The sequence below is a fragment of the Sinomicrobium soli genome, from assembly GCF_003285545.1.
Taxonomy (GTDB): domain Bacteria; phylum Bacteroidota; class Bacteroidia; order Flavobacteriales; family Flavobacteriaceae; genus Sinomicrobium.
In genome coordinates, this window is sequence record NZ_QLNV01000003.1 from 403,701 (window position 1) to 451,234 (window position 47,534).

Here is a 47,534-nt window from a genome sequence, read left to right on the forward strand (position 1 = left end):
TTGGGGGGCATCATTATACCTGCCGATCAGCACATGATCGTATTCGTGTTCGGTAAGCCCGTTCTCAAAAGGGGCTTTATATATGAACGAAAATATCTCTTCCAGATCAGTGGTAAATCCCATCTCCTCCGTCAGCCTGCGCTTTCCGGCTTCCACAGCGCTTTCTCCTTCCCTCTGGTGACTGCAACAGGTGTTGGTCCACAATCCCGGGGAATGATACTTCCCTGCCGCCCGTTGCTGTATCATGGTCTGCCCCTCGTCGTTCATGACAAATACAGAAAAGGCACGGTGCAATACCCCTTTTTCATGAGCCTCCATTTTAGGCATAAGCCCCAGGGGTTCATCCTTTTCATTCACCAGAATCACTTGTTCTTCCCGCATGTCTGTACTTTTATCTGTTGTTCCGTATCCCGGGAGGAGGCGTTTTACCACCACTCCTGCTGTGCCGGGAAGAGTCCAAAAATACAAAACCCCTCCCAGCTGTCATAATGAATTAAGAGCACTTTTAGATTTACGGCAGGAATACACAACCACAGCTTCTTTTTCCTAACTTTGCACCCATGCAAAAAGATAACCAGATATTCGGTATCAGGGCAGTGATCGAAGCTGTACATGCCGGCAGATCCATAGATAAGGTGTTCCTTCAGCGAGGGCTTAAAGGCCCGTTGTTCAGCGAACTGGAAACACTGCTGCGGCGGGAACAGATCAATATGTCATTTGTACCCCTGGAAAAACTCAACCGTTTCGGCAACAAAAACCACCAGGGGGTGGTTGCCCATATATCTCCCGTCGGATTTCACGACCTGGAAAACCTTGTCATGCAGACGATCGAATCGGGAGATACGCCCTTCTTTCTGCTCCTCGACCAGGTGTCTGACGTAAGGAATTTCGGGGCCATCATACGTACTGCCGAATGTACGGGAGTACACGGTATTATCGTTCCGAACAAGGGTGGTGCCCCGGTCACGGCCGATACCGTAAAAACCTCGGCCGGTGCCGTTTTCAATGTACCCCTGTGCAAGGTACCGCATATCAAGGATGCCGTATTTTACCTGCAAGCATCGGGTATACAGGTGGTGGCCGCTACGGAAAAAACGGACGCCTCCGTTTACGACCTCCCCCTCTCACAGCCCACAGCCATTGTCATGGGGGCCGAAGACAAGGGAATATCCCCTTCCATTCTCAAGGCAGCCGATCACAAGGCAAAACTCCCCATGTCCGGCAATATAGGCTCCCTGAATGTGTCGGTGGCCTGCGGGGTATTTTTATACGAAACCGTCAGGCAACGGCAAAATAAATCTTAAATTTAAGCTGATATTACGACAATACTTTTAACATCGTACCTATGAACATCAATGCCATTCCGCAGATAAATCACACTACCTCAGGCAATTTCTTCCTGCTTGCCGGCCCCTGTGCCGTTGAAGGCGAAGATATGGCCATGCGTATTGCAGAAAAAGTGGTAAGTATTACCGATAAACTGCAAATACCCTATGTATTTAAGGGAAGCTTTAAGAAAGCCAACCGCAGCCGGATAGACAGCTTTACCGGCATAGGGGACGAAAAGGCCCTCAAAATACTCCGAAAGGTCTCGGAAACCTTTCACGTGCCTACCGTTACGGATATTCACGAGATAGACGATGCCCGGAAAGCCGCCGAATATGTGGATATACTGCAGATACCCGCTTTTCTGGTACGCCAGACCGACCTGCTCGTAGCTGCGGCTGAGACCGGAAAAACGGTAAACCTGAAAAAGGGGCAGTTCATGAGCCCGGAAAGCATGAAACACGCCGTACAAAAGGTGCTGGACTGCGGTAATGAACAGGCCGTGATTACCGACCGGGGTACCATGTTCGGATACCAGGACCTGATCGTCGATTTCCGGGGCATTCCCACCATGCGGGAATACGCACCGGTAGTCCTGGACGTCACCCACTCCCTGCAGCAGCCCAACCAGACCAGCGGGGTTACCGGCGGAAGGCCCGATATGATCGAGACCATAGCGCGGGCAGGAGTAGTGAACAATGTGGACGGTCTTTTCCTGGAAACGCATTTCGACCCTGCCAGTGCCAAAAGCGACGGGGCCAATATGCTGCACCTGGACCACCTGGAAAAACTGCTGACCCACCTGGTGGCCATCAGGAAAACGGCGAACGGGCTGTAGTTTGGTTCTTCACAGGTAGTTCTTGGTGTTCAGTTCGTCAACCGGGATCGCAGAAGCGCCGGAAATCCCTCCCCCGACCAAGAGCCGGGGCGGGGACTATGCAGGATGACAACTTCGAGCTTCCGACCTCCGGCTTCCTCCCTCATTCAAAATGAATAATTTAAAATTCAGCATTCGGCACAGGCTGCCCTGCAATTTTATATCTCAAAGTTGCCGGGTTGCGGATAATGCATTATCTTAGTAGGGATAACCTTCAAAATACAGCGTATATGAGTGTCCTTAGAATAATCTGTGCCATTCTTCTCCCCCCGCTGGGAGTATTCCTTACCGTGGGATTCAAAGGTGCTTTCTGGCTCAATATCCTGCTCACCCTCCTGGGGTTTCTCCCGGGGATCATACATGCCGTATGGATCATTGCCAAACATGACCAATAAATGGGAGCCCTGCAGGTAACGGCCATTACCCTTTCCTCCTTTTTTGCTCTCGCTACACTGGCCGCCCGGATACGGATGGACGACTGGTGGATACGCATGTTCGATTTTCCCAGGGTACAGTTATGGGGTATCGGGCTGGCTGCACTGGTTCTGGCCCTATGCGCTTTCGACACCGCTTCCCCGTGGTTCTATATCTTATCCGGTATCGTACTACTGCTGTTGGTATACCAGGGAATAAAGATATGGCCCTATACCTTTTTACATCCGAAAGAGGTGTACCGTTTTAAGGGAAAAGAAGATAAGAGCAACCGGATCTCTGTACTGGTCAGCAATGTGCTCACCTCCAACCGCAATACAGGCAAGCTTCTGGAGCTTATCCGGAAAAAGAATCCCAGCATGGTGCTTACCCTCGAATCGGATTCGTGGTGGGAAAAGCAGCTGGATGTACTGGAAAAGGACTATCCGTATACCGTAAAGATCCCGCTGGACAATCTCTACGGCATGCACCTGTATTCCAGTCTCGAACTGGAGGATGCCAAAACCATGTACCTGGTAAAAGACGATATCCCTTCCATCGAAGCCTATGTAAAACTGCCCTCGGGCAAAAGGGTAAAGATATACTGCCTGCACCCCATGCCGCCCAGCCCTACCGAAAGCGATACCTCTACCGACCGGGATGCCGAACTGCTCCTGGTAGGGAAAAAGGTGAGCAAAAAGGAGGAAACGACCATAGTTTTCGGCGACCTCAACGATGTGGCATGGTCTTATACCACCGTATTGTTCCGCAAAATAAGCGGACTACTCGACCCGAGGATCGGCCGCGGGATGTTCAGTACCTTTCACGCCGGTTACTTTTTTCTGCGATGGCCGCTGGATCACCTGTTCCACTCCAATGATTTTATGCTTAACGGTATACAGCGCCTGCCCGGCATGGGATCTGACCATTTCCCCATTTATGCCGACCTGCAATACAGACCCATGGCCGAAAAGGTACAGGAAGAACCCGAAGTCGACAGGGAGGACAAGGAACTGGCTGCCGAAAAGATCGATAAGGCAGACCCGATACTCAAAAAGGAAAACACACAATACAAGCGGCCGGCGATATCCTGACCCTATTCCTTTCCGTCTGCATAATCCTGAAGATAGGCATACGCGGGGGTCAGTTTTCCCTGAAACGTCATTCTCGCCCGTTCGAGTATTCCTTCTTTATCACCGTCAAAAAAAGCCGGGATAACATGCCTGGAAAACATCTCCCCGAAGCCTTCGCTGGCATCACGTGGCAATTCACAGGGCAGGTTGTCCACAGCCATGACGGTAATGGCATTTTTTTCCCGGTATCCCACCTCTTCCCCGCTATGCGGATCGTATCCGTATAAGGGTTCGGCTATGGTAGAGGCCCTTATGGTAGCGGCAACAGGCCCGTCTATATCACAACTGATATCGGCGATCACCCGGATACGGAAATCGGGCGACCGCATATCTTCCCGGGTAATGATGGGAGGGGCTCCCTCCCCGTAAAAATGCCCGGCGATATACAGATCGGTTTCCCTGGCAAAACGGAAAAAATCAGAAACATAATCTCCCGGGTTCTGATAAAAATCTTCGGGAGAAAACACTTTTCCATCCTTCCTCTTATTGTATTCCGTCACATCGATCTGGCAATATACCGGCCCTTTGGGGTCTGAAGCGAGGTATTCCTTATATCCCACCTCTCTCAGGCCGATCCCCTCCAGGATTTCCCGGGCGCCGGCACCTACCCGGCCCTTCCCGGTGAGCAGTATCTTCATACCGGGAAACCGGACACCCCTCAACACGGTCAGCAACGCCTCCATATCAGGAAGCGTCCATGCCCCGGGCAGGTCGTAAAGACCTGACCTCAGCCCGTATGCCCTGAGCCCGTTGTAGGTGCCCACAATACCGGCATACCGCCCGAAAGCCACCAGGCGCTGCCCCGAGGGCGCTGTAATCACTTCGTGATCGTAAAGCTCTATGTTTTTGTCGAGAACGGCCCGTAACAATTCCCGGTTATAGGGTTGTTTTTTAATCGTATGCGAGAAGAAAAAATACTTCTTTCCCGGGATCAGGGCATCCACAGGAACCTCCTTGACCCCGAGAAGTATATCACAAGCCTGCATATTTGCGGTCACCGGGATATGCTCCGCCTCATATTCTTCATCCCGGAATACCCGCATTTCCGAAGGTTCTACACATAATTCCACTTCCGGAAACTGCTGCCGGATCTTTTTACAGGCTGCAGGAGAAAGCACGACCCTTCTGTCGGGCGGATTTTTTCTTTCCCTGATGATCCCTATCCTCATATTAACACTTATTTATAACTTTCTGGCACACTATTTGTTCCAAATGTAACCGTTGTAATTATTTTCCGCAAGGTTTCCGGCGAATAATTTTTTGTTGTAACTTTGTACCCTTATACGTCACAGCAACGTTCTTTACATACTGGGGTCGACTGGTTTTGACAGCGGGTCGAATTGAATTGTAAGCATGCAGAGCGCCGGGACACAGCTCTTAAATCTCATGTTTCACACCTTTTAAATGGCGAGAATAACTACGCTCTTGCTGCGTAATCTGAATTACAGTAGGATTTAGCCACGTTTCCGCAAGGCGGAAAAGCGAGATGTCTCCGGATAGCCCTTGTTGACGGCGGTCCGCAAGGAGGCACCATAAAAGTCAACATAGAAACACTGTAGCTTCGCCAGTGTTTTAAACTTTAAGAAGCTAAGCACAGGGTAGGCGGTTTCCGGTCAGCCCCGTGTCGAAAAACAAACGGAAACTAAGCATGTAGAAAGCATTTTGATTGCCTGTTTGGACGAGAGTTCGATTCTCTCCGACTCCACTAACAACCCTCTTGTAAACCAAGTGTTTACAAGAGGGTTGTTTGTTTTTATGAAAAACTGGAATCACCCTCATGGCATAGGTGTTATAAACCCGGTAAACTTTTCACTTTATCCTGAAAATTCATTGACAGGCTTTATAATTTACATGCCTGTGCAACAGCACCGATGCTATGTACTGGCTTTGCCGTATTCGAATATTTCCAAAAAGTGTTTTATAAATTCTTTTGTATACTTCCCGTCCCTGTCCAGATTCGGGTCCAGAATTGTCACTTCCATCCCGATGGCTTTGTCACTTGATAACAGCGGTTTCAACAATTCGGAAAATTCCTCGTAGGTCAGCCCGTCTTTTTCCCTGCTGTCGACTGCCGGCATTATCTCATCGTTGAGGGCGTCCACATCAATATGTATAAAAAAACCATCCAGGTTTCGCTGATGGATCAATTCCAGGAATTTCTTTGCCGTACTTTCAAATCCGTTGGCACGAACTGCTTTTAAATCGAAATATCGTATACCGGAATTGATTATGGGTTTTACATAATCTTCGTCATATTCCCTGTTCCCTACACAGAAAACATGCGCTTCTTCGAAATATGGCTTTTCAGATAGAATATCGGTCAGTTTATCGTGGCCGTGCCCGGTAACAATAGCCAAATCCATTCCCGCCGCACCACCGGTATGCGAAAGCTCCGGCCCTATAAAATCTGTATGTCCGTCAATGTAGAAAAGTCCGAATTCTCCTTTTTGTTTTAAAGCGACGGAGTTCCCTATCAGTATACTGCAATCTCCACCGAGAATGAGTTGAAAAGTGTCCTCATTTAATCGTTCTTTCAACAGTTTGCTTTGTTGTATCGCATACTCAGCAATTTTATCCGCATTTCTGACCCCGGATTCTTCGTCCATTTCCATTGAATAGACGGGAGGCTCTATGCGGTAAACCTTTTTCGGGTTAATTTGTTCGTGAAATCCGAAGGTTTGCAGCCAGTCAGGTAGTTTTTTTACACCGGGCTCAACTTCCGTTGCGTTCTTTTTCAGTCCTAAGTTCGAAGGAAATTCGATGATATTTATTTCTCTGCTGTTCATCCGGCTTGCACATATACTATTTGTGTATAATACGGTTTGTGTATCCCGGCTACTAAAATAGTTAAAAAAACTACACTCCGAATGGCATCGAGGTATACCCCTGAAAAATACCCTCAACAGGGTATTTCTCCCCTGAAAGGCATGCCGTATTTTTATATCCCATACTCAACACCGACCAGCCATGAAACAAAAACTACTCCGGTTATTTCTCGTCCTGTGTTCCTTTTCCCTCTTTGCCCAGGAAGCCACCCTGAACGTAAAAGGCCTGGAAAACAGCTATCGCATAACCCTCAGTGACGATTCGAAAGGTACCGTAACGGCATTGATTACTGATGCTGCCAATAAGGGAAACCCTTACCAGCTCTTCTTTCCCAAAGACACTTCGGTTTACCATTCCATGCAAATGATCCTCGCCAACCTGGAAAATAGTTCCGGAGAACTTCTGCTTGAAATTCCGGGAACCGACCTGGTATTAAAAATGGAGTCTAAAGATGTTCCCTATGAAACCCTGTTCACACTTCTCGACCAGGAAACGTTTGTGAAGATCATCCGCCGGAGATCGGTCTATATCAAAGAGCAGACATCCTTTGAGGATTTTATAAAAAGTATTAAAAAAGACAGTGTAAAGCCCCTGATCCCGGATGCTGAAATACTCCGGTTTGAAAGGAGGGAAAATGACAGTGTGGTGCTGAACTTTAATGACACCGATATCATCCGGGGTGACGATGAAAACGGGTATTACGGGAATCTGTATCAAACCATCAAGGATAACGGTTCCGACAGTACGATAATACGCCTGCTTATTCCCGAAGACCATTTTAAGGCAGCCTTGTCCTTTATCCCGGAAACTTCCGGTGTAGACAGGCTTTCCCTGCTCCTCAACCAGTTCAACGGGAGTGACGATTTTACTTTCCTGCAAACCGTGTCCCTTACCGACGGCTCTTCTTTGCCTTTCCCGTATGAAGTGGGAATAAGGCCGGATACGAAAGAACGCTCCTATACCCTGCGCTGGTGTGATACCCGGAACGACTGTACCATCACACAGAAAATGGGTTTTACCGCAAGCCAGCCGGTGTTTGAGTCGGTAGTGAAAGACTTTATAACACACCGGTTAGATCCGGACGGCCTGTCTGTTTCCGAAACCGACCTGGCCTTACTGTACGAAAAAATAAGGGGGCATAATGAAAATACCATGATCTCGGCTTCCGTAAAACCCTTCAGGGATACCATCGCCGACCTGGTACAACGCCTGGAAAATGCCGAAACCCGGTATTCGGGGCAATTAAAACTGAATGAAAGGGTTCCGATATATAATTCCATAAAATACGATATATCGGTAAGAAAATTCCCCTGGTTATCAAAAAATAAAAGGAAAACAGTATCCCGGAAAAAATTAGTTAAAAACAGAAAAGATATTTTCTCTCCACAATATGCTACCGTACGCTTCTACAACAACAAGGCCAAGGAAATCGTAGTGGTAGGTTCGCTTTCGGACCGTCCCGGGGAATTCGTTACCATAAATTTCAATTTCAGTGTTTTTATGCGCTCCATGAACGACTCGTGGAACTATGTACCCCTCGCAGCTACGGGAAATAATGCCAGGGGAGTCTACCTGGATTATAACGATCTTTTTCAGTACTACCCTTACGACAGTTCGTTTAACTACGCCATAAGAAACAAGGAGTACACGGTTAAGGCCGGTGATACGGTAAAAATAGAGCAGCGAAAACTGATGGACTATTTTACCGCGGTGATCTTTTCCGATTTTCTGGGACTGAACAACACCAATGCCAACGCCCTTTTACAGGCCGAAGGAAGGGTAAAGGTCCCTTTGTGGCTTTACAACAAGGGCGTGACATCCTTTGTACATTCAATCGGTGCCGATATAAATGCCACCGTCTACAATGGCTTTGACGATACCAGCAGACATATTGAAATAGACGACACCCGGGGTACCTCGGCATCGGGTGCGATACTCAACGACACCATCAGCCGGTTCGACCAGATCAGGTACAGCAACCTCAATGCGGGAATAAACCTCGGGTTATTTAATGTGGAACTGAAAGGGCTGTCTACCGACCTCAGCCTGCTTTACGGGCTGCGTTACTACCGTACGGGGCTTAAGCACAATTTCCTGGCAGAGGGAAAAGACCAGTCTGACGTCTACCAGCTCAATGTTTTATCTCACGAGGTAGCAACCAATTTCGAGATCCGCCCGGAAATGAATTTCGGGGCCGATCTCAACATTGCCCTCAACTGGCTCAACGAAGCCGGGCACGACAAAGAGATCAATATCCATTATCTGAAAGATGACGGTAAAGACAACAAACTGGTACTCCGGCTGTACCTGAACCTGTACAGCAAGCTCAACCCCGATCAGTCAAACACCGGGATCTATGCGCGCCTCGGCGGTTTTTACCATCCCGGTTCCAAGAGCTATCACCCCCAGATCCTGGTAGGCTATGCCACCAACCTGTCCAGTTTTGTCAACCGGTTCAGGAAGGAATAGGGCCAGCGTACTCTTAAAACAGGAAACAACAGCTAAGGCATTCCCGGTTGCAGCGGGAGCAGGCCACCGTATTTTACCGGGTTACCTTCCAGTTTTCCGGTGCTTTAAACCCCTTTCTGCCCTGACCATAGGGAGGTACGGATTTCCCGGGTTTGATGGCATCGTATTCTTTAACAATACGGAGCAGGTTTTCATAGACCTGTGGTTGTTTTTCCTTTACGCTGTGCTGTTCATAAGGGTCCTGCATAATACGGAAAAGGGCATCTTCCTTATGTTTCATTCTCGCATTTCCCGCATTGGCACGTACCAGTTTCCAGCTGTTATTGACCAGGCTGCCGTATCCCAGGTAAAAATCCCTTTCTACAGTGCTTTTCTGTCCTTTCAGTACCGGCAGGATATTTATACCGTCCAGCCCGGTGCCCCCTTCTTCATGACGGCATACCTCCAGCAGGGTGGGCAGTACATCTATATATCCAGTCACCTGGTCTACCGTCCTGCCTCCTTCAAAACCGGCGGGCCATTTTACAATGGCCGGGGAACGTACGCCCCCGTCCCATTCCTGGAATTTGGTTCCCCGCAACTTACCGCTGGACCCTCCTTCGCCCGGAGCGGCCCCGTTATCACTAAAGAAAAGCACCAGGGTATTCTCCTCGATCCCCTGTTCTTTCAGGGCCTTCATAATACGGCCTATACCGCGGTCCATACAGGTTACCATCGCCGCATAGGTCTGCCTGGCCGTATTCCCTTTTCCCTGGCTGCCTTCTCCCTTATTCCTGCCTATTTTCGGCTGGTTTTCATCATAACCGTATAGCAGCATATCTTCCTTTTTGGCCTGTAACGGACCATGCGGGGCATTATAGGCCACATACATCAGAAAGGGACTACCGGTATAATCCCGGATACATTTTACCGCCTCGTCACTTATGAGGTCTGTGCTGTATCCTTTATCAAAAGAAGTGTCCCAATCGTTATGCCAGTCGAGTTCTCCTTCCCGCTTATGCGTAAAATAATCGATGGCCCCGTTATAATGCCCGTAAAAACGGGTAAAACCCCGAGACAGGGGCAGGTATTCCTTTTTGGCGTGCCCGAGGTGCCATTTTCCGAGTACGGCCCGGTTTACATATCCCGATTGTTCCAGGTATTGCGGTAAAAACTTTTCATCGGGGTCTACGCCAAACTCACTCCAGGGCGGGATCACGGTCTGCCTTAACCCGAACCTGTTCGGGTATTTGCCGGTCATCAGTCCGGCCCGTGTGGGGGAACAAACCGGGGCGGTATAAAAATGACTTAAAACAACCCCCTCTTCTGCAAGCTGATCGAGATTAGGGGTCATGATCTCACTGCCGTGAAAACCTACATCGCCCCAGCCCAGATCGTCGGCCAGGATAATGATGATATTGGGTTTCCCGGACCGGTCCTGTGCGCGGATATGGGAAAAACATATCCCTGCACTTACCACAATAAGACAAGTCAGAAGATCTATTGATAGTGTTCTCATAATTGTACGGTATTAATCATTACGGACAGATTTTGCGGTTTTTTCCTTTTTCCCGCCCAAAGATGTTGCAAATACTCCGGGAATAGACCGGGAGAGTTCCGAAATAAGGTCTTTATACGAGGGGTCGGATGCGAGGTTTTTATGCTCATAAGGATCGTGCTTATGATCGTAAAGTTCTTCAGAACCGTCGGGATATCTTATATACCGGTACCTTTTATCCCGCACCGAAGAGTAGTTCTCGCCATAACTGGTAAACCCGGGACGGTTCCAGTCGGCCTCCGGATCGTTAAAAACCGGAACCATGCTTTTACCGCTGAATTCATGTGCCGGCGGCTCCAAACCGCAATAATCGACAAGTGTAGGGTATACATCGAGCAGGCTAACGGTCTGCAGGCATTCTGCCGGTGTCCTGCCGGGAAGCCTTACCAGAAAGGGCACCCCGTCTGCCTGTTCCCACAAGGTACTTTTTACCCAGTGGTTTTTCGTTCCGTTGTGAAAACCGTTGTCGGAATAAAAGACCACAATGGTATTATCCGCATACGGGCTTTTGTCCAGGGCCTCCATAACCCTGCCTATATTCCAGTCGGCAAACGAATAATTGGCACAGTATCCGCGTATCATTTCCAATAACACCTCTTCTTTGGAGCGCCCTTCCTTATGGTATTGCAGCAGGGAATCGACCAGCTGCCTGCCCTGCAGGGGAACGTCGTCCAGGTCGCCGGGCAGGTACCCGGGGGCCATGGTGATCTCTGCATTCTCATACAGGTCGTAAAAGCGTTTGGGAGCCGTATACGGGGTATGTGGCCTGTAAAGACCGTAATACATAAAAAAGGGACGGTCGTGGTCCTGTTGTAAAAAGGATATGGCGGCATTGGCATTGCGGACATCGGGAAAATCAGAGTCGGGGCCGGTCCAGGGCTTTATGGAGAACCATCTGCTCTTTGCATAGTGGTACTCTTTTTTTGCAAACGGGCCGAAACCACCGTGCTCCACCTTATTGTCAAACATCTTATCCTGCCTTTTCGCATTGATGGGAGCGTGGAAGATCTTGCCCATTCCCCATGTGATATACCCGTTCTCCTTAAAGGTTTCGGGGATCACTTCCGTAGTGGAGAGGGAATTGTTATCCCAGGTGCCCCTGTAGTTCACATAAGCTCCGGTCTCATAAGGGGCCCTTCCGCTAAAAAAGGAGGCCCTTGAAGGAATGCAAACGGGAGCCGCACAACTGGCGTGGGGAAAATACAGGGCCTGCGACTTTAACCTGTCGAGCGCAGGGGTCTGCAACGGGGCATAATTTTTCAACATGCTCCACATATTCATATCATCGACAACAATGACGATAACATTGGGGCGCCGGTCCTGTCCCGTTTTTTGCGCAGGGCAAAACTGTATGCCCAGAATTGCGATAACAACGGTCAGCTTCTTTAAATATTCACACATTGTATTCTCATTAATAATATTGCCAAATTAATACCGTTAAACAAAAAACATTATCACTTTTGTAGTTGTTTATAGAATAAATGTTCAATCTGTCATTCAGCACTCCTGGGGATTACCGTTTTTTTCCAGGAAATCCGTAGGGGTGATCCTGAACTGCTTAAAAAAGCATTTGGAAAAATAGGAGTGTGAATTGAACCCGCTCATATATCCGATCTCAGAGATCGTGTATTCATTCTGAAGCAGGAGTTTGGCCGCGTGCTTGAGCCGTACCAGCCTGATAAACTCATTGGGGACTTTTCCGGATACGGATTTTAGCTTCTTATGCAGGCTGGAACGGCTCATCCCCAGTTCCCTGCTCAGTTCTTCCACCGAAAGCTTGGGGTCCATGATCCGTTCCTCAATGATGGCTGTTATTTTTTCCAGCAATTTTTTCTCCCCGGTATTTTCTACAAGTGCCCCTGCGTCAATAAAGGGATAGTTGGCAAATTTTTCCCTGAGGCCGGCACGTGATCTCAAAAGGTTCTGGACTACAGCGATGACATATTTCCATTTAAAAGGCTTGGCAATATAGGCATCGGCACCGTTCTGTATTCCGGAGATCTCGGCTTCGGAATTGGTTTTGGCCGTTAGCAGTACCACCGGAATATGACTGTAATCTGACGTACTTTTTATTTTCCGGCAAAGTTCAAGACCGTCCATTTCGGGCATCATGACATCAGACAGCACGAAATCTATCTCCCGGTTCCCGATAACCTCCCAGGCCTCCCGGCCATTACGGGCTTTTTGTACCCTGAACCCCTCCTGTACCAGGTTGTGACAAAAGAAATCCAGAAGCAGCTCATCATCTTCCACCACGAGAATGTTTTCACTCATTGCACTTTCCTCCTCTCCTTCGCTTTCCTCCGAACGGTCTTCCCGGGCTTCTGCCGGGTCGGGATACACCCCGGTATGTACTTCTTCACAGGGCAGATAGATCTTAAAAATGGTATTCACATCGGGGACACTCTCCACTTCCAGGTATCCTTCGTGTTTTTCAATAAGTGATTTGGCCAGTGACAACCCTATTCCTGTTCCGATAAAATTGGCCACCGGCGAATCGCCGGATACCTTAAAATATTTTTTAAAGATGTTCTGCAACTCGGTTTCGGGGATCCCTATCCCGTCGTCTTTAATGGTCGCCAGGGCATACGACTGCCCCGACTCGTCTGTAACAGGCTCCTGTATGCTGATACGTATCTCAGAACGTGTAAACTTAAAGGCATTGATAAGCAGGTTGGTGAATATTTTGGTCAATGCTTCGGGATCTCCCCTCATGGGCAGATGGCTTACCTTGGTACTCAGGGTAAAGCGGATCTTTTTCTGATATTTCATGGCTGAAAAACGGGAATATATGGATTGTACCAGGACCACCAGGTCCAGCTTTTCTTTCCGTATTTCATAAATGTCACTCTCAATCCTCCTGAAATCCAACAGCTGGTTCACAAGATTGATCAGTCTTTTGGAATTTTCATCCATGATTTCCAGCTGCCGGTTTATATGCCCGGGAAGCGAACCGGATTCCATGATCTTTTCAAGCGGGGCCGTGATCAGGGAAATGGGCGTACGTATTTCGTGGGCCATGGTGGTGAAAAATTCGATCTTTTGATTGTAGAATTGTTTCTCCTGTTCCACGCTTAAACGCTCCAGCCGTATCCTGTTTCTCTTCTCTGCCCTGTCCATAAGCATCCTGCGGCCCGTAAAAAAGACGACAAGTGCCAGTATGCCGTACGCCAGGTATGCCAGCGGATGCAGGTAAAAGGGAGGCGCTATCTCTATTCCTATCCGGGCCGTGGATGTACTCCATTCCTTACCGTCATAACCGGCCTTTACCATAAAGGTATACTCGCCCGGCGGCAAATTGGTATAGGTCGCCTTGCGCTGGACACCTACATAATTCCAGTGCTCATCGAAACCCTGCATTTTATAGGCATATTTTACTTTTTGAGGCGATTTGAAGTTCAGGGCCGCATATTCGAAGCTCATGACCGATTGGCCGTGGGCCAGGGTAATATGGTCGGTATAGTCTATGGTATGTGTCAGTATCCCTTCGTCATGCCCGATACGGATATCCTTATTGAACAGCTGAAAATTGGTAAAAACAATATTGCCGGACAGCGGTTCGCTTTTGATCTTTTCCGGGTAAAAAGCATTAAAGCCCTTGATGCCACCGAAAAACATTTTTCCGTCAGAAGCTTTATAACTGCTGTTGTAATTGAACTGCCGGCTTTGCAGGTCGTCCCATTGCGTAAAATGTTCGGTTTTCCTGCTCTGGGGGTCAAAATGATACAATCCGTTATTGGTAGACACCCATAATGTCCTGTTTTCATCCTGCAAGATACCATATGCCACATTGGCATCAATCCCGTCTTTTTCATCAAAAACGGCAAAGGTCTCACTTCTGAAATCAAACCTTACCAACCCGAGCCCTTCGGTACCCAGCCATAGATTGCCCGCATGGTCGTCCAGCAGGCAGATCAGATTACCTACCGCCTGTTTTTTATCCACCTCACCAAGACGGTATTGTTTCCAGGTACCTGATTTTTTACGGTGAGCCACCAGGCCGTTCCCGAAAGTGGCAAACCATATGGTCCCGGTTTCATCCTCATAAATATCACTGACAAAAGTATGGCCCATCCCCATTTTCGTGATCCTCCGGAAGGAATCTGTCTGCTTGTCGTAAATATTCAGGCCCTTTGTTGTTCCTACCCATATCACGCCATCCCGGTCTTCATATATGCGGAATACATTGTTACTGCTCAACGAACGGGGATCGTCAGGGTCGTAACGGTATACCTTTACCCTGCCCGTCTTTTTATCATACACATTGAGCCCCCCGGAAAAGGTGCCTATCCAGAGCCTTCCTTCCTTATCCTTATACAGGGAATGGATATTGTGGTAGGTCAGCGGTTCCTGGCCGTCCTGAAACGGATAATGCCGGAATGTCCCGGTTCCGGAGTCAAAATAGTTCAATCCCCCGTCCTCGGTACCGATCCAGAATTTTCCGGGAGCGTCTTCCAGGAAGCAACTTACAGCTCCTCCGTTCAGCGTCATGCCGTCTTCTGTGGGAAAATGATTTTCCATATCGAGATCATTCTTCTCGATATAGCTGATACCCCCGAAATAGGTTCCCAGCCATATTCCTCCCCCCTTATCGCGGAATATGGAATAAATGGAGTTACCCCCGATGCCTGTCGACGTATTTGCCTTATGGGTGTAGTACCGGACCTTTTCCGAAGTGAGGTCCATCACATTGAGCCCTCTCTCGGTCCCTATATACAAAGTATTCGGGCCGGTCTGATAAACAGATCGTACGATATTGTCATTTATACTGCCGGGCTTGTCTTTTGAATACACCTTAAAGGTCCGGGACCGGGGTTGCCACAAACACAAACCTCCTCCCAGGGTCCCTGCCCATATTCTTTCCGAGCGGTCCTGGTATATGGTAAGTATGAAATCACTGGACAAGCCCGTGTTTTTTTCACAATAATGTTTGACATAGCCCTGCTTTACATCTAAAAAATTTATTCCCGATCCGAATGTGGCCATCCAGACATTGCCGTCGTTATCGATAGCCAGTTTTCTTATTTCATTGGAAGACAGGCTGAGCGCATCCTTTGTTCCGGCATGGTAATTAGCCAGGTCCCCGTTTCCGGGATCATACCTGAACACCCCCATCTGCTGGGTGGCTATCCAGATACTTCCGTCGCGGGCCTTCTGAATATCGTAGATCAGGTATTTTTTCAAGGGGGCAAAGCGGGTAAAGGTATCGGTCTCCACGTCCAGTATGTATATCCCTTTGGTCGTACCGAGCCACAGAGTCTCGTTGTCATACCAGAACAAAGCGTGTATAAAATTACTCCCCAGGCTGTTTCCCTGTTTGTTTGAAAGCTGATACGATTTAAACTCGTACCCGTCAAAACGGCTCAGTCCGTTTTTGGTCCCGAACCACATATACCCCTTCGAATCCTGCCCTATGGACCATATCGTATTGGAAACAAGCCCTTCCTCTACGGTATAATTCCTGAAGGTAAGTTCCTGCTGCTGAGCGGGGCTCTTAAAAAAGATCCCGAACAACATACCACATAATACTGCTATCTTTACTTGCCTGAACACGTATTCCTATTAACTCCTTTTGTTTATTGTTTATTCCGGCGCATCCCGGCCCTGGCTTCCGTCAGCATTCCTTCATCCCCCTGCTGCCCCATAAAAGCCTGTAATTCCCGGTCCATTTTACGGATCACATCTTCGTACTCCGGCAAGGGAGCCAGGTTGTTTAATTGGTAAGGGTCTTTCCTGACGTCATACAACTCCTTTTCCGGTCTATGGCTGTACGCCTCTGCCCTCTCCCGGTCCTTTTTCTTCCAGCTGGTCACTACCCCCTGCCTGGTCTCTATATTGGTAAATGTTTCCGAAGCATTGAGGTTGTGTATATAAAGATACTCTTTGTTCCGTACCGAACGCACCGGGTAATTGTCGCTACCGTTGATGATCCCCCTGGTGGTATGCACTCCATACACATAATCGCGAAACGCGTTTTCTCCGTCAAAAAGGACGTTCCGGAAACTTTTCCCATCAAAACCGGTTTCCCCGTTCACGGCCTTATTGCCCGTATTAACGGTATCGGGGTCTACCCCCGCCAGGTCCAGTAATGTAGGTACGACATCTACATATTGCGTCAATGCACTGTTCCGGCTTCCGGGACTGATACGTCCCGGCCAGTTTATGATAAATGCCGTTTTAAGCCCCTGGTCATAACAGGTCCATTTTGCAAACGGGAATTGCGCCCCCTGTTCACTGGTAAATACGATAATGGTATTGTCTTTCCCGGACGACTGCCTTACCATGTCCACACACTGCCCTACCAGGCTGTCGAGATAGGTAACCTCGGCATAGTATTTCGACAGGGCCTGCCGCGTTTCCGGGGTATCCACCAGGTATCCGGGCACCTCTATGCCTTCAGGAGGATAAGCGTCTGCATTTCCCCTTACCCAGGGAACATGCGGCTGATTACTGGCTACGACAAGAAAATACGGTTTACCGCCCTTCTCCATATACTCCCGGGCCTTCTGCAGGTCTATCCCCCTGCCTTTCCCGTTATCCCAGTTCTGTCCGCCCAGAAAGGTAAAGGGGAAAGAGGCTTTATTGCCGAAATCCCTCTTTCCTGTTATTGCGGTCCGGTACCCGGCATCCTGCATATAATGCGCCACACTTCGTGTTCCTTCGTATACGTGACTGTGATTGGGATAGGCCCCGTTCCTCACCGGGTAAAGCCCCGTAAGGATCTGCTGCCGCGTGGGGGAACACATGGCCGTAGAGGTAAACATATTGTCAAAACACATCCCGTTATCGGCCAGTTCCTGTATATGCGGGGTGTGCACCCGGGTATTGCCGTAAGCACTTACATCCCCGTAACCAAGGTCATCGCCCAGGATAAGGACAATATTGGGACGTCCCGGTCCCGCAATGTCGGCATTCCGGTCTTTCTTTTTACTTTGTGTTCCGTTACAGGACAAAAACAGGAAAGGGATCAATCCCGTAAATACGGTCTTTATAAACCGCAATATGTATGTATGCAAACCTTCTCCTTTCATTGCTTTAATCTGAGAATTCCATCGTGAAAAACCCCGTCTTTTACATGGAGACCAAGATCGAGTAGACGGGAGATCAACGGGGCTATATCCTGTATCCCCATCTCAAAGTCAATTTTCCTGTTCTGCCCTGCCACACCCGGGCCACTTATGATAAAGCCGGTTTGTATTTCCTTGAAATCCGGGTAAAAACCGTGGGCAGCGACCGGTTTGCGGTCTTTAACGATCTTTCCCTTGAGCCCCGAATTCGCCACGTATCCTTTTTTCATTCCCAATGCCAGTGCTGCATCCGGGTCAGCTCCTATCTTATTCAGGTCATCCCGGCTATAGACCGTGAATAATTGTCTTTGCGCGTCGGGCAGGGTACCGAGTATTTTTTCAACCTGTTTTGCATAACGGTCTTCCTTTACATACAAAAAGGCTGCACCTCCCGCCGTAGCAAACCTCGCTTTCCAGGAATCCGCCGAAATAAGTCCGGCCTTCTTGAGCAGAATATTCGGAGAGAACACCTTGTCGACATCTACGTGCCCGTGGTCACCGGTTACAATAATATCGGTACGATCGTAGAGGTCTGTCTCCTTTAGTACCGCGATCAACTTTTCTATCTGGTTGTCTACATTGCGAACGGCCTCTTTTACATATATATTATCCCTCCCGTGTACATGCTGTACATGATCTACATTGATAAAGTGTACGGCCATAAGTACGGGATGATGGTTTTTAATAATATACCGTGCCATTTCGCCTATGGTCTGATCCACATTTTCATGCCTGAACTGCTCTCCGGAGGTCACGACCCCGGCAGACCGCATCCGGGGCATCAGGTCTGCGGGGGTCACTACGGGGGTGGTCACCGTAAGCTGGTCTCCCTTTTCATTTCCGTAAGGTCTCCTGACCGGAAAATTATACGTAATGGGAGCCCCCACGGTAACCGGCCACATCACCGCCCCGGTGGTCAGTCCCTTTTCTTCGGCGGCATCCCAGAGGGTCCTGGTCCGGATACGTTCGTATTCCCAGTTCCAGTGACTATCCTTCGAAGTACGGGGCACATTATAAAAAATACCGTGTTTGTCCGGAAATGCACCGGACACTATGGAAGTATGGGAAGGATAGGTTACCGAAGGAAAAACACTGTTGATCCCGTCGGCATAAACCCCGGTTTTCATCAGCGACTTCAGGGTTGGGGTATCCCACTCTTCCCCGAGATAAAAATCCGGCCTTAAGCCGTCGATACTTATCAGTAACACATGACGATCGTGCTGTGCGAACATCATTTGACAGCTGACGATTGTCATTAAAAGTATTGTTATTCGTTTCATCACCATTAATAAGTTAATAAACAGGTTCAATTTCTATATCGTCTATCCACACCGTGGTATCGCGCTTCAGGTCTCCCAGGTAAAGGACCAGCCTGTAATCCCCGGTTTCCGGGATTGCCGGAACAGTCATGGACCTCATCCCTACCTCCGGAGTAACCGCAATCTCCCTACCTGCAATTTCAGTATTCTCTCCCTTCAGTTTTTCCAGCTTCAGAAGAAATGCCGTCCCGGTATTTCCCTTACATTTAAGCTTTATGGCTAACCGCTCTCCTGCCCGGGCGGGAAACCTCCAGCTCATGGACAGGTCCGAAAAGCTTTTCCCGGGAACATCCATATGTATTTTTGCAGCTCTTTCCCCGCTTATCTGCCCGCTGTGGTCGGTGGTTATCCGGGCACGTACACTTTTCTGCTTTCTGATCTTCCAGTCGCCGAGATTGGCGTCGAACCCCCCGTTGATCATGCGGCGGTAGGTTTTCATCCTGTCGTTATACGTATGGGTATTCAACGGAAAAACATTGATCTCCTCGCCCCATGCCTGCCAGCTTTTATACATTTGTTCCAGCCTTTCCGGGTACCTGGACGACAGGTCCCGTGTTTCTGCAGGATCGGCCTCAAGGTCATAGAGCCTTAATGCGGATTTGCTGAATTTATGGTCCGATGCAGTCTTTGCTACCATTTTCCACCTGCCGTCGCGCAGGGCTATATTGGCTTCGTGCTCCCAGAATATTTTGCCCCGTGGCCTGCTTTTCCCCTCAATATTGGGCAACAGGCTTTTTCCCTGCATGGGAGTGATCCTTTTTCCCTTATACACTTCCGGGTATTTTGCCCCGGCTACATCAACGCATGTAGCCATCACATCGATAATATGGCCGTAATCTTTTGCAAAGGAATTGTTCAGCCTGCCGTCCGTTTTCTGCGGCCAATGCACGATAAACGGAGTCGCTATCCCTCCTTCATAGGTATAGTGCTTATACTCCTTAAAGGGTGTACTGCTCACATTGGCCCAGTGGATCCTGTAACTTTCGAAGGTATCGGCCGTACCGTCCGCGCTCTTGCTTTTTCCGCTGCTTATATACTCCGCACAGGCCCCGTTATCACTCAGAAAAAGAATCAGCGTATTATCCAGGGCCCCGTTTTCCTTCAGCGCTTTGACAATCCGCCCTATCCCCTGGTCCATAATATCTATCTGGGCTGCATAAATGGCCATGCGCATGGCCATTTCCTCCCTGGTGCTTTCGGGTTCGTCATCCCATGCGGGAACTCCGGGATCTCTCGGGTTCAGGGTAGCAGTACCGGGAAACAAACCGAGTTCCTTTTGTTTCTGAAACCTCAGCTTCCTTATGCTGTCCCAGCCTGCCGTATATACATCCCGGTATTTACCTATCTCCTTTTCTGGGGCATGCAGCGGCCAGTGGGGTGCAGTATAGGCCACATACATAAAAAAAGGGGTGTCTTTCCCGGTTTTGAAGTGATCTTTCAAATAGACTACCGAGGTATCACTAATGGCATCGGTCAGATAAAAACCGTCCGGTGCCTTATATCTCGTATTATTGCTGTATATGACAGGAGTAAAATAATTTGCCCCTCCCGGGACAATACCGAAATAACGGTCAAAGCCCCGCTGCCTGGGCCAGTTGTCCTTAACCCCTCCCCTGGTCTTACGATCGTTGGTCAGGTGCCATTTACCTGACATATATGTTTTATAGCCCGCCGTTTTTAATACTTCCGCAATGGTTACACTGGTATTGTTGAGGTCTCCCTGGTATTCGGGCGTCCCCATATCAGCTGCCGCCATCCATCCCATTCCGGCCTGGTGCGGATACAGCCCGGTCATCAATGCCGCCCGGGTAGGACAGCAACGGGCCGCATTGTAAAACTGCCTGTAGCGTATTCCGTTTGAGGCCAGCATGTCAATATTGGGAGTATCCACTTCGCCCCCGTAACAGCCCAGGTCTGAATACCCCATATCATCGGCCATGATCAAAATAATATTGGGACGTTTCTCCTGAGCTGCCAGACCATACACGGCCAACAGCAAAACAGTAAGTATCCCCCGTTTAAGACTTTTTATCATCCTGTTAGATAATTCATAGGTTAAATTGAAATTTCACAGATTTCCTCCCGCAACCTCATTCAGGGTTCATCCGCTCCGGTGTCAGTTCGGGCAGGTACATTCTCCATGTGATCAGTTTGCGTTTCAGCTTTTTAACTACGGAAGAATGTTCCTTGGCCACATTACGGGCTTCAAACCTGTCTTTGTCCATATCGTAGAGTTCCACATTATTCTTGTGGTAATCGACGAGCAGTTTCCATTTCCCGGAACGGATGGCAAGGTTGGGACTCTTGTAATCGCCGGGAGGATATCCGAAAGCATAATCATTCCTGCCGTATTCCCAGAACATGTCTTTTTTTCTCGGAGCGGACTCTCCCAGGAATACCGTATGCCGGTCTTCTCCGTCGCCCTGGTAATTGGCCGGGAGGTCCACCCCTGCCATAGCGGCCAGGCTGGGCAGCAGGTCTGTGGCATTAACGACGGAGGTGTCGTCGGTACGTCCTGCGGGTATATGACCGGGCCATTTGATGATAAACGGCATACGGATGCCCCCTTCATACAGAGATAACTTGGTGCCCCGCAACCCGGCAGAACGACTTCCCCTGAAGCTGGGCAGCGGACCATTGTCGCTGGTAAAGATCACTATGGTATTGTCTGCAATGCCCAATTGTTCCAACCCGTCCAGTAGGCGGCCCATTTGCCTGTCGTATTCTTCCAGCACCATCTTAAATGCCTTTTCTTCCCTCGGGTTCATCGGGAATTTTCCGGTATAGCGTTCCCCTACTTCAGGTACCCAGGGGGTGTGCATATCGTCCGGCCACAGGTTTATAAATGCCGGTTGCCCCTTATGCCTTTTCAGGAAATCCAGGGTTTTGTCTACAAAATACCTGGTCCTGTCCCATCGTTTTATACTGTCTTCAGGCGACCATATCCAGTCGGTAGCCGTGATTAGGGGGTCGGGGTCGGGACTTTCATAGGTGCTTACATGCTCGTCAAAGCCGTAACGTTCAAAGCCGGGAGCATCCGTCACATCGCGGCCCCCACCCATATGCCATTTGCCTATGTGGGCCGTGGCATAACCTGCATCTTTGAAAATGGCAGCCATGGAAGGTGCCTGTGTATTGAGATAATTGGCCTGCTCCGCTTCAAGATTACCTTTCCTTTCGTGCAGAAAAGTGGTGAAGTTCCAGCGGGCAGGGAACATTCCCGTCAGCATACCCGCACGGGAAGGGGAACAAATAGGGGAGGCACTGTAGTACTGCATGAATTTCGTGCCTTCCTTCGCCATCCTGTCGATATTCGGGGTTTTCATATAATCGCTGTGAAAACAACTGATGTCCCCGTACCCCATATCGTCGGTGAGAATAATAATGATGTTCGGTTGCTGCTGGGCCGTAACGGTATGGAAGGCCGGCAGGAATAGCATAAATAATACGGCGTGTTTCAGTGCGGATATTCCCTGGTGAGGCTTTTTCATCGAATATTTTTTTATAATTTACAATTTAAGTTTTCTTCGTTAATTTCCGGTGTTACCACTCCTCGAAATACAGGTCTTTTTCCGGGGGCTGCCGTAAAACAAGGGTATCAGACACCCGGTATGTTCTCGAATCCCGGGTAAAACCGTAGTCGAGGTAAAACTCCCTTTTTTCGCTATCATAAGTTCCCGACTGTTCCGTGATCTCCAGGTTTTCACTCCCCGGGGCAATGGTCACCACATTACTGCTTTCGTCTACATCCAGGACCAGGCTTCCGTCTGCAAACGCCCCTGCACCCGGTGTTGAAATGGTAGCGGCCCCGAGGGTCGAAACATTCCAGGTTTCATGATCGATCAGGTCCCTGGTGGAATATATGGTGTCTTCTACAACATTTCCATCCTGGTCTGTTTCGGTTTGAATGCCCTTGTGATAATAGGTGCCATCGTACCGGCTGATATACCTGACCACCAATATGGTGTAGTCTCTCCCTCCGAGAATGGAATCTGTCGAGGTACCGGTGATCCGCAGGGGAATGGCATAGGTATTTTCCCTTGACAGCTCGTCCGAGGTAAAGGCCTCCCTGTTCAGGGTCACGGTAATGTCGCCTATAAACTCCCCTTTGGGTACCTGCATCCTGCTTTCATCGGAAAGGGAATAGTATGCCTCCGGCATCAGTATAAAATCATTTCCTTCCAGCAATGTTTCGTCTTCCAGCAAGGTCGGATCTGTTACAAAATCTGCATATTCGTCAGCAGCATTACTTCTCTTGCCCCCGAGGGCCACTCCGACGTTAAATTTCATCTCATCGTATGCAACGATGGTCCGCAATGGTTTCTGGGTGGCAAAATAAACTGCCGAAAATTCATAGTCTTCAATGTATTCATCATATTTCTCACACGACAGGCATATGCCCAAAACTCCTACTATCAGTAAAACCCTTGTTTTCATGTTTAGTTTTTTAGTTTGTAGTTCTTAGTTGTTAGTCTGTAATTACTTCGAGCTTCCGACTCCGGACTTCCGACCATTTTGCCGTTTGCGAACTAACGATCTGTTTGTTTTGTTATACTACCAACCCAGGTTATTCACCAGGTTACTCTTTACCTGCTCGTTGTAGGGCAAGGGCAAATAATAATCCTTTATATCATAAAAGCCCCTTTGTTCGACTTCAAATGTTTCATAGGTTAAAGAACCGTTTCCCGCTTTTACGATCCTGACCCCCTTTACGCCCTGGTCCAAAGGTAGCAACCAGCGCCTCATATCAAAAAAACGATGGTTTTCAAAGGCCAGTTCCAGTCTTCTTTCATTCTGAATGAGCTTGCGGAAGGCGTCCCTGCCCATCGCAGCCACTTCTGCGGCATAAGAATCATCGGTTATACCTGCATTGCCCCTTATGGTATTGATCGCATCCAGGGCAGACCGGTCCGTACCCGGCCCTATCGCGGTGGGGCCCCATGCCTCATTGGCCGCCTCGGCAAAATTCAGGAGCACCTCCGTTTTCCGGATCAATGCGTGATAGTGATGGGTATTTGTCGGGTTTTCAACATTCAACAAATCCTGAAGGGCCAGCCATTTTCTTAAATAATACCCGGTCCGCGTAGCGTTGACATTCACTGACCTGGTGTCCTTCCCTCCTTCGTAAGTTTCTAAGGGAGTGCCTAAAAACTCACGTCCGTTGTACATAATATTCAGGTAAAACCGGGGGTCCCTGTGCTCATAAGGGTTCCCGGGGTCGTAGTCCGACCTGGGATCGTCGATAGGGTACCCGTTTTCCGCCGGGAAGGCATCGACAAGGTCCTGTGACGGACTGGTATCTCCGTTCCCGAAATTCAAAGGCGGGAAATTCTGGTTTTCCAGCGTCCGGTCGTTGTGATATTTACGCCATATGAATTCTTCCGGGGTATTGTTGCTGTTAAAATCACCTTCTTTCAGCCCGGGCACACCGCCGATAAGGTCGAGGGCCGCTTGCGCCGCCTGTGCGGCACGCACCCATCCGGCTTCATAGGTGGCTTCGTCCAGCACGGTAAAATCGCCCATCCCGGCTATACCGGTGATATCATCGTTCTGATAGGCCGGGCTGGCCGCATACAACAGTACCCTCGATTTTAATGCCAGGGCCACCTGGTCGTCTGCCCGCCCGAGATTGGTACTTCCCGTTACCGAATTGGAACCGGTGTACCGTACCGGCAGATACACCACGGCCGTGTCTATATCGGCAACGATCTGTTGTATGCATTCTGCATAGGTATTCCTGGAAATCCCTTCCACATTGTTGAGTTCTTCCTCCGTAGGTGTGCGGGTTACAATGGGATATCCCAGTGCGGTACCGTTATTCGACTTACCACCGTATTCCTGCAATAACCGGAAGCCCCACCATGCCCTCAGGAAAAAAGATTCCCCTTTTAGCCGCGCACGGTATTCGGCATTGGTTTCGTCGTCCGTAAGACTATAGATGATCTTCTCATCCAGGCCGTTCTCGAGAAAGAGATGAATGTTCCTGAACTGGTCGTATGCCTGGCTCCAGTGCCCTACGGGATTGTTGGCCGGCCTGATCCCTCCCGTCGAAACTTCATAAATATCCGAACCGAAATCATTGGTCACCGCATTGTCTGTTGCCACATCCAGAAAATTACTGCTGTAACTGCTAAAACGGGTGGGTATATTGGCATAGGCATTCAGCAGTACGCCTTCGGCATAATCCGGGTAGCTCCAGGTAGCATCATCTTCAAAAGTATTTTCCACCTGCGGGTCCAGGCTGCACGAGACGACTGCCAGCAAAAGGAATCCCGGCAGATATAAACAAGTATTTTTGATCTTCATGCTCATCATTTTTAATCTGTTAAAAGTTAATGGTCACCCCTCCCGTAACCGTCCTGAATACGGGATAATTATCAACCCCCGCATTAATCACTTCCGGATCGAGATCCTTGTTTTCCGAAAGCACAAAAAGGTTGGTTCCCCTGATATGGAATTCATAGGATTTAGCCACTTTTGAGGCCGACAGGGTATAGCTGAGCTCTACATTTTTCAGCCTGAAGAAAGACGCATCCTGTAACCAGTAGGTAGAATTCCTGAAATCATTTATTCCGTTTGTAGTAGTCAGGGCAGGATAAGTCCCGCCGGGATTACTGACCGGGTGATACCGGTCCCGTACCACGGTGGAATACTTCCCTTCACCGTAATTCCAGTAGTAGCTGTTGTTCAGCCAGTTGTCCGCACCCAGCTCGGCAGTGCCCAGTACAAACAGGGAAAACCGCTTATAGTCCAGTTTCAGGTTGACCCCCAGGCTGGTCCTCGGAAAACTGTTGCCAATAGCTTTTCTGTCCATATTATCGACAACATGGTCGCCATTGAGGTCCTTATAGGCAATATTCCCTATTCCATACGGCCCGAAGGCCTGGACCGGGTGGTTGTCTGCCTGCGGCTGACCGGTAAAAAGCCCTTCGGCAACAAAACCGTACATGGTATCTGAAGGCCGTCCGGTATTCCGAATAAAATCCTGATTTTCGGGATAGGTGATCTCATTGGTCCTCAACACCTTGTTTTTTGAAAAGATCATTAATCCGCCTACCTGGTAATTCCAGTCGCCGATGGCATCGCTCCAGTTCACTTCGGCTTCGAAGCCCCTGTTGATGTTCTCTCCCCGGTTTATTAACGGAAAAAGTCCGCCTGCCGTTACGGAATAGTTACTGGAAGGCGACTGGAGCATATCGTAACGGTACTCATTGAAGTAATTCAGTTCAAACCGCAACCTGTTGTTCAGCATCAGCCCTTCCAGCCCTACATTGATCTCCCGCGACTTTTCCCAGTCCAGGTCCGGGTTTCCCGTCAGTTGAAGCCGGGTACGGGAGAAGGAAGTATTGTTCCTTTCATTGAACTGAACACTTCCGTCGGTATTCCATCGGTTCTCATACTGGTAATAATCCATCGCCCGGTCGTACCCCAGTATCCCGAAACTTCCTTTCAATTTTAAAAAGTCCAGGAACCCCGCCCCTGACATAAAACCTTCTTCCGAAAGTACCCAGGCGGCCCCGACGGCAGGAAACAGCTTATAACGGTTCCCTGAAGGCATTTTGTCACTCCCCATATAAGCCAGGGAAGCTTCGGCATACCACCTGTCATTAAACCCGTAGTTGAGGCGTAATACGGTATTGGTAAAACGCAGGTCCTGTATCCAGTTATCGTGGTCCTTGTTGTAATATATATGGCTGATGCCGGCTTTTATATCATGGGCCCCGAACCTGTTTTCATAAGAAACAGTGGTATAAAAGCCGTTATTGTTAATATAGTTCTGGTTCTGCCGCCGCTGGTTATCTTCAATAACCCGCCGCCTGAGCGGATAATACCTCACCGATGCACCTTCTTCCGTATCAGACCATCGTGAGGCATAAGTAACGGCTGTTTCAGACTTTCCGTTCTGGAAATACTGGAGATTGTCGGTCGTGTAGTATACGCTGGCCGAAAGTCCGTCCAGCAGGATATCACCAAAATCAAAATCGATCCCGAGATTGGCCTGCCCGTAGAACAGTTGCGATTCGCTGAAGCCCCCGTACAGCAGGTCGGCATACAGGCTGTTGGGCCTGTAAAAACTTCCGCCCATCGGGGGAAAATCGGCATCGGTATTGCGCAGGGCTTCATCGGTAAGCAAAAACGGGTATTCGTTGGGCCTGTGGGACGAAAGTACCGACATGACCTGTGAATTATTCCGGGAAGGCCAGCTTTGGGTTTCCACATAACCGCTGGCGCCGAGATTTACACTCATGAAATCGTTGATGTCAAAATCCAGGTTACCCCGCAGGTTAATCCTGTCCCGCACCGGCTTATCTCCTATTTTTTCTATACCGTTCCCTCCCGTATATGCCAGTACCAGGGCATACTGGCTTTTATCGTTCCCGCCGGAATACTCAACGGTGGCCTTTCTGAAAGCCGCCGCTTCTTCCAGGAAATAATCGTGGTAACCGGCGTTGGGATAACGCTGGTCATTGGGCCCGGTACTGTTGCGATACCCTTCCAGGTCCTGTTCTGAATAAAAAAGGGACAACCCGTCGTTTGCCCTTGCCTCATTATACAACCCTGCATATTCATAGCTGTCCAGGTATCCGGGTAGGCGGGTGACAAAAGAAGCACCGTATTCCGCACTTACTTTCAGCACCCTGGTATTGGGTTTTCCCCGTTTTGTAGTGATCAGCACCACCCCGTTTGCAGCACGGGGGCCATATAATATCTTACTGGTAGCGTCTTTCAGCACTTTTACACTCTCCACTTCCTGTGCCGCCAGATAGTCGATAGAACGCTCTATACCGTCTACAATGGTAATGATCCCGTCAGAACCTCCACGTGCCAGTCCCCGCACATACAGGGTCGCCGAATTGTTCCCCAGGCCGTTCACGCTTTGCCGCACCTGCAGGCCCATGATACGCCCCTGGAGCGCATTTGAAAAACTGAGGTCGGGGTAAGACTCCAGGTCGGCCCCCTCAATACCGCTTACTGCCCCTGTCAGGGCCCTTTGGGAAATTTGTTGTCCCAGGGGCAGATCGACAGCATCCTTTGCCGAAGCCAACAGCAGGGTCCTGGCCAGTACTATTTCTTCAGTGACTTCCCCGAGTTCAACCCATTGACTTTGATATCCCCCGGCTTCGACAAGTAACTTTCCCTCTGATGCCGTCTTCAGGGAAAATTTTCCCTTTTCATCACTGGCTATCCTGAGCATACCTTCCCCGAGGGTAATGGTAGCACGGGGTATGGCAGTACCGGTTTCATCGACAATACGGGAAGTTACGGTTATTTTTTCCCGCTTCTTCTTTTTCTTTTTTTGTGCCTGCAAAGTAACGGGAAGGCACAAAACCAGTATGAAGGCCAAAAAATGTATATAGGTTCTGTTATTCATTTTCTTTAAGTATTGCTGATTAATTACCATCCTGGATTCTGCTGAAAATTATACAGGTTATCCACATCGTCATTTGCCACGGGATACCAGTAATGCTTGCGTTCGAATACCCTTTGCTCAGTGGTCAGGGGTATTACCTCATACCGAAAATCCACTTTGGGCTGTCCGGAATTTTCAGGATAGGCACGCACGCCCCTCAGAGGCCGGCTGAAAATATCTTCGGCGATCATCCACCGCCTTATATCATTCCACCGGTGCGGGTGTTCGAACATAAGTTCTACAGCGCGCTCATTGCGTATCCGCTCCCGGAACGCTTCTTTTGTCCCTGTAAATTCGGCATGCACCTCCGGCATATTCACACGGTTCCTGATCACATTGATCGCATCTACGGCAGTCATTCCGTACCCTTCAGGGTCGCTATCGGGCCCGTAAGCCTCGTTCATGGCTTCTGCATAATCCAGGTAAAGTTGTGATACCCTGATGTATACCATGTTATAATTGTACTTGTTATAATCCTGGGTATACCCGTTGGCTTCGGGCCAGTTAAACTTCTTGTTGGCATAGCCCGTGATCATCCGGGTAGAGGTCAGGTTGACATTTAAAGCTTGTGTATAATCTCTTCCGCCTACGTAGGTTTCCAGGTATAACGGCTTATTCCCCGCATTCACGCCCCATTGTTCGCCGGGCACAAAAATGTCGTTGCCGAACCTGGGGTCCCTATTTTCGTAGGGGTGCTGCGGGTCATACATGGAATTGGGATGTGTGATGGGATATCCGTCGGTAGTTTCGAACCTGTCGACAATATCCTGGGTAGGATTGGAAAAATTCATGGCGGAAGCCCCCTGCCCCCCGTCGTTATTGATCCGCCGCGGAATATATAACGACCTTTTGTCCCTGGCATCTCTCCTTCCCACATTGGCATTAAACCAGAGGGCCTCGTCACAGCCAAAAGCATCGTAATAGAAAATAAACTCGTATTCATCACCTCCCATCAGGCGATAGTGATGCCCTCCCGTACCGTTCTGCACATAGCTTATGGCCTCGTGGGCATAGGCCGCGGCGCGTTCGCTCCATTCGGTATCATATCCCGTATTCTCGATGGAGTTCAGGTCGTTTTTCATCAGGGGGCTGGAGGCATACAGGGCTACCATCGACTTTAACCCGAGGGCAGATCCTTTCGTAGCCCTGCCGTATTCCACATCATCCCAGGTATCGGGAAGCAATGCTATGGCCTTGTCCAGGTCGCTGATCAGCCATTCCGAAGATTCCCGGTAGGTCAGCCTGGAAAAATCAAGGTCTTCAGAGGGGGTATAGACCCTGTCAAAAACGGGCATGCCTCCCCATCGCTGTATGATCTGGAAATACCACCATCCCCTGAGAAAGTATGCCTGCCCCAATAGACCGTCAAGGTCCTCCTGGCTGACATCGGGGATACTTTCGGCACTGGCAATAATCCTGTTTACGATCCGCAGTCCTGCAAAGGCCCTTCCGAGAATGGGCGCCCTGATCCCGCAACATCCGTCCCACCCTATTTCCCCTTTTCCGGCAAAACCGAACCATTGTCCGTCTCCAAAAGATAAAATGGGCTGTTCATCAATAATCATGGCGGTTTCATCAGAAAGCGAAGTCCAGTTCATGTTGAGCACCCCCTGGGAATCCCAGTCGTGGAAATCTTCAAGCATGTTGTAATTCTGGTCCAGAAACCCCCGGGCCGATTCAAACTTGGCAAAGACATCATCCTCGGTAAGCCCGAGATCGGGCGATTTATCCAGGTATTTTTCGCAACCTGCCAGCCCGGTCAATACTATAGCAACGATGAGTAATTTATAATTCATATCGTTATATTTTTAGAATGAAAGACGTAAACCTATATTATACCTCTTGACTACGGGATAAGTACTTCCGCCAAAAGCTTCGGGATCTGTCCGGATATCATTTTTCACCCAGGTCCACAGGTTATTGCCGTTGGCATACAACTGCAGCTTATCGATATTAAAACTTTTGACCGCCGCCTTTATGGTATATGACAATTCCAGGTTTTTCAGCCTCAGGTAGTCACCGTCTACGTACTGATAGGTGCTGGCTGTCGCATTATGCCCTACATTGTCTCCAATATGCAGGGAAGGCTTTCCCGCGGTGTCTGCGGTTTCCGGTGTCCATCTCGAAGCTACATCGGGATGTGCCAGCAGGTCGCCCCGCTGGTAATCCCATAAAAAGGCATGGCCAATGGTCCGTCCGATATCCGAAACGCCATAAAAAAGGGCATTCAGGCTCAGGTTTTTATATTGTACCCCGAAATTAAACCCGTAGGTCATCTTGGGATAAAGCTGATTTTCCATGGCTACATTGTCCTGGTTGTCCACAATCCCGTCCGCATTATAATCCACATACATCAGGTCTCCCGGAACAAGCTGTCCGCGCGAAGCCCCTACACTGGGTGCCGCATAATTGTAAATATCGTCTAATGAACCGTAATACCCGGAATTGATAAGCCGGGGGGCCTGGCGGTCCCAGCGTATGGGTTTACCGGCATCTTTCAGGTAATCATCCCTCAGGCGCGGGTCGTCGTAAAAAACGATCCGGGTATCCAGCTGGGTAATATTGCCCCCTATCCTATAGCTGAAATCCTCACCTATATTATCCCGCCAGTTCAGGGCAAATTCATAGCCCTGGTTTTTTGCTTCTCCCAGGTTACTGCTGGGCACCGAGTTTCCGAACCATACGGGGATGGTCCTTCGGCGCATCAATATTCCCGTACGCTCTTCATTATAGAAGTCCAGCGTGGCAGAAAGCCTCTTGTCCAGTACCTCGAGCTCTATCCCCAGGTTGCGTTTAAGGCTGGTTTCCCAGGTAGCATTGGGGTCTGCCGCATCACCCTCCTGGTATAAGGGCCCGTAATTCGTTCTCGAATCATACCCGAGGGGTATATTTCCCCCGCTGGTATACAACTGCGTATAACCGAACCTGACCGCATCGCGGTCGCTCCCCTGCTCTCCCTGTGAATAACGCACCTTCAACAGATCGAAGACATCGCCGGTAAGCTTTTTAAAGAAAGATTCTTTTGACAGGACCCAGCCCACGGCAAACGAAGGAAAAAAGCCATACCGCTTACCGGGGGCAAATTTTTCAGATCCGGAATAGGCGCCGTTGACCTCCATCAGGTATTTATTGGCATACGAATAGGTAAACCTCCCTACCCAGTCTTCCCTGTAACTGGGAAAATCGAACTGAACGGAAGCCCCGGTGTTCACCGAAGTCTGCCGGTTCATCAAAGCCAGGGCAGTAATGGCATGCTTCCCGAACTTGCGCTGGTAATTTGCAGAAAACTGATAGAAAAGCTGTCGCCTGTACCTCCTGAACTCGTCATAACTGGATTGTATGGGTTTCCCGCCCTGGTAATCCGCATTGGGCCACCGGATCTCGGAAAGCAGCGGATATTCTATACTGCCATCTGCGTTTACGATGGGATTGGTGATGTCGTAATCCCTGTAGTAACGGACTTCAGACCCGAGGCTGGCATTGGGATTATCGGAACGATCCCTCCTTTTTTCAGAATAATATCCGGACAATGACGTCAGGGATATTTTTCCCTCAACCGATAGTCCTTCGGTAATAAAGTCCAGTTTCTGGTGGATACGGGCATCGTAAAAACCTTCGTAATCCTTGTGTATTTCCTGCCCTCCTTCATTGAGGATCACGACATAATTCTGCCCTCCCGAAGGCGAATCCCCCCATTCCCCGTCCGGATACCGCAACGGAAAAGTATTGGTCGGGAGCGTGCGCATCCTGCTGAATATGGACCCGTCATCAGGCCCGAAGACCGGCTGAAACCTCTTTCTGAAGTTTCCGGCAAAATTTACGGAGAACAGGGTGGTTCTGGTAATATCGAAGTCCAGGTTAAAGCGCCAGTTGTAGCGTTTGAAACCGAAGTCGGGTTCAAAATCGGAATTTTTGCCAAAATCGGTATTGAATATATCCCCGTCACTTACATACCCCAGGGAACCGAAATATCTCATACTCTCTGTTCCGCCACTGACATTGAGGTTGTACTGCTGCTGGAAACCGTGATCTTTCAGGATCACATCCCACCAGTCTATCTGGGGGAAATAAGGATTGTACGGGCCGGCCTGCCCCATGTTTTCCTCCCATGCCCTGATCTCCGATTCCGGGATCAGGTTATCCCAAAGCCTGTCGTTTGCAGCCGCTTCATTATACAGCCGCATGGTCGTAATAAAATCGGCATTCTGCTGCACCTTGGTAGGCTTCTTAAATCCAAAATTCGATGAGAAATTGAATTTCGGATCTCCTGTCCTCCCTCTTTTTGTGGTAATCATAATCACTCCGTTGGCACCACGTACGCCGTATACCGCAGTGGCCGAGGCATCTTTTAAAACGGAAATGGTCTCGATCTCACTGGGGTCTATCATATTAAAATCCCTTTCGATCCCGTCTACAATAACCAGGGGGTAGGTATAACCGGAAGTGGTTCCCACTCCCCTGATCATGATATCGTGTGCCCCCTTACCCGGAAGCCCGTCACTGTTGATTACCGTTAAGCCCGGCATCAGCCCCTGAAGGGCTTCGGAAACATTGGTGGTAGCTCCTGTCTTTAAGACCTCCTCCCCGTCTATCTGGGAAATCGCCGCAACTACACTTTCTTTCTTTTGTTTCCCGTATCCTACAACGACGACCTCATCGAGGTTGGATACATCCAGTTCCATGGAGATCTCCAGAAATCCGGATTCCGCAGACAGGTTTTCCACAGTCTGGCCCCTGTACCCCATAAAGCTGATCAATAAGGCTGCCCCGTCATTTACAGAGATGGAAAATTTCCCGTCAAAATCAGTGAAGACACCATTAGTAGTCCCTTCTTCCACTATGGTAACCCCGATCATGGGAACGCCCATTTCGTCTTTAACAATACCGTTCACGGTTACCTTCTCCTGCGGAAACATTTTAAGACTGCCCGCATATCCGTTTATCATAAAAACATTATACAGGAGTAAAACGGAAAATATTGCCTGTCTGGATAAAAAATGCCGCCCCAGGCCGGACGGTAAAATACACTCCGGTATTTTTAAATAAGTAAAGTTTTTATTCATAATTAAAAAGCTGTGGTTTCTGGTTTATTTCCCGGTGGTTAATCAGTACTATCAATAAGGTTTTTCATTAAGCTCATGTTTTATAAAGTGGAACAACGAAACAAACTTATCAACGAAAGGAGTGTTTTATTGTAAAAAATGTATTTTATGCTGTAAAAAATGTAAATACCATTAAAGAAATCATTGTTGATAAGTTTATTAGAATACAGGTACTCAGGTCAGGAAGCATACAGGGCCGGGGGGCGTTCTCTGGTTGCAAGTTGCAGTTTCCAGGTTGGAGCGGGCCGGGACTTCGATACACTCCCGACAAGTCGGGAGCACTCAGCCACCTCAGGGGCGTCAAATTCGAACTTCCAACTCCATACCTGCCGGCATGGAAGTTTGATCGCTGTATTCTTTAATGATTCCACGGGACAAACTTAGGAGATTCTTTTATAACCATATAATTCCTATAGAATAAATATGATAGTATATTACAGAAAAATTGTTTGAAATAAAACACTTCTACGGGGCTACGGCTTTACGTAGAGCCCCATGACTTCACTGTTCATTGTAATGGCTCATTATTGGCGAAGGTTCCGGGCAATCATCCCGAACTCACTGAGGCCCGGAACTGTTGCGGGGTCATCAGCTCCAGCTTTTTGAACTGCCGGTTGAAGTAGCTCGTATTGTTGAAACCCGATTTAAAGGCGATCTCCGACATGCGGAGTTCCCGGGATTCCCTGATCAGTTTTTTGGAGAACCTGATCTTTTGGGCATTGATATAATCTATGGGAGAAACTCCCAGGGTATTCTTAAACTTCTTGTGAAAATGCGATACGCTCATACACGCTTTCCCTGCGAGCAAGTCTACGGTAATATCCTTGTCCGTAAGGTGTTTCCTGATATACCTGATCACCATCCCGATACGGGTATCACTGAACACTTCCTGCGTATCGTTCAGCAGCAGGGTTTTGGCACGTGTCTGTAACAGCCTCACGATCAATTCCTGTATCATCAGGTCGAGCAGCAGGTCTCCCGAATGACGGGTATGGGTAAAGGTATAGACCAGGCGTTTGACCAGGTGGTTCACATCGGCATTGTGGATCAGGTGAGAGGCAGACCCGTCTTCCAGCCTCCAGTTACTGTTCTCGTTTTCTATGGCCACCTTGCGGTTGAACTTATCGGCCACCTCCTCTATTTTTTCCGGGGCTATTCCCAGTGTAAGGCATTGCGTAGGGGCATTCCTCCGGGCCAGGGGAAAATCGATCACCATTTCCTTACCGGCCGGCATCACTACCGATTCCCCTGGAAAGAACTCAAACGAAGGAATATCTTCTATATGCATTACTTTCTTTCCCGACAGCATACTGGCAATAACAGGAAAATCGAACTTCAGCGATACACTCTCCGCATACTCATGGGTTTCGTAAATGCTGAGTTCGGCATGATCGGCATTATAGGTCGTCTTATTCTCTACCAGCGTAGTTAGTTTACGATTCCTTCTGTGGTGTTCCAATAGCTCTTCCATGATCGATAATTAAAAAATCCTGCTTTTCACCTGCGAATAATAGAAATGTGCAATAAATTGATAAATATGTACTAAACCATTTCAATATCGTAAAATAACTTTATAGAAAGTAAAACTATAACATTTTTAACATCCCTGTTCCCCTGATACGGTTCGAAGATCACCGGGATAAACAGGGATGAATCATTGATCGTAAACCTGATAAATTAATTTTAAATCATGAGTTATTCCAAACCACAGTTCAAGGAAAAATACGGGAATTTTATAAACGGAAAATTTGTAGATCCCGTAGGGGGAGCGTATTTTGAAAACCGTTCTCCGGTAGACAACAGTCTCATTGCAAAATATCCCAGGTCGCAGAAGGAAGATGTTGAGGCCGCCCTCGATGCTGCCAATGCCGCCAAGGACAGCTGGGGCAATACCTCCGCGGCAGAGCGCTCCACCCTGCTGAACAAGGTCGCCGATATTATCGAGGCAAACCTGGAAGAATTCGCCCTCGTGGAAACCTGCGACAACGGGAAACCCATCCGGGAAACCCTGAATGCAGACATTCCCCTTTCGGTAGATCACTGGCATTATTTTGCAGCCTGTATCCGCGCTGAAGAAGGATCTGCCACCGAACTGGACGCCAATACCCTCTCCATGAACATTCGTGAACCCCTGGGAGTTGTAGCACAGATCATTCCGTGGAATTTCCCGCTGCTTATGCTGTCTTGGAAACTTCCCCCTGCATTGGCTGCCGGGAATTGTGTCGTTCTTAAACCCGCCGAGCAAACTCCTGCATCTGCGACCTTGCTCATGGAAAAAATAGCCGATGTGTTTCCTCCGGGAGTGGTTAATATAATTCATGGTTTTGGTCCGGAAGCCGGAAAACCACTGGCTTCCAGTGCAAAAGTAAACAAGGTAGCCTTTACCGGTGAAACCACTACAGGACAGCTTATTATGCAATATGCTTCCAAGAACCTGAACCCTGTAACCATGGAGCTCGGGGGTAAATCTCCCAATATTTTCTTCAACAGTGTCATGGATGCCGATGATGATTACCTGGACAAGGCCATTGAAGGGGCAGTACTCTTTGCTTTTAACCAGGGAGAGGTATGTACCTGCCCGTCGCGAATACTGGTACAGGATGGCATATATGATAAATTCATGGAACGGGTGGTTGCCAGGACCAATGCCATCGTACAGGCAAACCCCTACGATACCACTACTATGGTAGGTGCACAGGCTTCCAACGACCAGTTTGAAAAGATCAAATCATACCTGAACATAGGAAAGGAAGAAGGGGCTAAAGTATTATGCGGTGGTGAGGCCAACAAACTGGACGGAGACCTGGCCAACGGCTTTTATATAAAACCCACCATTCTGGAAGGCCATAACAAGATGCGCGTGTTCCAGGAAGAAATCTTCGGCCCGGTAGTCTGCGTCACCAGGTTCAGCGATGAGGCAGAGGCCGTTGAGATAGCCAACGATACGCTGTATGGCCTGGGTGCAGGTGTGTGGACCAGGGATGCCCACCAGTTATACCAGATCCCGAGAGCCATCAAGGCAGGTCGCGTATGGGTCAATTGCTATCATGCCTATCCGGCACACGCCCCTTTCGGAGGCTATAAAAAATCCGGATTCGGAAGAGAGAACCACCAGATGATGCTCAATTATTACCGCCAGACCAAAAACATGCTGATCTCTTACGATAAGAACAAACTGGGATTTTTTTAGAAGAAAGTATTGTATAACCAGAGGCTGAACCGTCGTGTTCAGCCTTTTTACAGTATGATGTCATGCAACGTATAGCCATAACAGAAAATGCCGGCAAAATTGTACGGCAACTAAAGGAAAAATACGGTGAACTGATCTTTCATCAGAGCGGCGGATGTTGTGACGGTTCTTCCCCCATGCTCCTGGAAAAGGAAGATATGTACCTCGATGAGAGCGATGTATTGCTGGGCCAACTGGAAGGTATTGATTTTTATATGAACAAGGACCAGTACGAATACTGGAAACACACCCACCTGACCATAGACGTCACCGAAGGACGGGGGGCGAGTTTTTCCCTGGAAATTCCCCTCGGGAAAAGATTTATCGTTCATTCCCGTCTGCTCAATGAAGAAGAAAGAGCTTTTTTTAAACTGTAATGAGGAATGGCAGATATACTCCGAAGCTGTTCTAAAACGAACCGTTCCCGTTTACAGCATACCACCTGCTATTTGTCATTTTTATCGTGTTCATTCTGCATAAACTTTTGCTCGAGTTCCTGCTGAAATTCTTCCATCACCGGTTTTACCGTACTTTCGGGCAGGTCTGCGATACGGATATACATCAGTCCGTCTACGGAATTGTTGAACAGGGGGTCTACATTAAAGGCCACCACCTTTGCATTCTGTTTTATATATTTCTTGATGAGCACGGGAAGCCTGAGGTTTCCGGGTTCCACCTCGTCTATAATCCGGTCGAACTTGTTCAGGTCTGCCTCCGTTTCATCAAACACGAAATCCTTGTCGGCATCTTTCAGTTTTACCTTGAACTCCTTCTTGGGTTTTATATACTGGGCCACATACGGATCGTAGTAGTTGGATTTCATGAATTCGATCATCAGCGACTTCGAGAAATTGGAAAACTGGTTGCTGATACTCACCCCTCCTATCAGGTACTTGTGCTGCGGGTACCTCAATGTGGTGTGTACAATTCCCTTCCACAACAAAAAGAGGGGCATGGGCTTCTGCTGGTATTCCCTTATGATGAAAGCCCTTCCCATCTCTATCGACTCACTCATCATTTTATACAGCTCGGGCTCGAAGCGGAACAGGTCCTGCAGGTAAAATCCGTCGATGCCGTACTTTGCAAAAATTTCAGACCCCATCCCCATTCTGTAGGCCCCCACTATATTTTTCGCCGTGTTGTCCCACAGGAACATATGATGGTAATAGGTGTCGAAATGGTCCAGGTCTACAGCCTGGTTCGTACCTTCCCCGACTTCGCGAAATGTCATCTCTCTCAGACGTCCGATCTCCTGTAGCACATGTGGGATTTTTTCGGAAGGAGCGAGAAACACTTCGTAGTTTTTACTCACCAGCAGCCTGCAATCGTCATTTCTCAGTTCTTCCACCTCCTTATCCATAAGCCCGGAACACACGGGAGTAATGATCTTTTTGGGAGCCTTGGGGAGTTTCAACGACCCCGGCACCTTGGTGAGCAGGCTTTCCTTGGCATAAGGGTTGGCCAGCATATAGGTCTTCTTCCGGAGAAATTCGGTAAACTCATCCAGCTGCCCGAACTCACGCTGCGTATCCACGGAGATGGGCCGCCCGATACGCACCCTGATCACCCTTTTTTTCTGTGTCAGTAACTCCGAAGGTAACTTGGCCGTACGCAGCGTATCGCTTATTTTCGCCATCCTGTAAAAAAGACGGCTGTTCTTGGCGTGAAAATACACGGGAATAACGGGTACTTCGGCTTTTTTGACCAGTTTCATGGCTGCCTCTTCCCACGGCCTGTCCACGATCAGCTTGCCGTCCCTGTAGGTAGAGACCTCCCCCGCAGGGAATACCCCTAGCGGATGGCCTTCCCTGAGATGACGGATGGCCTGTTTGAACCCCGTTATGCTCGATTTGGCGTCCCTGTGATCTTCAAAAGGATTGACCGGCATGATATAAGGTTTCATCGGTTCGATCCGGTGCAGCAGGAAATTGGCTATGATCTTGTAATCCGGGCGTTCTTCCAGTAACAACCTGAGCAACAGTATCCCGTCGATACCGCCCAGGGGGTGGTTGGATATGGTGATATAACTCCCATCCTTCGGAAGTCGCTTCATGTCTTCTTCGGGAATTTCGAAACGGATCTGAAATTCATTGAGAATGGCATCGAGAAATTCTATATCACTGAGGTGCTTGTTCCTGTCGTATATGCGGTTCAGTGTGGATATCCTGAGCAATTTCATCAAAAACCAACCTATTAAAGTGCCGAATATCCCGTATTTATCTACATGAATAGCCCTGGCAACTTCTCTTGCGGTTACTAATCCCATGCGTTAATAGTTAAGCTGATGCAAATGTAACTAAATAGTTTGATAGTTGTCTTTGGTGAAAACCAGGATACCGTTACATTGCCCTGCTCCAACGATAAATAGTATCCGGACAACATACGGCAAAAAAAAGAGCACCTATTCCGGGTGCTCTTCTGAGGGGTGGAAGACCGGTCTCGAACCGGCGACCTTCGGAACCACAATCCGACGCTCTAACCAACTGAGCTACAACCACCATTTATTTGCGGATGCAAAGGTAAACTATTCTCTCCTATTTGCAAATAAAAACACAAAAATTATATCAGGTCATCAAGCGATTTTACAGCAATAGTGCGTTCTGCGGTAAACCCTTCGGCATACTCTACTCCTGTGATCCTGCCTAAATCCCTGGCCCTGTATACAATACTGTCCAGGAAATTCTGACTGGTAATGGGGGTCTCCGGTTCTTCACTCTCCGGGTCAAAAAACTGTGAACCGTACGCCATCACGGCGGCTTTCTTTACCCGGATAAAATCGCCTACATCCACCGCTACATCCGGGGTGATATTCTTCCACTGAATATAGTGATATACAAAACGCGGCCTCCACGCTTCCTGCCCGGTATCTATTTTTACAAGTCCGCTCAAAAAACAGGCATCACTGGCCAGCCGGCTTCCTTTTCCGTGATCGATATGCCTGTCTTCTACCGCATTGCACAGTACCATATCAGGGCGGTATTTACGCAGTATTTTTACAATCCCGAGCTGGTGCTCCCTGTCGTTGGTAAAAAAGCCGTCGGCATAACCGAGATTTTCCCGTACCGCAACTCCCAGTATTTCTGCTGCCCTGGCAGCCTCCTTTGTCCTGAGTTCCGCCGATCCGCGGGTCCCAAGCTCTCCCCTGGTAAGGTCCAGTATTCCTGCTTTTTTTCCTGCTGCCACTGCTTTGGCAATAGTTGCCCCGCAACCGAGTTCCACATCATCGGGATGTGCCCCGATGGCCAGTATATCCAGTTTCACCGTTATATTCCTTTGGTTAAATTAATACGAAAGGGCAAAGGTAACCGTTACGGGCAAAAAAACCTCACCATATCCGGCTTAACTTATTTATCCTGTAGCGCTGCTGTTTTCTGAAGGGCTCTTTCCAGGTCTTCCACAAGGTCTTTCCTGTCCTCGATCCCTACCGAAAACCGCAACAGTCCGTCTGATATGCCCTGTGCCTTTCTCTCTTCGGCAGTCAGCAGGGAATGGGAAGTGAGCGCAGGTGAAGTTATGGTACTTTCCACACCTGCCAGGCTCATGGCAGGCTTAACCAGCCGGAGTTCCTTCATGAATGCCCCGGCATCCAGTCCGTCACTGAGCTCAAAAGAGAGCATTCCGCCAAAGCCCTTCATCTGTTTTTTGGCCAGTTCATGGTCGGGGTGGCTTTTAAGCCCGGGATAGTATACCCTGGCCACATCGGGATGTTTCTGCAGGAATTTGGCCAGTTTCCGGGCATTTCTGTTCTGTGCCTTCACCCGGAGCCCAAGGGTTTTTATACTTCGTTCCAAAAGCCATACGGTATAATCGCTCAGTGTTCCGCCGAGATTTATTCCCAGCTTCAGGATACGGTCTATATATACCTGCTTCCCCGCCACAGCCCCTGCAAGAATATCGCTGTGCCCGCCGAGATATTTGGTGGCACTGTGGATTACGACATCTACTCCCAGGTCAATCGGGTTCTGGTTTACCGGGCTTGCAAAGGTATTGTCGATCATCGTGATGAGCCCTCTTTCCGCCGCAAGTGCGGAAACAGCCTCTATATCCGTTATGGTGAGCAGCGGGTTGGAGGGGGTTTCCAGGTATACGACCCTGGTATTGTCGCGGATACACCCTTCAAAATCAGAAGGTTTCCATCCTTCGGTAAAGGAATATGCTATGCCGAACCTGTCGAATTCTTCCGTGATCAGGTTAAATGTCCCTCCGTAAAGTGTCTGTTGCAGTACAACATGGTCCCCTTTTTTAAGAAATGCCAGTAATGCCGTGCTGATAGCGGCCATTCCGCTGCCAAAAACAAGCGCTGCCTCTGCGTGCTCCAATGCGGCAATTTTCCTGGCGAGTGCCAGCTGGTTGGGCGTATTGAAATACCGCGGATAGCGTTTGGCCTCTACATCTTCAAAGGCATAGGCCGTAGCCATATACAAAGGAGATACAACTCCCTGGTATGTGGTATCCTTAATTTCTCCTTCATGGGTGCATATGGTGTTGACCCCCGGATTCTTATTGCTCATAATTTCAAGTCTTGGAAAATGATATTGTGATATTTTGCCGTTATGGCCTTTCTTCTATCCAGTCTGTCACACTCTTATCGTCGGGCAGTGTTTTCGGAGGTATTACCCTGGCCAGGTGGCCTTCGGTATCGATCAGGTACTTTTGGAAGTTCCATTCTACCTCAGAATCTTCCAGACCGTTTTTCGCCTTTTCCGTAAGGAACTGATAAACGGGATGCATATCGTCTCCTTTTACCGATATCTTGGCCATCATGGGAAATGTAACCCCGTAGTTCTGTTCGCAGAACTCGGCGATCTGCTCATTACTTCCGGGTTCCTGCCCTCCGAAGTTATTGGCCGGAAAACCGACGATAACAAAATTGCTGTTCCCGTACTTATCATATAATTCCTGAAGTACTTCGTACTGGGGGGTGAGCCCACACTCACTGGCCGTATTGACGATCATGATCTTTTTCCCTTTCAGGTCGGAAAAATCAAAGGTTTTTCCATAAAGATCTTCCACTTTGAACTGATAGATATTTTCTTTTTCCATAACATTGGTGTTTTGTGCGAAACTGGTACCACAACACAATAAAAGGGTCAGGATTAACAGGTTTTTCATCTATACGAAAATTTGCAAGCCATCGGTTTGGCTTTATTTATATCGGCCGGTATTGACCATTTTTATCAAATGCCCAACTTGTCCCGAACTTGTTTCGGGGTTATGGGCTTTCATAAGTCCTAAATTTACATCTAAGATACTACATAAAATAAAAACTCCCGGGTATTCTGCACAAATTCCGGTATACAAAACCCTGAATTAATACAATAATAACACCCGGGAGCCCTTTTATAACGCAAAGATTTTACCCTTTATTCGGTAATCTCCTTTACAACGATGTTTTTCCACAGTACTTTTATACCTCCGCCATCGTGGATCTGCAGGGCTATTTTACCCTGTCCTTCTCCTATCTGCTCATCGGTAAGGTCTATCATCTGCTCTCCGTTAAGCCAGGTCGTCACCCTGTTCCCCTGTACCCTGATCTTCATATGGTTCCATTCTCCGTACCGGAGTGCTTCTTCTTTTTCAGCCTCAGGTTTTATGAGCCATCCCCTTCCGTAAGACTCGTAAACTCCCCCGGAATGCAATCCGGGAGGTGCTACTTCCACCTGCCAGCCGGATATTTTGGTTCCCTCGATATTCGAACGGAAGAAAATACCGCTGTTTCCGTCGGCTTCCTGCATAAAATCGGCTTCCAGCTCAAAATTGTCGTAGTTTTTATCGGTGGCCAGATAGCCATACGCCTTATCCGGGCCGCTTTCGGAGACCAGTAACCCATCTTCCACATACCATTTTTCCGTACCGTATCTGGTCCAGCCGTCCAGGTCTTTCCCGTTAAACAATTTCTCACTACCACTCTTACAGGCTACTCCCAAAACCAGGAGTGCTAAAACCGGTATTACCTTTACTGCTCTATTCATAATTTTCTGATTTTTATATTTTTAAACCATATAAAGCTCCCGTGATCCTGCAACCCTACAAGTCCGGACCTGCTTTTCCCGTAATCGGAATAATCTTTCCATTTTCCCCCGGATTTCCGCTTTTCCCAATCTTCTGACCAAGGTACGAATTCTACGGTTTTCTTTCCGTTGAGCCAATAGGTAACTTTTTCAGGGGTAAATACGATCCGTGTAGAATTCCATTCTCCCGCAGGTTTTACGGCGCCTTCATAATCCGGGGTGTACATCCCGTAATCAGCACCTATCGACTGCCAGTCTTCCAGTTTCTGGGGAAAACCGAGCTGATCGATAACCTGGTATTCCGGAGCGTTAAAATAAGGGGCTTTATACTCCTCCCCTTCAAGGACATGGTAAAAAACACCGCTATTCCCCCCTTCCCCGATTTTCCACTCCAGGGACAATTCGAAATTTTCGAAAGTATCATTGCCATAAACGATATCCCCACCTATATCCCCGCCTTTTCCCAGCGATTTAAGAGTACCGTCTTCTACGACCCATCCCTTGTTCAGGACCGAATCGTTATAAGAGCGCCATCCATCGGTACTTTTACCGTTAAAAAGCAACATCCAGCGCTCCGACTTTTCCTTATCGGTCAGGGTATTATCCCCCGTATTTACCCCGATATCCTGTGCTTCCGCCACTACCTGCTTTTCGCTCTTTTCCTTATTCTTACAGCTTCCGAGTACAAAAGCCGCAACAACCATGATCAACATCGTTTTTTTCATGTGAATAATTTTAAATTAAGCTGTTTGTTTACAATAAGTTATTCCTGTACGGGGTTGCTGGTTACTGCTTGAAAGTTCCCTGTAACCTGCAACTTGTAACTTCCAACCTGCACGCATCCCTGTACATCACTTCCCTTAAACGACCTTCATGTTTACCGGGTCCCATTTAATATATTCATTCCGGGCATAGCTATCGTTACAGAGCAATGCCGGTGCCGCGGCCCTGAAGCCGAATACCGGGTCCTCCACTACTGTTCCTCCCTGCCTTATGGCCCGGAAAAAATTGGCAAAATGATCGTAATGGGCCCCCTTGTATCCTTTCTCCGCCTTATAAACGGTTTCTGTGGGGGGAAGTATCTTTTTTCGTCCGTTATACCCGCCTGCTTCCCTGCTTTTTTCCTTGAGGAAGGGATCATCGTCTACATGGTTATCGCGTTTGAGCACCACATCGTCCCAGGTGATCTCCATGGCTCCTTTATTTCCTACGATTTTCAGATATGTAGAGCCACTGGTACCATCTACAAAATTGCATCGGAGAGAAAGATTAAAAGCCGGGTGCCGTTCTGTTTCCGGATAGTCGAAGATGCCCAGCAGTACATCGGGTACTTCCCGGCCATCTTTCCAGTACCGCAGTCCTCCCGTGGCCGCTATTTTCTCCGGACCATACGAATTCGTCACGAAATGAAGGCTGGAAAAAAGATGAACAAATAAATCTCCCGACATCCCGGTACCGTAGTCCAGATAATTTCTCCACCGGAAAAAGCGTAAGGGGTCGAACGGTCTTTTTGTGGTATTGGACAAATAGCGTTTCCAGTCTACCGTCTTTTCAGAAGCGTCATCCGGTATGGCGTATTGCCAGGCGCCCAGGGGAGAATGCCTTGCCCAGAAACCTTCGGCATAGTTAATATCGCCTATAGCCCCTTCGGCAAGCAACTGCCGGGCTTTCTCATTACCGAGAGAAGACAGCCCCTGGCTGCCCACCATATAGACCAGGCCTGATTTTTTCCAGGTATTGATCAGTTCATGCCCTTCTCCTACAGAATGCACCATGGGCTTTTCGCAATAGGCGTGTTTACCTGCGTTAAGGGCATCAATACTGATCTGTTTATGCCAGTGGTCGGGAGTGCCGATAATAACAGCATCGACATCTCTTCGTTTTAATACCTCCCTGTAATCACGAGTAAGGAAAAGATGGTCTCCCCATCGCTCTCTGGCATCGTCGAGCCTGCCGTCGTAAAGGTCGCATACGGCTACAATTTCTACATTTTCGTGCCGGAGCGCTGTTTTCATATCGGCAACGCCCATCCCCCCGGCTCCGATAAGGGCCAGTTTCAGGGTTTTATCACCAAAGCCGTGTTCCGCTCTGGACAGGTAAGAAACCGTACTGTCTTTTCCGTGATTGTGGTTTCCCGCTAAAACGGAAGGAGTAACAGCAGCAGCAGCTCCCGCTAAACCGAGGTGTTTAAGGAATTTTCTCCTGTGATTTTTCATTGAGGTTGATTTTTAAAATTGAACGGGCTAAACTTACTGTAAAGGGGGATACCAGAAGGGGTAACATTAGGGGTAATAAGAAAACAACTCTGAAAAATCAGGAACCTAAACGGGAAAATCGGCCTCGTAAACCTCCCCGTAAAAGCTCTCATACAGCTTTTTATAATTTTCAACTGCTTTTCTGGCCAAGGTATGCTTGCCAGCCTTCATAAGGATGGAAATTTTCTTCTTTACCGCAGGCTCAAAAAGCGGGTCTATGGTAAGTATGCCGTTTATGACCTCCAGAATTTCGCTGTCGGTGTACTCTTCATCTTCCAATACGGGCACCAGAACATCCAGCACGGCATTGGCATAATCCGCTTTAAACCGGTCTATCCATTCCGACTCGGTCTGCGGCAATAGTCCGCCCCGGCTTATCAATGCCGTCCACTCCAGAAGGGTTTCCCGGGAAGGAAGAGCTTTGCCCCCGCCCGAAAAAACGGGAATTTTTCTTTCTATTTCCCACAGGTCGATATAAACTTCATCTCCCGGCTGCAAATACCAGATCTTATTTTCATGGATCACCCGGATATCCAGGTGGTTTTCAACAGCCTTGCGAATTTCCTTGATATGGGTACTGCGGTTGTTTTTCACACTCTCCGGTGAGAATCCCGGCCAAAGCAGGTTTCCCATTTTCCGGGACGATATCCCTCCCTCCTTTAAGGTATAGAACAGGAGCAGGAGAAAGAGCTCCCTGCGTTTCGGAGAAAACCTGAAAGTAATGTCCTCTCCCGCTTTTCCGGTAATCCTGAATTCATCCAACAGTAATACACTTCCACCACCCGGAGGCAAAGCTACTGCCGGTTCGTCAGCGGTTTTATCAGGCGGAGAAAATTCTGCCACCTTTAAGGCCACTTCCCCTGGCTTCCGCACTTTCCCGCTTCGAACTCTATAGACCACAATAGCAGTAGCCGATAGCAGCAGCAGGATGATCCCTCCCACAATCCAGTATCTGTTCCCCGTATTTCTACCCGACGAGGGAACACCTATAACATATACCCGGCTAACCTCTTCATCACTCAACGCCCGGTTCCACACCGACAACTGGCTCATTTTCCCCTTATAATACTGTCCCCATAAATTGGTTCCGACCAGCAGTGAATGCCGTGTCTGTTCCAGCGCAGACCCTACAGTTTCGTCAACAAGCTTTCCGTTCACATAGAAATAAACCTTCCTGTCTATGGAATACACGTAGGTGAGATGCGTCCATTCCCCTGCACGAACCACAATCTCACCGGTATCATGGTCCTTTAATCCCGGGGTGGTAAACTGCATTTTCCCCTTGTAGATCTTTGCAGAAAATGCCTCTCCCTTACCGATAAGGCTATGGCTTCCCGATATCTCGTCCGGCTTCACCCAGACCGAAACCGTTACTTCGCCAAAATGTACATCATCGGTATTTCTGAAATCTATATAGCTCGTCTTACCGTTAAAGAGGGCTACCCTGCCGCGGGTTTCATCCTCCGCAAAACTCACATCGGTATAAATTCCGTTATCATACGGAAGCACATTATTCGGTTCCTTCGACCGAAGGGGCAGATAATAACGCAAAGCCTCCTTCAGGTCGTACTGGTAGGCTTTAAATATCTTTATTCCCGGAGGACCGGCAGCATCACTGAAAGAAAATATATCAGGAGAGAACCAGAATCCCCGTTTCTTGGGAGATATCTTGACAGCAGTGGTTACAATAGGTCCGTCGGAAATCAGCGATCCCTGCTGACTCCAGCGAACGCCACTCAGGTTTTCTCCCTCAAAAAGTACATTGGCATGATAGAATTTTAACCCGGACAGGCTATCTGCGATCTTATTCCATTCTTCTGCCTGGTCTGTTGTAATAAAATTGGGAAATTTACCTTTCTCATTCAGCATCACATCTACAATATCCTTTGCCCGAATAGCCTTGGCGGCAGTCCTCGCATCAATCCTCGTGAATATCGCTTTATTGTTTTTCTTCCCGGTCTCCACACCATACGGAGTAAAATCTGCGATCCACTTCCCGGTGTTAAAAAGAGCCTCATCTCCATCCCCGAACACGAGGATGCCGTCGTCTTCAGGACCCCTGTCTGTAACAGAAGTATCCCGGACCACGAGAGGCGACAGCACACTGCGATCCAGCTTATCCAGAACATCCTCATAACCCTCTTCTACAAACAGGGCAACGACCTCCGGTTTCTTTTCCGAATTAAAAAGGCGGTGCAATTCGGATATCTTTCCGGCATTAAGTTCTGCTGAAGAAATCACAAAAGCCCGGTATCCTGAGTGCCAGTCCCGGCTGAGATACCGGAGGCTGTTTTTAGTTAGAAAAACACGTTCCTGCATCACCTGTCCGCAAACAGATAAAGGAATAACACAGTGCAATAATGCAAAGAGAAAAAATATTCTTCGGTAAGGCGACATCAATTTAGCACGGTTGGATATTTTCGCCTAAAATAGAAAAAAAACAAGCCTATTCAAAATCACAGGCGTAAGGTTATGCCCCCTGGCATGATGCCATAAAAAAACCCTTCACCGTAATGATGAAGGGTTTAAAGAAGGCGGCGACATACTCTCCCACTAATGC

At 48.6% G+C, this 47,534-nt stretch carries 31 protein-coding genes, 1 tRNA gene and 1 other RNA gene (1 of these 33 only partly in view); 8 read left to right on the forward strand and 25 right to left on the reverse strand.

Annotated elements, in window-relative coordinates:
- Positions 1-381, reverse strand: the 5' portion of a protein-coding gene (gene idi, locus DN748_RS05545) for an isopentenyl-diphosphate Delta-isomerase (RefSeq protein WP_112370827.1). 150 nt of this gene lie to the left of the window's left edge; 381 of the gene's 531 nt are visible here — the first part of the coding sequence; the start codon lies at positions 379-381; the stop codon falls past the left edge of the window.
- Positions 382-560: 179 nt separating this feature from the next.
- Here idi and rlmB point away from each other — a divergent pair, with 179 nt between their 5' ends.
- The 4 genes from rlmB to DN748_RS05565 all read left to right on the forward strand — a co-directional run bounded on the left by rlmB (position 561) and on the right by DN748_RS05565 (position 3,708).
- Positions 561-1,304, forward strand: coding sequence for a 23S rRNA (guanosine(2251)-2'-O)-methyltransferase RlmB (rlmB, locus tag DN748_RS05550; RefSeq protein WP_112370769.1), 744 nt, complete (start codon positions 561-563; stop codon positions 1,302-1,304).
- 41 nt (positions 1,305-1,345) lie between these two features.
- Entirely contained in the window at positions 1,346-2,164 is an 819-nt protein-coding gene (gene kdsA, locus DN748_RS05555; RefSeq protein ID WP_112370770.1) for a 3-deoxy-8-phosphooctulonate synthase, read from the forward strand.
- A 269-nt stretch (positions 2,165-2,433) separates the two neighbouring features.
- A complete protein-coding gene (locus DN748_RS05560) occupies positions 2,434-2,598 on the forward strand; it encodes a YqaE/Pmp3 family membrane protein (RefSeq protein ID WP_112370771.1) in 165 nt (54 codons plus the stop codon).
- A complete protein-coding gene (locus DN748_RS05565; protein ID WP_112370772.1) occupies positions 2,599-3,708 on the forward strand; it encodes an endonuclease/exonuclease/phosphatase family protein in 1,110 nt (369 codons plus the stop codon).
- A gap of 2 nt (positions 3,709-3,710) precedes the next feature.
- Here the strand turns inward: DN748_RS05565 and DN748_RS05570 are convergent, their stop codons facing one another.
- Complete coding sequence (locus DN748_RS05570; protein WP_112370773.1) at positions 3,711-4,916, reverse strand: NAD(P)-dependent oxidoreductase; 1,206 nt, start codon at positions 4,914-4,916, stop codon at positions 3,711-3,713.
- A 141-nt stretch (positions 4,917-5,057) separates the two neighbouring features.
- Here DN748_RS05570 and ssrA point away from each other — a divergent pair.
- Positions 5,058-5,455, forward strand: a transfer-messenger RNA (tmRNA) gene (gene ssrA, locus DN748_RS05575).
- Between the two features lie 166 nt (positions 5,456-5,621).
- Here the strand turns inward: ssrA and DN748_RS05580 are convergent.
- Positions 5,622-6,533 (reverse strand): arginase family protein, encoded by a 912-nt coding sequence (locus DN748_RS05580; protein ID WP_112370774.1) that lies wholly within the window; start codon positions 6,531-6,533, stop codon positions 5,622-5,624.
- Between the two features lie 181 nt (positions 6,534-6,714).
- On the opposite strand from DN748_RS05580, the gene DN748_RS05585 reads away from it, so the two are divergent.
- Entirely contained in the window at positions 6,715-9,042 is a 2,328-nt protein-coding gene (locus DN748_RS05585) for a hypothetical protein (protein ID WP_112370775.1), read from the forward strand.
- A gap of 73 nt (positions 9,043-9,115) precedes the next feature.
- Here DN748_RS05585 and DN748_RS05590 read toward each other — a convergent pair whose 3' ends face one another.
- From DN748_RS05590 to DN748_RS05650, 13 genes are all read right to left on the reverse strand, one after another.
- Entirely contained in the window at positions 9,116-10,540 is a 1,425-nt protein-coding gene (locus tag DN748_RS05590) for an arylsulfatase B (protein ID WP_112370776.1), read from the reverse strand.
- A gap of 12 nt (positions 10,541-10,552) precedes the next feature.
- Positions 10,553-11,980, reverse strand: coding sequence for a sulfatase (locus DN748_RS05595; RefSeq protein ID WP_112370777.1), 1,428 nt, complete (start codon positions 11,978-11,980; stop codon positions 10,553-10,555).
- A gap of 96 nt (positions 11,981-12,076) precedes the next feature.
- Positions 12,077-16,132 (reverse strand): hybrid sensor histidine kinase/response regulator transcription factor, encoded by a 4,056-nt coding sequence (locus tag DN748_RS05600; RefSeq protein WP_146746562.1) that lies wholly within the window; start codon positions 16,130-16,132, stop codon positions 12,077-12,079.
- A 23-nt stretch (positions 16,133-16,155) separates the two neighbouring features.
- Positions 16,156-17,595, reverse strand: a complete 1,440-nt coding sequence (locus tag DN748_RS05605; protein WP_161554477.1) for a sulfatase family protein — start codon at positions 17,593-17,595, stop codon at positions 16,156-16,158.
- 11 nt (positions 17,596-17,606) lie between these two features.
- A complete protein-coding gene (locus DN748_RS05610; RefSeq protein ID WP_161554478.1) occupies positions 17,607-18,902 on the reverse strand; it encodes an alkaline phosphatase family protein in 1,296 nt (431 codons plus the stop codon).
- A gap of 37 nt (positions 18,903-18,939) precedes the next feature.
- Positions 18,940-21,000, reverse strand: a complete 2,061-nt coding sequence (locus DN748_RS05615; RefSeq protein ID WP_112370781.1) for an arylsulfatase — start codon at positions 20,998-21,000, stop codon at positions 18,940-18,942.
- Between the two features lie 55 nt (positions 21,001-21,055).
- Positions 21,056-22,456, reverse strand: a complete 1,401-nt coding sequence (locus tag DN748_RS05620) for a sulfatase family protein (RefSeq protein ID WP_201741432.1) — start codon at positions 22,454-22,456, stop codon at positions 21,056-21,058.
- Between the two features lie 52 nt (positions 22,457-22,508).
- Entirely contained in the window at positions 22,509-23,402 is an 894-nt protein-coding gene (locus DN748_RS05625) for a BT_3987 domain-containing protein (protein ID WP_112370782.1), read from the reverse strand.
- 117 nt (positions 23,403-23,519) lie between these two features.
- Entirely contained in the window at positions 23,520-25,271 is a 1,752-nt protein-coding gene (locus tag DN748_RS05630; RefSeq protein ID WP_161554479.1) for a RagB/SusD family nutrient uptake outer membrane protein, read from the reverse strand.
- Between the two features lie 19 nt (positions 25,272-25,290).
- A complete protein-coding gene (locus DN748_RS05635; protein WP_161554480.1) occupies positions 25,291-28,338 on the reverse strand; it encodes a SusC/RagA family TonB-linked outer membrane protein in 3,048 nt (1,015 codons plus the stop codon).
- A gap of 23 nt (positions 28,339-28,361) precedes the next feature.
- Entirely contained in the window at positions 28,362-30,173 is a 1,812-nt protein-coding gene (locus DN748_RS05640) for a RagB/SusD family nutrient uptake outer membrane protein (RefSeq protein ID WP_112370785.1), read from the reverse strand.
- Between the two features lie 12 nt (positions 30,174-30,185).
- Positions 30,186-33,323, reverse strand: coding sequence for a SusC/RagA family TonB-linked outer membrane protein (locus DN748_RS05645; protein WP_161554481.1), 3,138 nt, complete (start codon positions 33,321-33,323; stop codon positions 30,186-30,188).
- Positions 33,324-34,026: 703 nt separating this feature from the next.
- On the reverse strand, positions 34,027-34,950 hold the full coding sequence (locus DN748_RS05650; protein ID WP_112370787.1) for an AraC family transcriptional regulator: 924 nt from the start codon (positions 34,948-34,950) through the stop codon (positions 34,027-34,029).
- A 219-nt stretch (positions 34,951-35,169) separates the two neighbouring features.
- On the opposite strand from DN748_RS05650, the gene DN748_RS05655 reads away from it, so the two are divergent.
- Together DN748_RS05655 and DN748_RS05660 are read left to right on the forward strand one after the other, a co-directional pair.
- A complete protein-coding gene (locus DN748_RS05655; protein WP_112370788.1) occupies positions 35,170-36,669 on the forward strand; it encodes an aldehyde dehydrogenase family protein in 1,500 nt (499 codons plus the stop codon).
- Between the two features lie 62 nt (positions 36,670-36,731).
- On the forward strand, positions 36,732-37,085 hold the full coding sequence (locus DN748_RS05660; RefSeq protein ID WP_112370789.1) for a DUF779 domain-containing protein: 354 nt from the start codon (positions 36,732-36,734) through the stop codon (positions 37,083-37,085).
- 68 nt (positions 37,086-37,153) lie between these two features.
- Here the strand turns inward: DN748_RS05660 and DN748_RS05665 are convergent, their stop codons facing one another.
- From DN748_RS05665 to DN748_RS05705, 9 genes are all read right to left on the reverse strand, one after another.
- Positions 37,154-38,974, reverse strand: coding sequence for a GNAT family N-acyltransferase (locus DN748_RS05665; RefSeq protein ID WP_112370790.1), 1,821 nt, complete (start codon positions 38,972-38,974; stop codon positions 37,154-37,156).
- A 157-nt stretch (positions 38,975-39,131) separates the two neighbouring features.
- Positions 39,132-39,207, reverse strand: a tRNA-His gene (locus DN748_RS05670).
- Positions 39,208-39,267: 60 nt separating this feature from the next.
- Positions 39,268-39,969: a bacillithiol biosynthesis deacetylase BshB1 gene (gene bshB1, locus DN748_RS05675; RefSeq protein WP_112370791.1), complete on the reverse strand. Its 702-nt coding sequence runs from the start codon at positions 39,967-39,969 to the stop codon at positions 39,268-39,270.
- A gap of 83 nt (positions 39,970-40,052) precedes the next feature.
- Complete coding sequence (locus DN748_RS05680; RefSeq protein ID WP_112370792.1) at positions 40,053-41,219, reverse strand: trans-sulfuration enzyme family protein; 1,167 nt, start codon at positions 41,217-41,219, stop codon at positions 40,053-40,055.
- Between the two features lie 40 nt (positions 41,220-41,259).
- Positions 41,260-41,820 (reverse strand): glutathione peroxidase, encoded by a 561-nt coding sequence (locus tag DN748_RS05685; RefSeq protein ID WP_112370793.1) that lies wholly within the window; start codon positions 41,818-41,820, stop codon positions 41,260-41,262.
- 251 nt (positions 41,821-42,071) lie between these two features.
- Positions 42,072-42,680 carry a 3-keto-disaccharide hydrolase gene (locus tag DN748_RS05690; protein WP_112370794.1) on the reverse strand — a complete coding sequence of 203 codons (609 nt, stop codon included), beginning with the start codon at positions 42,678-42,680 and terminating at the stop codon, positions 42,072-42,074.
- The gene (locus DN748_RS05695) at positions 42,677-43,444 is read right to left on the reverse strand and encodes a DUF1080 domain-containing protein (RefSeq protein WP_112370795.1); all 768 of its coding nucleotides are present in this window, start codon (positions 43,442-43,444) and stop codon (positions 42,677-42,679) included. Before DN748_RS05695 ends, DN748_RS05690 begins: the two co-directional genes overlap by 4 nt.
- Before the next feature lie 135 nt (positions 43,445-43,579).
- The gene (locus tag DN748_RS05700; protein ID WP_112370796.1) at positions 43,580-44,935 is read right to left on the reverse strand and encodes a Gfo/Idh/MocA family protein; all 1,356 of its coding nucleotides are present in this window, start codon (positions 44,933-44,935) and stop codon (positions 43,580-43,582) included.
- Between the two features lie 105 nt (positions 44,936-45,040).
- Entirely contained in the window at positions 45,041-47,215 is a 2,175-nt protein-coding gene (locus tag DN748_RS05705) for a LamG-like jellyroll fold domain-containing protein (protein WP_161554482.1), read from the reverse strand.
- Positions 47,216-47,534 lie beyond the last annotated feature (319 nt).

Excerpts from the sequence above, each read along its gene's own strand:
- DN748_RS05570 (WP_112370773.1), bottom strand. The coding sequence starts at position 4,916 with ATGAGGATAGGGATCATCAGGGAAAGAAAAAATCCGCCCGACAGAAGG.
- DN748_RS05690 (WP_112370794.1), bottom strand. The coding sequence starts at position 42,680 with ATGAATAGAGCAGTAAAGGTAATACCGGTTTTAGCACTCCTGGTTTTG.
- DN748_RS05635 (WP_161554480.1), bottom strand. The coding sequence starts at position 28,338 with ATGAATAACAGAACCTATATACATTTTTTGGCCTTCATACTGGTTTTG.
- DN748_RS05580 (WP_112370774.1), bottom strand. The coding sequence starts at position 6,533 with ATGAACAGCAGAGAAATAAATATCATCGAATTTCCTTCGAACTTAGGA.
- DN748_RS05585 (WP_112370775.1), top strand. The coding sequence starts at position 6,715 with ATGAAACAAAAACTACTCCGGTTATTTCTCGTCCTGTGTTCCTTTTCC.
- DN748_RS05700 (WP_112370796.1), bottom strand. The coding sequence starts at position 44,935 with ATGAAAAATCACAGGAGAAAATTCCTTAAACACCTCGGTTTAGCGGGA.
- DN748_RS05655 (WP_112370788.1), top strand. The coding sequence starts at position 35,170 with ATGAGTTATTCCAAACCACAGTTCAAGGAAAAATACGGGAATTTTATA.
- rlmB (WP_112370769.1), top strand. The coding sequence starts at position 561 with ATGCAAAAAGATAACCAGATATTCGGTATCAGGGCAGTGATCGAAGCT.
- DN748_RS05620 (WP_201741432.1), bottom strand. The coding sequence starts at position 22,456 with ATGAAAAAGCCTCACCAGGGAATATCCGCACTGAAACACGCCGTATTA.
- DN748_RS05645 (WP_161554481.1), bottom strand. The coding sequence starts at position 33,323 with ATGATAAACGGATATGCGGGCAGTCTTAAAATGTTTCCGCAGGAGAAG.
- DN748_RS05650 (WP_112370787.1), bottom strand. The coding sequence starts at position 34,950 with ATGGAAGAGCTATTGGAACACCACAGAAGGAATCGTAAACTAACTACG.
- DN748_RS05660 (WP_112370789.1), top strand. The coding sequence starts at position 36,732 with ATGCAACGTATAGCCATAACAGAAAATGCCGGCAAAATTGTACGGCAA.
- DN748_RS05630 (WP_161554479.1), bottom strand. The coding sequence starts at position 25,271 with ATGAAGATCAAAAATACTTGTTTATATCTGCCGGGATTCCTTTTGCTG.
- kdsA (WP_112370770.1), top strand. The coding sequence starts at position 1,346 with ATGAACATCAATGCCATTCCGCAGATAAATCACACTACCTCAGGCAAT.
- DN748_RS05565 (WP_112370772.1), top strand. The coding sequence starts at position 2,599 with ATGGGAGCCCTGCAGGTAACGGCCATTACCCTTTCCTCCTTTTTTGCT.
- DN748_RS05685 (WP_112370793.1), bottom strand. The coding sequence starts at position 41,820 with ATGAAAAACCTGTTAATCCTGACCCTTTTATTGTGTTGTGGTACCAGT.
- DN748_RS05610 (WP_161554478.1), bottom strand. The coding sequence starts at position 18,902 with ATGACAATCGTCAGCTGTCAAATGATGTTCGCACAGCACGATCGTCAT.
- DN748_RS05560 (WP_112370771.1), top strand. The coding sequence starts at position 2,434 with ATGAGTGTCCTTAGAATAATCTGTGCCATTCTTCTCCCCCCGCTGGGA.
- DN748_RS05640 (WP_112370785.1), bottom strand. The coding sequence starts at position 30,173 with ATGAATTATAAATTACTCATCGTTGCTATAGTATTGACCGGGCTGGCA.
- DN748_RS05590 (WP_112370776.1), bottom strand. The coding sequence starts at position 10,540 with ATGAGAACACTATCAATAGATCTTCTGACTTGTCTTATTGTGGTAAGT.
- DN748_RS05695 (WP_112370795.1), bottom strand. The coding sequence starts at position 43,444 with ATGAAAAAAACGATGTTGATCATGGTTGTTGCGGCTTTTGTACTCGGA.
- DN748_RS05625 (WP_112370782.1), bottom strand. The coding sequence starts at position 23,402 with ATGAAAACAAGGGTTTTACTGATAGTAGGAGTTTTGGGCATATGCCTG.
- DN748_RS05680 (WP_112370792.1), bottom strand. The coding sequence starts at position 41,219 with ATGAGCAATAAGAATCCGGGGGTCAACACCATATGCACCCATGAAGGA.
- DN748_RS05615 (WP_112370781.1), bottom strand. The coding sequence starts at position 21,000 with ATGATAAAAAGTCTTAAACGGGGGATACTTACTGTTTTGCTGTTGGCC.
- DN748_RS05665 (WP_112370790.1), bottom strand. The coding sequence starts at position 38,974 with ATGGGATTAGTAACCGCAAGAGAAGTTGCCAGGGCTATTCATGTAGAT.
- DN748_RS05595 (WP_112370777.1), bottom strand. The coding sequence starts at position 11,980 with ATGTGTGAATATTTAAAGAAGCTGACCGTTGTTATCGCAATTCTGGGC.